The sequence below is a fragment of the Cellulosimicrobium arenosum genome, assembly GCF_014837295.1.
In the GTDB taxonomy this organism is placed as follows: domain Bacteria; phylum Actinomycetota; class Actinomycetes; order Actinomycetales; family Cellulomonadaceae; genus Cellulosimicrobium; species Cellulosimicrobium arenosum.
Genome location: NZ_JACYHB010000006.1, coordinates 55,962 through 113,632 on the forward strand (window position 1 = coordinate 55,962; position 57,671 = coordinate 113,632).

47 protein-coding genes and 4 pseudogenes (2 of these 51 cut by a window edge) are annotated in these 57,671 nt (G+C 73.5%); 18 read left to right on the forward strand and 33 right to left on the reverse strand.

What is annotated here, in order from left to right; genetic code table 11:
• The 8 genes from murD to mraZ form a co-directional block, all read right to left on the reverse strand.
• Positions 1–1,047, reverse strand: partial view of a UDP-N-acetylmuramoyl-L-alanine--D-glutamate ligase gene (gene murD, locus IF651_RS09040; RefSeq protein WP_191828784.1) — the 5' portion only. It extends 420 nt beyond the left edge of the window; only the first 1,047 of its 1,467 coding nucleotides appear in the window; it begins with the start codon at positions 1,045–1,047; the stop codon falls past the left edge of the window.
• Positions 1,047–2,129 (reverse strand): phospho-N-acetylmuramoyl-pentapeptide-transferase, encoded by a 1,083-nt coding sequence (mraY, locus tag IF651_RS09045; RefSeq protein WP_191828785.1) that lies wholly within the window; start codon positions 2,127–2,129, stop codon positions 1,047–1,049. Before mraY ends, murD begins: the two co-directional genes overlap by 1 nt.
• Complete coding sequence (locus IF651_RS09050) at positions 2,126–3,553, reverse strand: UDP-N-acetylmuramoyl-tripeptide--D-alanyl-D-alanine ligase (RefSeq protein ID WP_191828786.1); 1,428 nt, start codon at positions 3,551–3,553, stop codon at positions 2,126–2,128. Before IF651_RS09050 ends, mraY begins: the two co-directional genes overlap by 4 nt.
• Complete coding sequence (locus IF651_RS09055; RefSeq protein ID WP_191828787.1) at positions 3,550–5,250, reverse strand: UDP-N-acetylmuramoyl-L-alanyl-D-glutamate--2,6-diaminopimelate ligase; 1,701 nt, start codon at positions 5,248–5,250, stop codon at positions 3,550–3,552. Before IF651_RS09055 ends, IF651_RS09050 begins: the two co-directional genes overlap by 4 nt.
• 116 nt (positions 5,251–5,366) lie before the next feature.
• Positions 5,367–7,385, reverse strand: a complete 2,019-nt coding sequence (locus tag IF651_RS09060) for a peptidoglycan D,D-transpeptidase FtsI family protein (RefSeq protein WP_191828788.1) — start codon at positions 7,383–7,385, stop codon at positions 5,367–5,369.
• Positions 7,382–7,849, reverse strand: a complete 468-nt coding sequence (gene ftsL / locus IF651_RS09065; protein ID WP_191828789.1) for a cell division protein FtsL — start codon at positions 7,847–7,849, stop codon at positions 7,382–7,384. The genes IF651_RS09060 and ftsL overlap by 4 nt, the downstream gene beginning before the upstream one ends.
• Positions 7,846–8,859 (reverse strand): 16S rRNA (cytosine(1402)-N(4))-methyltransferase RsmH, encoded by a 1,014-nt coding sequence (rsmH, locus tag IF651_RS09070; RefSeq protein ID WP_191828790.1) that lies wholly within the window; start codon positions 8,857–8,859, stop codon positions 7,846–7,848. Before rsmH ends, ftsL begins: the two co-directional genes overlap by 4 nt.
• 153 nt (positions 8,860–9,012) lie before the next feature.
• Positions 9,013–9,447 carry a division/cell wall cluster transcriptional repressor MraZ gene (gene mraZ / locus IF651_RS09075; protein WP_191828920.1) on the reverse strand — a complete coding sequence of 145 codons (435 nt, stop codon included), beginning with the start codon at positions 9,445–9,447 and terminating at the stop codon, positions 9,013–9,015.
• Positions 9,448–9,810: 363 nt separating this feature from the next.
• Here mraZ and IF651_RS09080 point away from each other — a divergent pair, with 363 nt between their 5' ends.
• Genes IF651_RS09080 through IF651_RS09090 form a run of 3 tightly spaced genes read left to right on the forward strand, consistent with a single transcriptional unit; the run spans position 9,811 to position 14,469 of the window.
• A complete protein-coding gene (locus IF651_RS09080) occupies positions 9,811–10,818 on the forward strand; it encodes an AAA family ATPase (RefSeq protein WP_191828791.1) in 1,008 nt (335 codons plus the stop codon).
• A 16-nt stretch (positions 10,819–10,834) separates the two neighbouring features.
• Positions 10,835–12,187 (forward strand): DUF58 domain-containing protein, encoded by a 1,353-nt coding sequence (locus IF651_RS09085; RefSeq protein WP_338403862.1) that lies wholly within the window; start codon positions 10,835–10,837, stop codon positions 12,185–12,187.
• Positions 12,184–14,469: a transglutaminase TgpA family protein gene (locus tag IF651_RS09090; protein WP_191828792.1), complete on the forward strand. Its 2,286-nt coding sequence runs from the start codon at positions 12,184–12,186 to the stop codon at positions 14,467–14,469. The genes IF651_RS09085 and IF651_RS09090 overlap by 4 nt, the downstream gene beginning before the upstream one ends.
• On the opposite strand, the gene IF651_RS09095 is transcribed toward IF651_RS09090, so the two are convergent.
• From IF651_RS09095 to IF651_RS09105, 3 genes are read right to left on the reverse strand one after another with little or no spacing between them, the layout of a single operon-like run.
• Positions 14,417–14,812: a DUF3040 domain-containing protein gene (locus IF651_RS09095; protein WP_191828793.1), complete on the reverse strand. Its 396-nt coding sequence runs from the start codon at positions 14,810–14,812 to the stop codon at positions 14,417–14,419. The two genes, IF651_RS09090 and IF651_RS09095, sit on opposite strands and share 53 nt — an antisense overlap.
• Before the next feature lie 37 nt (positions 14,813–14,849).
• Positions 14,850–16,106: a DNA polymerase IV gene (dinB, locus tag IF651_RS09100; protein WP_338403863.1), complete on the reverse strand. Its 1,257-nt coding sequence runs from the start codon at positions 16,104–16,106 to the stop codon at positions 14,850–14,852.
• Positions 16,107–16,131: 25 nt separating this feature from the next.
• Positions 16,132–16,536, reverse strand: coding sequence for an SAV_6107 family HEPN domain-containing protein (locus tag IF651_RS09105; protein ID WP_338403864.1), 405 nt, complete (start codon positions 16,534–16,536; stop codon positions 16,132–16,134).
• Positions 16,537–16,824: 288 nt separating this feature from the next.
• On the opposite strand from IF651_RS09105, the gene IF651_RS09110 reads away from it, so the two are divergent.
• Positions 16,825–17,691, forward strand: coding sequence for a spermidine synthase (locus IF651_RS09110; protein ID WP_338403865.1), 867 nt, complete (start codon positions 16,825–16,827; stop codon positions 17,689–17,691).
• A gap of 85 nt (positions 17,692–17,776) precedes the next feature.
• Here IF651_RS09110 and IF651_RS09115 read toward each other — a convergent pair whose 3' ends face one another.
• From IF651_RS09115 to IF651_RS09135, 5 genes are all read right to left on the reverse strand, one after another.
• Entirely contained in the window at positions 17,777–17,980 is a 204-nt protein-coding gene (locus IF651_RS09115) for a cold-shock protein (RefSeq protein WP_191828795.1), read from the reverse strand.
• A gap of 265 nt (positions 17,981–18,245) precedes the next feature.
• Entirely contained in the window at positions 18,246–19,172 is a 927-nt protein-coding gene (locus IF651_RS09120; RefSeq protein WP_191828796.1) for a PAC2 family protein, read from the reverse strand.
• Positions 19,173–19,256: 84 nt separating this feature from the next.
• Positions 19,257–19,697, reverse strand: coding sequence for a response regulator (locus IF651_RS09125; RefSeq protein ID WP_191828797.1), 441 nt, complete (start codon positions 19,695–19,697; stop codon positions 19,257–19,259).
• The gene (locus IF651_RS09130) at positions 19,694–21,334 is read right to left on the reverse strand and encodes a sensor histidine kinase (protein ID WP_338403866.1); all 1,641 of its coding nucleotides are present in this window, start codon (positions 21,332–21,334) and stop codon (positions 19,694–19,696) included. The genes IF651_RS09125 and IF651_RS09130 overlap by 4 nt, the downstream gene beginning before the upstream one ends.
• Positions 21,331–22,614 (reverse strand): PP2C family protein-serine/threonine phosphatase, encoded by a 1,284-nt coding sequence (locus tag IF651_RS09135; RefSeq protein ID WP_338403867.1) that lies wholly within the window; start codon positions 22,612–22,614, stop codon positions 21,331–21,333. The genes IF651_RS09130 and IF651_RS09135 overlap by 4 nt, the downstream gene beginning before the upstream one ends.
• Positions 22,615–22,734: 120 nt before the next feature.
• Here IF651_RS09135 and IF651_RS09140 point away from each other — a divergent pair, with 120 nt between their 5' ends.
• The 3 genes from IF651_RS09140 to IF651_RS09150 all read left to right on the forward strand — a co-directional run bounded on the left by IF651_RS09140 (position 22,735) and on the right by IF651_RS09150 (position 26,793).
• A complete protein-coding gene (locus tag IF651_RS09140; RefSeq protein WP_191828800.1) occupies positions 22,735–24,993 on the forward strand; it encodes a HelD family protein in 2,259 nt (752 codons plus the stop codon).
• Positions 24,994–25,085: 92 nt separating this feature from the next.
• The gene (gene serA / locus IF651_RS09145; RefSeq protein ID WP_191828801.1) at positions 25,086–26,285 is read left to right on the forward strand and encodes a phosphoglycerate dehydrogenase; all 1,200 of its coding nucleotides are present in this window, start codon (positions 25,086–25,088) and stop codon (positions 26,283–26,285) included.
• A gap of 88 nt (positions 26,286–26,373) precedes the next feature.
• Complete coding sequence (locus IF651_RS09150; protein WP_191828802.1) at positions 26,374–26,793, forward strand: pyridoxamine 5'-phosphate oxidase family protein; 420 nt, start codon at positions 26,374–26,376, stop codon at positions 26,791–26,793.
• 10 nt (positions 26,794–26,803) lie between these two features.
• Here IF651_RS09150 and IF651_RS09155 read toward each other — a convergent pair whose 3' ends face one another.
• Positions 26,804–26,995, reverse strand: a complete 192-nt coding sequence (locus IF651_RS09155; protein WP_191828803.1) for a DUF5302 domain-containing protein — start codon at positions 26,993–26,995, stop codon at positions 26,804–26,806.
• Positions 26,996–27,157: 162 nt separating this feature from the next.
• Between IF651_RS09155 and IF651_RS09160 the strand changes: the two genes are divergently transcribed.
• A complete protein-coding gene (locus IF651_RS09160; RefSeq protein WP_191828804.1) occupies positions 27,158–28,213 on the forward strand; it encodes an aldo/keto reductase in 1,056 nt (351 codons plus the stop codon).
• 186 nt (positions 28,214–28,399) lie between these two features.
• On the opposite strand, the pseudogene nrdR reads toward IF651_RS09160, so the two are convergent.
• Together nrdR and IF651_RS18000 are read right to left on the reverse strand one after the other, a co-directional pair.
• Positions 28,400–28,867: pseudogene (gene nrdR / locus IF651_RS09165) on the reverse strand (transcriptional regulator NrdR); the annotation flags it as partial.
• Between the two features lie 151 nt (positions 28,868–29,018).
• Positions 29,019–29,381: a LysM peptidoglycan-binding domain-containing protein gene (locus IF651_RS18000; protein ID WP_191828805.1), complete on the reverse strand. Its 363-nt coding sequence runs from the start codon at positions 29,379–29,381 to the stop codon at positions 29,019–29,021.
• A 278-nt stretch (positions 29,382–29,659) separates the two neighbouring features.
• Between IF651_RS18000 and lexA the strand changes: the two genes are divergently transcribed.
• Complete coding sequence (gene lexA / locus IF651_RS09175; RefSeq protein ID WP_191828806.1) at positions 29,660–30,391, forward strand: transcriptional repressor LexA; 732 nt, start codon at positions 29,660–29,662, stop codon at positions 30,389–30,391.
• Between the two features lie 28 nt (positions 30,392–30,419).
• Here lexA and IF651_RS09180 read toward each other — a convergent pair whose 3' ends face one another.
• From IF651_RS09180 to hflX, 3 genes are all read right to left on the reverse strand, one after another.
• Positions 30,420–31,451: an L-lactate dehydrogenase gene (locus IF651_RS09180; RefSeq protein ID WP_191828807.1), complete on the reverse strand. Its 1,032-nt coding sequence runs from the start codon at positions 31,449–31,451 to the stop codon at positions 30,420–30,422.
• 29 nt (positions 31,452–31,480) lie between these two features.
• Complete coding sequence (locus tag IF651_RS09185; protein WP_338403881.1) at positions 31,481–33,565, reverse strand: ATP-dependent DNA helicase; 2,085 nt, start codon at positions 33,563–33,565, stop codon at positions 31,481–31,483.
• A 112-nt stretch (positions 33,566–33,677) separates the two neighbouring features.
• Positions 33,678–35,228, reverse strand: coding sequence for a GTPase HflX (hflX, locus tag IF651_RS09190; protein ID WP_191828808.1), 1,551 nt, complete (start codon positions 35,226–35,228; stop codon positions 33,678–33,680).
• A 134-nt stretch (positions 35,229–35,362) separates the two neighbouring features.
• Between hflX and IF651_RS09195 the strand changes: the two genes are divergently transcribed.
• Positions 35,363–35,992, forward strand: a complete 630-nt coding sequence (locus tag IF651_RS09195) for a class I SAM-dependent methyltransferase (protein WP_338403868.1) — start codon at positions 35,363–35,365, stop codon at positions 35,990–35,992.
• Here the strand turns inward: IF651_RS09195 and dapF are convergent.
• Genes dapF through IF651_RS09210 form a run of 3 tightly spaced genes read right to left on the reverse strand, consistent with a single transcriptional unit; the run spans position 35,982 to position 38,768 of the window.
• On the reverse strand, positions 35,982–37,010 hold the full coding sequence (gene dapF, locus IF651_RS09200) for a diaminopimelate epimerase (RefSeq protein ID WP_191828810.1): 1,029 nt from the start codon (positions 37,008–37,010) through the stop codon (positions 35,982–35,984). The two genes, IF651_RS09195 and dapF, sit on opposite strands and share 11 nt — an antisense overlap.
• Entirely contained in the window at positions 37,007–38,014 is a 1,008-nt protein-coding gene (miaA, locus tag IF651_RS09205; protein WP_191828811.1) for a tRNA (adenosine(37)-N6)-dimethylallyltransferase MiaA, read from the reverse strand. Before miaA ends, dapF begins: the two co-directional genes overlap by 4 nt.
• 10 nt (positions 38,015–38,024) lie before the next feature.
• Positions 38,025–38,768 (reverse strand): hypothetical protein, encoded by a 744-nt coding sequence (locus IF651_RS09210; protein WP_191828812.1) that lies wholly within the window; start codon positions 38,766–38,768, stop codon positions 38,025–38,027.
• A gap of 73 nt (positions 38,769–38,841) precedes the next feature.
• Here IF651_RS09210 and IF651_RS09215 point away from each other — a divergent pair, with 73 nt between their 5' ends.
• A complete protein-coding gene (locus IF651_RS09215) occupies positions 38,842–39,417 on the forward strand; it encodes a type III secretion system chaperone family protein (protein ID WP_191828813.1) in 576 nt (191 codons plus the stop codon).
• Positions 39,414–39,926 carry a type III secretion system chaperone family protein gene (locus IF651_RS09220; protein ID WP_191828814.1) on the forward strand — a complete coding sequence of 171 codons (513 nt, stop codon included), beginning with the start codon at positions 39,414–39,416 and terminating at the stop codon, positions 39,924–39,926. Before IF651_RS09215 ends, IF651_RS09220 begins: the two co-directional genes overlap by 4 nt.
• A 33-nt stretch (positions 39,927–39,959) precedes the next feature.
• Here IF651_RS09220 and miaB read toward each other — a convergent pair whose 3' ends face one another.
• Positions 39,960–41,576, reverse strand: coding sequence for a tRNA (N6-isopentenyl adenosine(37)-C2)-methylthiotransferase MiaB (gene miaB, locus IF651_RS09225; protein WP_191828815.1), 1,617 nt, complete (start codon positions 41,574–41,576; stop codon positions 39,960–39,962).
• A 101-nt stretch (positions 41,577–41,677) separates the two neighbouring features.
• Between miaB and IF651_RS09230 the strand changes: the two genes are divergently transcribed.
• The 4 genes from IF651_RS09230 to IF651_RS09245 all read left to right on the forward strand — a co-directional run bounded on the left by IF651_RS09230 (position 41,678) and on the right by IF651_RS09245 (position 45,145).
• Entirely contained in the window at positions 41,678–42,511 is an 834-nt protein-coding gene (locus tag IF651_RS09230) for an amino acid ABC transporter ATP-binding protein (RefSeq protein WP_191828816.1), read from the forward strand.
• Positions 42,512–42,576: 65 nt separating this feature from the next.
• Positions 42,577–43,443, forward strand: coding sequence for a glutamate ABC transporter substrate-binding protein (locus IF651_RS09235; RefSeq protein ID WP_191828817.1), 867 nt, complete (start codon positions 42,577–42,579; stop codon positions 43,441–43,443).
• Between the two features lie 119 nt (positions 43,444–43,562).
• Complete coding sequence (locus tag IF651_RS09240; RefSeq protein ID WP_191828818.1) at positions 43,563–44,252, forward strand: ABC transporter permease subunit; 690 nt, start codon at positions 43,563–43,565, stop codon at positions 44,250–44,252.
• Positions 44,249–45,145, forward strand: coding sequence for an amino acid ABC transporter permease (locus tag IF651_RS09245; RefSeq protein ID WP_191828819.1), 897 nt, complete (start codon positions 44,249–44,251; stop codon positions 45,143–45,145). The genes IF651_RS09240 and IF651_RS09245 overlap by 4 nt, the downstream gene beginning before the upstream one ends.
• 7 nt (positions 45,146–45,152) lie before the next feature.
• Here the strand turns inward: IF651_RS09245 and IF651_RS17710 are convergent, their stop codons facing one another.
• The 7 genes and pseudogenes from IF651_RS17710 to IF651_RS09270 all read right to left on the reverse strand — a co-directional run bounded on the left by IF651_RS17710 (position 45,153) and on the right by IF651_RS09270 (position 51,790).
• Entirely contained in the window at positions 45,153–45,776 is a 624-nt protein-coding gene (locus tag IF651_RS17710; protein WP_191828925.1) for a RecX family transcriptional regulator, read from the reverse strand.
• Positions 45,773–46,303, reverse strand: a pseudogene (locus tag IF651_RS18005) (recombinase RecA family protein); the annotation flags it as partial. The gene IF651_RS17710 and the pseudogene IF651_RS18005, both read right to left, overlap by 4 nt.
• A gap of 27 nt (positions 46,304–46,330) precedes the next feature.
• Positions 46,331–47,098, reverse strand: a pseudogene (locus IF651_RS18355) (LAGLIDADG endonuclease); the annotation flags it as partial.
• 60 nt (positions 47,099–47,158) lie between these two features.
• Positions 47,159–48,010, reverse strand: a pseudogene (gene recA, locus IF651_RS18015) (recombinase RecA); the annotation flags it as partial.
• 284 nt (positions 48,011–48,294) lie between these two features.
• Entirely contained in the window at positions 48,295–49,149 is an 855-nt protein-coding gene (locus tag IF651_RS09260; RefSeq protein WP_191828821.1) for an MBL fold metallo-hydrolase, read from the reverse strand.
• On the reverse strand, positions 49,146–51,362 hold the full coding sequence (locus tag IF651_RS09265) for an alkaline phosphatase family protein (protein WP_191828822.1): 2,217 nt from the start codon (positions 51,360–51,362) through the stop codon (positions 49,146–49,148). The genes IF651_RS09260 and IF651_RS09265 overlap by 4 nt, the downstream gene beginning before the upstream one ends.
• 194 nt (positions 51,363–51,556) lie before the next feature.
• A complete protein-coding gene (locus tag IF651_RS09270; protein ID WP_191828823.1) occupies positions 51,557–51,790 on the reverse strand; it encodes a DUF3046 domain-containing protein in 234 nt (77 codons plus the stop codon).
• Positions 51,791–51,923: 133 nt separating this feature from the next.
• Here IF651_RS09270 and IF651_RS09275 point away from each other — a divergent pair, with 133 nt between their 5' ends.
• Together IF651_RS09275 and IF651_RS09280 are read left to right on the forward strand one after the other, a co-directional pair.
• On the forward strand, positions 51,924–56,969 hold the full coding sequence (locus IF651_RS09275; RefSeq protein WP_191828824.1) for a DEAD/DEAH box helicase: 5,046 nt from the start codon (positions 51,924–51,926) through the stop codon (positions 56,967–56,969).
• Between the two features lie 38 nt (positions 56,970–57,007).
• On the forward strand, positions 57,008–57,671 hold the 5' portion of the coding sequence (locus IF651_RS09280) for a DNA-formamidopyrimidine glycosylase family protein (protein WP_191828825.1). It continues 182 nt past the right edge of the window; the window shows 664 of its 846 coding nt (coding positions 1–664); it begins with the start codon at positions 57,008–57,010; its stop codon lies beyond the right edge, outside the window.

Genomic DNA, 57,671 nt, shown 5'->3' on the forward strand with positions numbered 1-57,671 from the left:
GGCACCGTCGACGGTCGCGACGACCTCGATCCGGTGCGCCCCGGACCGGAAGGCCCGCATTCCGTCGCGCACCGCCGTCGCGTCCACGCCGTGCGCGCGTGCGAGGGCGGCGGCGGCGAGCGCGTCCGCGAGCACGTGCCCCGGGACGACGCCGTCCGGCCCGCCGAGGTGGGCCAGGTCGGCGAGCGTGGCGAGCTCGGCGGCGTACGTGTGCCGGTCGCGCGCGTCGGACGGCGCGTGGAACGCACGGTCCACCAGGACGCCGTCGACCACGCCGAGCTGTCCCCGGGCCGGCGCCCCGAGCGTGAACCCGACCGCGCGAGCCCCCTCGAGCACGTCGGCCTCCTCGACGAGAGCCAGGGTGCGGGGGTCGGCGACGTTGTAGACGCAGGCGACGCGGACGTCGGTGTAGACGCGTCCCTTGTCCGCCGCGTAGGCGTCGAGGCCACCGTGCCAGTCGAGGTGGTCGGGCGCGACGTTGAGCACGACGGACGCCTCGGGGGACGTCGTCCAGGTGTGGTGGAGCTGGAAGCTCGAGAGCTCGACGGCCAGCACGTCGACGGTCGGGTCGAGGGCGGCCTCCACGACGGGCGTGCCCACGTTCCCCACGGCGCGCGCGCGACGGCCCGACGCGACGAGGACCGACTGGAGCATCTCCACCGTCGTGGTCTTCCCGTTCGTCCCCGTGACGGCGAGCCACGGTGCCGGGGCCCCGGACGGACCGGGGACGCGCAACCGCCACGCGAGCTCGACCTCGCTCCACACGGGCACGGCGTGCCGACGCGCCGCGACGAGCAGAGGGTGGTCCGGCGCCCAGCCCGGCGAGACGACGACGAGGTCGGTGGTGGCCAGGTCCACCGCGGCCACGTCGTGCAGGTCCGCGTCGGTCGCCCGTGCGTCGACGGTGCGGACGCTCCCCGCTCGCGGTGCGAGCGCCGCGGCCGCCGCGCGACCGGACACCCCGAGGCCGGCGACGACGACGCGTGCCCGCTCGAGGGGGACCGCCGGCTCGTGCCCGTCCTGCCTGTCGTGGGAGGCGCGCGGCACTACCCGACCACCCACTCCGCGTAGAAGATCCCGATGCCCAGCGCGGCGAACAGCCCTGCGATGAGCCAGAAGCGGATGACGATCGTGACCTCGCCCCAGCCGGAGAGCTCGAAGTGGTGGTGGAGCGGCGCCATCTTGAACACGCGTCGGCCGGTCATCTTGAAGAACCCGATCTGGATGATGTCCGAGAGCACGATGATGACGAACAGCCCGCCGAGGATGGCCGCGAGCACCTCGGTGCGCGACAAGATCGACAGGCCCGCCAGCGCGCCGCCGAGCGCGAGCGAGCCGGTGTCGCCCATGAAGATCCTGGCCGGGCTCGCGTTCCACCACAGGAAGCCGAAGCACGCACCGACGATCGCGGCCGCCACGATCGCCAGGTCCTGCGGGTCCCGGACCTCGTAGCAGCTCGGACCGGCCGACGCGAGGCGCTGGCACGTCTGGTTGAGCTGCCAGATGCCGACCAGCACGTACGAGCCGAAGACGATGAGCGAGACCCCGGTCGCCAGGCCGTCGAGCCCGTCCGTCAGGTTCACGGCGTTCGACCACGCGGTGATGAGGAAGTTGGCCCAGACGACGAACAGGATCAGCCCGACGGTCACGCCGGCGAACGCGAGGTCCAGGTTCGTGTCGCGCAGGAACGAGATCCGCGTCGAGGCGGGCGTGCGGCCGTTCGCGTTCGGGAACTGCAGCGCGAGCACCGCGAACGTGATCCCGACCGCGCCCTGGCCGACGATCTTCGCACGCGCCGTCAGTCCGAGGCTGCGCTGCTTCTTGATCTTGGTGAAGTCGTCCAGGAACCCGACCAGGCCGAGGCCGGTCATGAGGAACAGGACCAGGAGCGCGGACACGCTGGGCCACCGGCCGGAGACCACGTAGGACATCGCCCAGCCGACGAGCGTGGCGCCGATGATCACGACACCGCCCATCGTGGGTGTGCCGCGCTTGGTGAAGTGGGCGGTCGGCCCGTCCTGGCGGACGAACTGGCCGTAGTTGCGGCGCACGAGGAACCGGATGAACAACGGTGTGCCCAGCAGCGCGACGACCAGCGCCACGCCGGCCGCGACGAGGACGGCGATCATGCGTCGCCACCCGCCCGTCCGGTCGCGTCCGGGGCGGCGAGCTCGTCACCGAGCCGCCACAGCCCGGACCCGTTGGACGCCTTCACGAGCACGACGTCCCCTTCCCTCAGCTCGTCCCGCAGCAGGGCCGTCGCCGCCTCGACGTCCGGCGCGAACCGGACCTCGTCGCCCCACGAGCCCTCCTGCGTGGCGCCGTCGTGGAACCCGCCGGCGCCCTCACCGACCACGACGAGGAGCTTGATGTTCAACCGGACCACGAGCCGGCCGATCTCGTCGTGCGCCGCGCGCGAGCCCTCTCCGAGCTCGAGCATCTCGCCCAGGACGGCGACCGAGCGTCGCTCCCGCCCGGCCATGACCGCGAGCGCCCGCAGGGCCGCACGCATCGAGTCCGGGTTGGCGTTGTAGGAGTCGTCGATGACGGTGATGCCGTCGGGGCGGTCCGTGACCTGCATGCGGTGCGGGCTCAGCGCGCTCGCGCCCGCCAGCCCTGCCGCGACGTCCGCGGGGCGCAGGCCGAGCTGCAGCGCGGCGGTCGCGGCGGCGAGCGCGTTCGTGACGTGGTGCTCGCCGACGAGGGCGAGCGTCACGGGGGTGCGCTCCTCGCCGCCGTCGTGGCGTACCCGCAGGGTGAACGACGCGCGACCGGCGCGGTCGATGGCGAGGTCCTCGGCGCGGACGTCTGCGGACGGGATGGTCCCGAACGTGACGACGGCGCCGGGCGCGACCTCGGCCATCGCGACCACGCGCCGGTCGTCGGCGTTGAGGACCGCCGTCCCGCCCGCCGCCAGACCGGTGACGATCTCGGCCTTCGCGCGCGCGACCCCCTCGATGCCGCCGAACCCCCCGAGGTGCGCGCTGCCCACGGTCAGCACGACCGCGACGTCGGGCGGGGCGATGCGCGTCAGGTACGTCAGGTGCCCGACGCCGCTCGCCCCCATCTCCAGGACGAGGAAGCGGGTCTCGCGCGTCGCCTCGAGCACGGTCAGGGGCAGGCCGATCTCGTTGTTGAAGGACCCGCGCGGGACGACGGTCGACCCGTGCGGGCCGAGCAGCTGTCCGAGCAGGTCCTTGGTCGTCGTCTTGCCGACCGACCCCGTGATGCCGACGAGGCGCAGGTCGCCCTCGGCGCGCAGGGTCGCCAGCACGTGCCGGGCGAGCTCGCCGAGAGCCGCCTGCACGTCGTCGACCACGACGCACGGCACGTCCAGCTCGCGCCCTGCCAGGACGAGCGTCGCACCGGCGGCGACGGCCGCGACGGCGTAGTCGTGCCCGTCGACGTGCTCGCCGGGCAGGGCGACGAAGAGCGAACCGGCCTGCACGCGACGTGAGTCGACGACGACCGGGCCGCGCACCAGCACCTCGGCGTCCGCTGCGAGGCGCCCGCCGGTCGCTGCGGCGACCTGTGCCGCAGTGAGCTCGATCATGCGTGGGGCTCCTTCGGGTCGTGCTGCTGAACGGTCTGCGGCCGGTCGTGCCGGGAGGGTGGGGCTGCTGGGGCGGACGGTCCCGACCGAGCGGCCCGGGCCGCGAGCGCGGCGCGCGCCTCGACCCGGTCGTCGAGCGCCAGGTCGACGCCCGCGACCTCCTGCCACACCTCGTGACCGCGACCGGCGACCAGCACCGTGTCCTCGGGCGCCGCCGCGAGGATCGAGTCGTGGATCGCCCGGGCGCGGGGCGCGACCTCGGACACCACGACGTGACGTGGTTCCGGAGCGGCGGCGGCGACGTCGCGCGCGGCGTGCGCACCCGGCAGCACCTCCGCGCGGACGGCAGCCGGGTCCTCGCCGTGGGGGTCGTCGTCGGTCACCACGACGACGTCCGCGCCGTCGACCGCGACCGCGCCCATCGTCGGCCGCTTGCCCCGGTCACGGTCTCCCGTGGCACCGAAGACGACGACGAGCCGGCCCGTCGTCGTCGGGCGCAGCGCCTCGATCGCGAGGGCGAGAGCGTCCGGGTTGTGCGCGAAGTCCACGACGACGCGCGGCGCGTGCGGCGGCTCGGACACGACCTCCATCCGCCCCGGCACGGCGGCGGTGAGTCCTCCCGCGGCGTCCAGCGCCGCCTCGAGGTCACGCGGGTCGGTGCCGGCCTCGAGCACCATCGTCAGGGCGAGCGCCGCGTTGGCGACGTTGAAGTGCCCGGGCAGGGACGTCGTCGTGCGGACCTGCACCCCGTCGCGGTGACGCAGCGTGAAGGCCGTCCCGCCGGGCGCCGGGACGACGTCGGCGACGCTCCAGTCGGCCGTCGCGGCCCCGGTCGTCCCCGCGTCCGCGGCCGGGCCGACGCGCAGCGTCGTGACCGGCACCTGCGCGGCGCCGACCATGCGCTCTCCCCAGGCGTCGTCGACCACCACGACACCACGGCGCGCGTGCTGCTGCGTGAACAGCGTCGCCTTGGCCTCGAAGTAGGACTGCAGGTCGCCGTGGAAGTCCAGGTGGTCCTGGCTGAGGTTCGTGAACCCGACGACGTCGAACACGAGGCCGTCGACCCGGTGCAGCGCGAGGGCGTGCGACGACACCTCCATCGCGAGCGTCCGGACCTCGTCCTCGACCATCGTCGCGAGGACCGCCTGCAGGTCCGCGGCCTCCGGGGTCGTCAGCCGGCTCGCGAGGACGCGGTCCCCCGAGCGCGTCTCGACGGTACCGACCAGGCCGGTCTTCCACCCGAGGGCACGCAGGACGTGGTCGACGAGGTAGGTGGTCGTGGTCTTGCCGTTCGTCCCGGTGACGCCGAACGTGGTGAGCCGCTCCGCCGGCTCCCCGTAGACCCAGGCCGCCACCGGTCCGAGCAGCTCGCGGGGGTCGGCCGCGACCAGGACGGGCACGGCGACCGCGGCGTCCGCCAGCAGGGCCGCGCCCGCGGGATCGGTCAGCACGGCCCGTGCGCCGCGGGCCACCGCCGCGCCCGCGAACGCCGCACCGTGCGCCCGCGCGCCGGGCAGCGCGACGAAGAGCTCGCCCTCGCCGACCGTGCGGTCGTCGGAGGCGACGGACCCGATCTCGACATGGCCGGTCCTGTCCGCTCCGGCGCCGCGGACCTCCAGGTCGAACCTCGCGGCCAGCTCCTGCAGCGTGCGGTGCGCGCTCGCGACGGGACGGAAGCGGTCGATCGGGGATGTCACGAGCGCAAACCTACCGTGCCACCGGGAGCGGCCCCGCAGGCACGGCGGCCCCGCGTGCGCCCGATGAGGATGCTTCACGGGACCTTCACGGAGCGACGGGGCGACCCGTGGCCCGGTCACCAGGTCGTGGGGAGCGGGACGTACGGCTCCGAGCTGGGCGGCACACCCTCGTGCTCGAGCGTGAACCCCATGATGTCGCTGAACACCGGCGCAGCGACCACGCCACCGTAGATCGACGTGCGGGGGTTCTTGAGGAACACGGAGACCGTGTACTGCGGGTCGTCGGCAGGTGCCACGCCGATGAACGAGGCCATGATCCCCGAGAGCTTCCCGTCCGCACCGGCGGCCTCGGCCGTGCCGGTCTTGCCTGCCACGCGGTACCCGGGCACCTCGGCGGCGGCCCCGGTGCCCTCCTCCACGACCGACTCCATCATGTGCAGCACGGTGTCGGCCGTCTCCTGGGAGACCACGCGCTGCGGCTCGTCCGCCGGCAGGGGTGCGAGGTCGCCCGAGACGTCGGTGGTGCCCGCGACGACGCGAGGCGTCATCCGCAGGCCGCCGTTCGCGACGGTGGCGAACACGCTCGTGGCCTGGACCGCGTTCACCGACACGCTCTGCCCGAAGAGCACCGCGTACTCGGTGCGCCCGTCCCACGAGTCGGCGGGGTGCAGGATCCCGGCCGACTCGCCGGGCAGGCCGAGACCGGTGTACTGCCCGAACCCGAACTTGTGGAGGTAGTCGTACCGCACCTGCCGCGGGATCTTCTCGCCGACCTGCACCGTGCCCGTGTTGGACGACTCCGCGAGCACGCCGGCCAGCGTCAGCCGCTCGACCCCGTGCTCGTGCGAGTCGCGGAACGTCTGACCGTTCTCCGTCGTGTACATGAAGGGCACCTCGAACTGCGAGTCGACCTTCGCGTAGCCGCCCTCGAGCGCCGCGGCCATCGTGACCACCTTGCCCGTCGACCCGGGGTCGAACACGTTCGACACGGCCCGGCTGGGACGAGACACCGCGTCCGTCTCCCTGTTGTTCGGGTTGACCGTGCCCGAGTCCGCGAGCGCGAGGATCTCCCCCGTGCCGACCTTCTCCACGACGGCGATCCCGTAGTCCGAGCCGCTCTCGCGCACCGCCCGGTCGACCGAGTCCTGCGCCTTCCACTGCACGTCGCGCGAGAGGGTCAGCCGCACGTCCTCGCCCGGGACGGGATCGACCGCCGTGCACTCACCGGTGGGGATGAGCTGTCCCCCCAGCCCCACCTCGCAGTCGCGCGATCCCGCGGTCCCTGCCAGGACGTCGTCGTAGGCCGACTCGATGCCGCCCATGCCCTCCTGGCTCGAGTTGACGTACCCGACGAGGTTGCCCGCGACGGTGTCGGCCGGGTAGGTCCGTTCGCTCGTGGGCTCCGTGATGACGTAGGCGCCGAGACCGAGGTCGGCGATCGCCCGCTGGACCTCCGGCACGACGTCGTGCTGGAGGACCTTGTACCGGGACTCGCCGTTGAGGTCCGCCGCGAGCTCCGGCGCGGAGCGGCCCAGCACCGGCGCGAGGAGCTTCGCGACGCCGACGGCACCGCCCTCGGTGAGCGGCTCGCCGTCGACGACGTCGCCGTCCCGCGGGGTGAAGTCGGCGATCGCCTGCTGGTCCGCCACGATCGTGTAGCGGTCGACCGAGGTCGCGAGCACGACCCCGTCGGCGTCGGTGATGTCGCCCCGGTGCGCGAGAACCGTCGTGCTCCGCATCCGCTCGTCCCGCGCAGCCTGCGCGAGCGCCGGCCCCTCGAACACCTGGACCTGCACGAGGCGCCCGACGAACAGCACCACGATCAGGGTCGTGATCGCCATGAGCCAGCGCTGACGGCGCTCCGGTCGACCGGGCTCGCGCGGCGGACGGCCGGGGCGTGCGGGCCGTGGCGGACGCGTCGGCGGCTGTGCCCGACCGGGACGTGCCGGCGTCGCGGTGCCGCGCGACGTGCCTGCGGAGCGACCGGTGCCCGACGCGCGCGCGGTCGCCGGCGCGCGGGTCCGGCCCGACGAGCGCGTGGGCCGGCGCGCCGCCGAGGTGGGACGGGCCGTGCTCGTGGCGCGCGAGCCGCCCGCACGACGGGTCGCCGTCTGGTTCGAGCGGCCCTGCGTCATGGCCGGTCCTCGTCCTTCCCGCCGGCACCCACCACGGCACCGTCCGAGAGCCGGACCATCGCGGGGTCCTCGGCCTCGACCATGCCGAGCGCACGGGCGCGATCGGGCAGCGCCGCCTCGGCCTCGCGGACCGCTGACTGGAGGGACTGCGTGTCCTCGGCCACCCGCCCCATCTCCCGCCGCAGGTCCGACATCTCGTACGAGCCGCGGGCCATCGAGGTGTTGAGCACGAGCGCGAGCAGCAGCGCGGTGCCCAGCACCGACATGCAGACCACGAGGAACGGCACGCGCGAGCGCGCCTGCAGCGGTGCGCGCACGAGCTCCAGGCGCGAGCGGGTGCCGCGGTCGACCGCGCCACCGGGCAGCGCCGTGAGCGCGGGACGGCCGCTGACCGTCGGGCGCGTCGCAGGTCGTGCGCTGCGCGCGGGCGGACGGCTCGTGGCCGCGGACGTCGAAGCGCTCATGTGGCACTCTCCCCGTGTCGTTCCTGACGCCGTCGAGGTCGTCGACGGTCTGGTGTCGCCCGGACCCGCTCGGCCGCCCGCAGGCGGACCGACCCGGACCGTGGGTTGCGTTCGCGCTCGGCGTCGTCGGCCTCCTCGGCTCCACGCGTCAGCAGCCGCAGGTAGGGCTCGTCGTCCGCCGGCACCACCGGCAGCCCTGGCGGAGCGCTGACCGTCGCTCCGGCGGCGAGCTCGCGCTTGACGATCCGGTCCTCCAGCGAGTGGTAGGACTCGACGACGATGCGGCCGCCGACGGCGAGCGCGTCCACCGCGGCGGGCACTGCCCGGGCGAGCACCTCGAGCTCCTGGTTGACCTCGATCCGCAGCGCCTGGAACGTCCGCTTCGCAGGGTTGCCGCCGGTGCGACGGGTCGCCGCGGGGATCGACGCACGCACGAGGTCGACCAGGTCGGCGCTGCGGTCCCAGGGCCGCTCGGCGCGGTGCCGGACGACGCCCCGCGCGATGCGGGACGCGAAGCGCTCTTCGCCGTACTCGCGCAGCACCCTCGCGAGCGCGCGCTCGTCGTACGTGTTGAGCACGTCGGCGGCCGTGCGGCCGACGCTCGGGTCCATGCGCATGTCCAGCGGCGCGTCCTGGGCGTAGGAGAAGCCGCGCTCCCCCTCGTCGATCTGCAGGGACGAGACCCCGAGGTCCATGAGCACGCCCTGCACGCTGCCGGGCTCCACGACGTCCGCGATCTCGTCGTAGACCGCGTGGACCGCGCGGAACCGCGGGCCGAAGCGAGCGAGCCGCGCCCCGGCCCGCTCGATCGCCTCGGGATCACGATCGATCCCCACGACGCTCGCCGTGGGGATCTGGTCCAGCACCGCCTCGCTGTGCCCACCCATGCCGAGGGTGCAGTCGACGAGCACGGAGCCGGGCTCGACGAGCGCCGGGGCGAGCAGGTCGACGCAGCGCTGCAGCAGCACGGGGACGTGCCGCGCGGCGGCGTCGTCGGGTGTCGTCGGCACGTCTCCTCCTTCGGTCGTCGCAGGTCCTCGGGGAAGTCCGAGGTGGCGTGGCCATCCGGTCAGGTCTCCCTCCGCGTCCTTCTGGCGCCGGGGAAGTGCGTCAGAACGGGCGGGAGGAGACCTCACCGGACGGGCAGCTCGTGCTGAGCAGGTTCAGAAGCGCAGCTCCGGGAACACCTCCTCCGCCGTGTCGGCGTAGGAGGACTCCTGCTCCGCGAGATAGGTCTCCCAGGACTGCACGTCCCAGATCTCCACGCGGGTCCCGGCACCGATCACCGCGACCTCCCGGTCGAGCCCGGCGTACGTGCGCAGCGTCGCCGGGATGGAGACACGGCCCTGCTTGTCCGGTATCTCGTCGCTCGCCCCGGAGAGGAACACGCGCAGGTAGTCGCGCGCCTGCTTGCTCGTGACAGGCGCCTGACGCACCTGGTCGTACATGCGCCGGAACTCGTCCATCGGCAGGAGGAACAGGCACCTCTCCTGCCCTCGGGTCATGACGAGACCGGACGCGAGCCGCGGGCGGAACTTCGCAGGCAGGATCAGCCGGCCCTTGTCGTCCAGGCGCGGGGTGAAGGTGCCCAGGAGCAGGCCGGAGGACCCACCGAGGACGTCGTCCATGACGGCTGACATGCACCCGGCACCTCCTCTCCCTCTCCATGGCTCTCCACGCTACTCCACTTCCCTCCACCGGTCGCGCCGAATCGCACGAGTTTCACCCACGACTCCCCTGTCGTCGCAGGTCACGCCCCTCCCCGGAGGGTGGAGGGGACTTCTCCCCCGTGCACCCGACGGCGTGTCGCACGACGGAGAGCGCCGTACCACGCCGTGGTCCACCGTCCGGCCCGCACTCCTGGTGGTCACACGCCGGTCGGCAGGTGAGCGCACGTCAACTAGGCTCGTACTCCCCGGTTCGACAGCTCCCGCGACCGGCCCCCGACGACGGAGGTCCACGTGCTCCCCGACATCGCGCCCGCCACCGCGACGGCCGACGACCTCACCGGCCTGGACGAGCTCGTCGAGACGACGAGCAGGATCCGCGCCGGGATCGAGTCCGTCGTCACCGGTCGCCCGGACCTGATCACCGTCACCCTCGCCGTCCTCCTCGCGCAGGGGCACCTGCTCCTCGAGGACGTCCCGGGAGTGGGCAAGACGACGCTGGCGAAGGCGCTCGCGCGGACCATCGACTGCCAGGCGGGTCGCGTGCAGTTCACCCCCGACCTGCTCCCGAGCGACCTGACGGGCGTGAACATCTACCGGGCGGCCGATCACGAGTTCGAGTTCCGGCGCGGCCCGGTGTTCGCCAACATCGTCATCGGCGACGAGATCAACCGCGCGTCGCCCAAGACCCAGTCGGCGCTGCTCGAGTGCATGGAGGAGGGCCAGGTCACCGTCGACGGGACCACGCATCCGCTCCCCCATCCCTTCCTCGTGGTGGCGACGCAGAACCCGGTCGAGATGGAGGGCACGTACCCGCTCCCGGAGGCCCAGCGCGACCGCTTCATGGCACGGCTGAGCGTCGGCTATCCCGACCGGGAGGCCGAGCTGCGCATGCTGGACCTCCAGGAGTCGCAGGACCCGCTCGACCGGCTCGGCCCCGTCACGGACGGGGCGAGCATCCTGCGGTACGCGCGGGTCGTGCGCGCCGTCCACGCGTCCCAGGCCGTCAAGAGGTACGTCCTCGCCCTCGTCGACGCGACCCGGCAGCACCCGGGCCTGCGCCTCGGCGCGTCACCGCGCACGTCGCTGCAGCTGCTGCGCGCGGCGAAGGCGATCGCCGCGCTGGCAGGGCGGGAGCACGTGCTCCCCGACGACGTGCAGTTCCTCGCGGTCCCCGTCCTCGCACACCGGCTCGTGGTCACCACCGAGACCCGGCTCTCCGGCCAGGACGCCGCAGCGGTCGTCGCCTCGATCGTGGCGCAGACCGCGGTCCCCGTGCTGGAAGCAGCCGAGCGGCGCTGACGTGCACGCCCGGTCCGTGATCGAGACGCTGCGCCGTCGCCGCCGCCCGCTCGCCCGCGCCCGCCTCACGCGGCGCGGGCTCGGGCTGCTCGCGGCCGGGACGGTGCTCGTCGTCGTCGGGGTCGTCCTGGGGCTGCCCGACGTCGTCGGGCTGGGCGGGGCCGGCGTCGGCGCCGTCGCGCTCGCGTGGGCCTGGATGACGGTCCGACGCGTCGACCGGGGTCGCAGCGCGTTGCGTGCGACCCGACGGGTGTCCCCGAGCCCGACGGTGCGGGACCAGCTGACGACGGCGCGACTCACGGTGCGCGCCGCCCGGCCGTCGGCGTCGGCGGTCGGCGCTCTCTCCCGCCTGCGCATCAGCGAGCAGGCCGCCCACGAGCTGTGCGACCAGGGTGCGCTGCGCGCCCGGGTCACGAGTCACGACGACCACGTGAGCGTGCAGTACCGCCTGCGGCCGTCGCGGCGCGGGCGCTGGCCCCTCGGCCCGCTCCTGACCACCCAGGTCGACGCGCTCGGCCTCGTCAGCGCGACGCAGGAGCTGGGCGGCACGAACCTCGTGGCGGTGTGGCCACGCACCGTCGAGCTGTCGGTGCGCGGCAGCCGAGCGTTCGGTGAGCAGGAGCGGTCCGTGGCGGGTGCCCGGCTGGCCTCGAGCGACGACTCCGTCCTGCGGGAGTACGTCGCCGGTGACGACCCGCGCCGGGTGCACTGGGCGAGCGCCGCGCGCCAGGGGCACCTGATGGTCCGGACCGACGAGAGCGCGGGTCTGCCCCCGGTCACGGTGCTGCTCGACCGGGGCCTGCTGCCTGCTGCCGACGCTGCCGGGCCGGCGGGCCCGGGTAGCGCGGGAGGACCGGGCGGTCGGCAGCAGGCGGACGGGGAGTGGGCCGTCGAGGCGGCCGCGTCGATCGGGGTCGCGCTCCTGCAGGCCGGGCACCCGGTGCGCCTGGTGCCGACGAGCGCCGTACCGGTGGTCGAGGACTCGTCGTTCGGGGTCCACCGTGCGGGCGAGGGGGTCGCCGACCTGCTGGACGCCACGGTCGACCTGCAGGGCCATCCGGGCGTCGCGGCCGCCGACCGGGCCGCGCGGGCCACCGCCGAGGCGCTGCGCACCGCGCACCGGCCCGGGGAACGGACCGTTGCCGTGCTCGGCCCGCTCGGCCCGTTGGCCCGCCACGCCGTGTCGGAGATGGCGACCGACGCGGTGCACCGGGCACTCGTCGTCTCCCCGCGGTCCCGGACGGCCTCGCACGAGGACGCGCTCGCGACGGCCTCGGCGCTGCGCGCGACGGGTTGGCACGTCGCCGTGGTCGAGCCCGGTCACCCGATCGAGCACGCCTGGTCCCGACTCGTGGAGGAGAATCGATGACCGCGCCCCCCGGGTCGACCGCGCGCGTCGCCGGACGCGTGCTGGGCACGAGCGCGTGCGTCGCGGTGGCCGTGATCGCGTCCGCGTACGCGCTCGGCGCGGTCGTGGGACCCGGCACCTGGTCCGAGACCATCGTGCGGACCGTCCTCGTCCTCACCGCGGTGACCGGGCTCGCGCGCCTCGCGCTCGAGCGCGCGCACGCCGCCCGCGACGAGGAGCTGAGCCCGCCCGTCGCGCTGCTGCCCACCCTCGCGGGCGCCGTCACCGGCGCGTGGGCGCTCCTGGGCCTCTACGGCGGCCCCACCGACAGGTTCTCGCTGCTGATCGGGCTGAGCAACGTCGACCGGCTCTTCTCGCGGCTCCAGACGGCACGAGAGCTCACGCTCGCCGAGGTCGCGCCGATCGATCCCAGCCTCCCGATCGAGCTGCTCGTCGTCGGGGGCGCCGTCGTGGTGTTCCTCGTCACGGACCTCGTCGCGGGCGGGCTCCGCCTCGGCCCGGTCGCCGGGCTGCCGCTGATCGCGCTGTGGGTGCCCGGACTGGTCATCGAGGGCGACGTCTCCACGGCCGCCTTCCTCCTCACCGTCACCGCCCTCGTGGTGCTGCTCGCTCTCGACAACCCGCACCGTACGGTCCGACGGCTGCCGGGTGCCCCCCGTCACCGCGCCGTCACGGGCCTGCGTGCGACGGCGGTCGTCGCCGTCGCCCTCGTCGTCTCCCTCGTCGGTCTCGGTGTGGGGTCGGCGAGCACCGTCCTGCCACAGGTGGCGTCGTCGTCGTGGTCGCGGCTGTTCTCCTCGACGGGTCAGACGGTCCGGCTCTCCGACGACCTGGACATGCGGCGCGACCTCGAGGCACGCTCCGAGCAGGTCGTGCTGCGCTACACCACCGACGGGGAGACCGACGCCGGCCCGCTGCGCATGTTCACGCTGACCGGGTTCGACGGCACGAACTGGCGTCGCGGCGAGGACCGGCTGGGCGAACCCGTCGAGTCGGACGACCAGATCCTGTGGCCGCAGCAGGTCGACCCGGTCGACCCCGTGGGACTTCGGGTCACGCTGGAGTCCTTGCGCGACACGAAGCTCCCTCTCCCGACCGAGCCGCGGTCCCTGGACGCGGAGGACGACTGGACGTACGACGACGTGCGGGACGAGGTGCTGGGCCAGGAACCGACCCGTGCGGGCACCACGTACGCGATGCGCACCTATCCACGGGACCTGACTGCCGACGCGCTCCGGGACACGAGCGGCGACGACCCGGACGACCCCAACTACCTCGACGTCCCGCCCTCCGAGCACGACCAGGACATCCGGGACCTCGCCGCGCAGGTCACCGACTCCGCCGGCACCCGGTACGACCAGGCGCTGGCCCTCCAGGAGTTCTTCCGCGACCCCGCCCGCTTCACCTACTCGACGCAGGTGCCCCCGGGCGACTCCGGCGACGCCGTGTGGGACTTCCTGCAGAGCCGGACCGGCTACTGCGTGCAGTACGCGACGGCGATGACGATGATGGCGCGAGGCCTCGGGATCCCCGCGCGCCTGGGGGTGGGCTTCCTCCCCGGGTCCTCGGCCGGGGAATCGACGTACGAGGTCACCGGTCGCGACTCCCACGCCTGGCCGGAGCTGTACTTCCCTGGCCAGGGCTGGGTCCGCTTCGAGCCGACGCCGGCACAGCAGACCGGTGCTGCGCCGAGCTGGGCGCTGCCGACCGCACAGGACACGGGCTCGTCCGCGGAGATCCCGCAGGAGGTCCCGACGGCGTCCGACTCACCGACGGCGACGGACGTCCCCTCGCCGTCAGCCACCCAGGGTGCGGACGTCGGGTCCGGCAGCGGCGCCGAGCGCGGCGCACCGGCCGTGCTCGTGGCCGTGACCGTGCTCGTCGTCCTGCTGCTCGCCGGGGGCGTCCTCTGGCTCGTCGCGCGACGCCGCGTGACGACGGAAGAGGTCCGCGACCCCGAGGGGGCCTGGGCGGAGCTCGACGCACGTCTGGAGGCGCTCGGCGTGTCGGTGCCGTCGTCGACGACCCCACGTGACATCCCCGACGCCGTGGTGAACGCGGTCCGCGTCGCCACCGGCGGCGAGGGGCCCGACGCCGACGCCGTCGAGGCGCTCGTCGAGCTCACCTCCGCCCTGGAGGACCAGCGCTACGCGCCGCGGCCCTCGCGTCCGACCGCCGACAGGCTCGTGGAGCTCGTCGGCATCGCCGAGCGCGGGGTTGACTCAGCCCTCAGCGCCCGCCCTGCTCTCGACGACGCTCCCACCGCTCCTCGAGCCGGTTGAGGAACGTCGTCCGCGACGCCTTCGCCGGCGCGGCGGGGCGCACGGACCCGTCGGTCTGCACCGTGCCCACCGGGCCGCCACCGGACCGGCGCGGCCTCTGGAAGACGAGGACGACGCCACCGAACATCAGCGCGAAGCCGGCCACGCCCAGCCAGGTCTGCGACAGCGCAGCTCCCAGCACCAGCAGCAGCAGTCCGACGACGACTCCCAGACCGGCCAGGACGTAGCGCCAGGCGGATCGCCGTCGGGGCGACTGGAGGGTGTTGGCGAGGCGCGGATCGTCCGAGGTGAGCGCGCGCTCCATCTGCTCCAGTACTTTTTGCTCGTACTCAGACAGAGGCATGAGCACCTCGTTTCTCCGCGGTCGTCGAGTGTCCCCCTCAGGATAGATCGACATGGGCCGCGGTGGTAGTCGAGTGCACAGGAGAGGGCCCCAGACCGATGGATCGCGACCCGAATCGCCCCCGGACCGCGTCGACGGCCTCCTCGGCCCGGCGTCGCGTGGCGCCCGCTCCCGAGACGGCCTCCTCCAGGGTCGGCTGCACCACCACCTCTGCGCGGCGGCCCAGCCCCTCCGCTCTGACACCGACGAGGCGGACGGCGAGGCCGCGCAGGTCCACCCCGGCGAGGAGCTCGCGGGCGACGAGGTAGATCTCGCGCGCGACGTCCGTGGGCGCGGCCAGGGTTCGAGCGCGTCCGACCGTCCGAAAGTCGCTCGTACGAACCTTCACGCTCACGGTCCGCGCGACGAGACCCTGAGCTCGCAGACGTCCTGCGCACCGGTCCGACAGGGCGAGGAGCCGGGTGTCGACGTCCGCGGGGTCGCGGACGTCGTGCTCGAACGTCGACTCGGCACCGATCGACCGCTCGGTCCGCTCCGGGACGACGGGGCGAGGGTCGCGACCCCAGGCGAGGTCGTGCAGGTGTGCTCCGTTGACCCGGCCGACGGCCCCCTGAAGCTCCACGACGTCGCTGTCGGCCAGCTCGGCGACCGTGTGGATACCCCGGCCGGCAAGTCGACGTTCCGTGCTCGCTCCCACGCCCCACAGGGCACCGACGGGGAGCTCGCGCAGGAACGGCACGGTCGCCGCCGCGGGGATCAGCATCATCCCGTCCGGCTTGGCGTGCGTCGAGGCGAGCTTGGCCACGAACTTCGTGGTCGCGATCCCGACCGAGCAGGTGATGCCGTGCTCCGCGTGCACCCGTCGTCGCAGCGCCGCCCCGATGGCCGTCGGGGGCCCGAGCCGCCGACGTGCGCCCCGTACGTCGAGGAAGGCCTCGTCGACGCTCACCTGCTCGACGATGGCCGTCACGTCGTGCAACGCCCGCATCACCGAGCGCGACACCTCGAGGTACCGGCGATGGTCCGGCGGCACGACCACGGCTCCCGGACACAGCCGACGTGCCGTGACCATCGGCATCGCCGAGTGGATGCCGAACGCGCGCGCCTCGTAGGTCGCGGCGAGCACCACACCGCGCTGTGCGCCACCCACGACGACCGGCCGCCCGACGAGCTCGGGGCGACGTGCGAGCTCGACCGCCGCGAAGAACGCGTCCATGTCGACGTGCAGGATCGAGCAGCCGTCCTCGTCGTCGCCCCAGTCCCGCCGGACGACCGCGCGCGGACCGCGGCTCACGACACCCTGCCGGTGCAGCACTCGCTCACGACGCCGCCGTCCGCACCCCGGGGAGCCTCGCGAACCCGGTGTCGGGGTCGACGAGCATCGCCGCCTCGTCGCGGAAGTCCTCCGCACACGCCAGGAGCTCGTCCGCGCGGCGGGCGTCGACGACGTCGAAGCGGCCCGCGTCGACCGCGGCCCGCACCCGCGCACCGCTGGCGAAGTACACCGACCACGGCGCGAGCTCGGGCTCGACGTCGGCGAGCAGGTCCCACACCGAGCGCGAACGGGCACGCGCCGGTCGTCCGCGCAGCACCACGACGGCGGCCGCGGCGCGCAGGGCGCCCAGGTGGGCGTGGACGAAACGCTCGGCCGGGTCGTCGGCGACCGCGGCCGCCGCCAGCTCGGCGTCCGCCCTCGCGATCGCGCGCCGCGCATCAACGGGCACCCGAGCCGGCTCCACCGCCGAGATCGTCCGCCTCGGCCTCGTCGCTCCCACCTGACCCACCATGGTGCACCTCCCGTGCTCACTATCGAACACCTGTTCGATCCTGTCAATCCCGCGGTGTGCCCCGCGTGCGGCTGCAGACCGCCTGACGCATACGGTGGGCACATGCCCCGACGCACCGACCGTCCGCGTCGGTCTCCAGAGTCCACCGAGCCACCCACAGCGGGTCGCCGTCGGGCGTCCCGCGGGGCCGGTGGTGTCACGGTCCGCGAGCTGCCGACGCAGGACGTGACGACGACCACCGGGACCGCGCGCGTGGAGCGGGACCGGGACCGCCCGGAGTCGGTCACTCTCTACGTGAACGGCGTGCCGAGCTCACACCTCGACCTCACCGATCCCGGGTTCCTGGCCTTCGAGTACATGCAGCAGATGGCCGCGGTGATCGACCAGCTGCCGCCCGGGCCGTTGCGGGTGCTGCACCTCGGGGCCGGCGGCTGCACGCTCGCCCGGTGGGTGGAGCACACCCGCCCGGGCTCGCGCCAGGTGGGTGTCGACGTCGACGAGCAGCTGCTCGTGCTCGTGCGCGGATGGTTCGACCTGCCGCGCTCGCCGCGGCTGCGGCTGCGTTCCGGCGAGGCCGGCGAGGTCCTCGGCACGCTCGCGCCCGCGGCGTTCGACGTCGTCGTGCGCGACGTGTTCGCGGGCGACACCACCCCGGACCACCTCGTCTCGCAGGACGCGGGACGATCCGTGCGGCGTGTGCTGCGGCCGGGTGGCACGTACCTGGTGAACTGCGCCGATCGCCCACCGCTGCACAGGGCACGCGGCGAGGTCGCGACGCTCCGCGCGACCGTGGCGGCCACGGAGACGACCGACGGTCCCGACGTCGAGGACCCGCGTGACGCGGCGGACCGCGTCGCCCTGGTCGCCGAGCCCGCGCAGCTCAAGGGCCGGCGCTACGGCAACGTGGTGCTCGTCGCCGTCCGTCCGGGCGGGGCGACGGGCGACGACGCGGTTCCCGACCTCGGCGCGCCGTCGCTCGCCCGTGCGCTGCGCTCGCTCCCCCTACCGGCCCGCATCCTCACCGGGAGCGAGCTCTCGAGCTTCGTCGGGTCGACCGGTCCCTTCGGCCTGCCGCACGACGCCGACCGATGACACGAATGCCAGGAGCCGCGCCCCCGAGGGGGACGCGGCTCCTGGGCGGACCGTCACGGACGGCCCTGCGCGGCGCGCCAGCCCGTCAGAGCGGGCGGACCTGCTCCGCCTGCGGACCCTTGGGGCCCTGGGTGATCTCGAACTCGACCCGCTGCGCCTCTTCGAGCGTGCGGTATCCCTGCGTCTCGATCGCCGAGTAGTGCACGAAGACGTCGGCACCGCCGCCCTCCTGCGCGATGAAGCCGTAGCCCTTCTCGGAGTTGAACCACTTCACAGAACCCTGAGCCATGCTCTTCCTCTTCTGTCCGTCCGGGGACATCAGCGGGTGGACCCTTCGTCCACCCCGTCCGTCGCAGCGAGCACGCTGCGCGCGCCGGGCCCTCGATCACGACCCGGCTCCGTCGCGCAGCACATCCGTGCAACGGGCCACAGTGTGGCACGGACGACGGCCTCGCACCACGGGCCGACGGCGACGTCCTGCCGGCGAGATGTCCGGAACGGGTGCTCCCGGAAGGGAACCGTCCCGGACGTGGCGGCCCCGTGCGGACCGTCCGTCAGTCGCCGGACTGCTGGGCCAGGAATCGTTCGAACTCGTCGCCGAGCTCGTCGGCGGTCGGGATCGGTGCGGACTCCGCGAGCAGGCTGGTCCGCCCCACGGAACGGGTGAACGAGTCGTACTGCTCCTCGAGCGCACGGACGACCGCCGCGACCTCGTCCGACTCCGCCACCTGGCGCTCCACCTCCGCGACGGCCTCCGACGACGCCGCAGCCAGCCCACCGGTCCGCAGGTCGAGGCCCGTCACGCGTTGCACGGACTCGAGCGCCACGACCGCGGCGGGCGGGAACGAGGACTGGGCCAGGTAGTGCGGGACGTGGACGGAGTAGCCGACCGCGTCGTGCCCGGCCCGACCGAGCCGCAGCTCGAGCAGCGCACCCAGGCTCGCGGGGACCTTCACCGTGCCGAACCACGACGCGTGCTCCCCGAGGAGCTCCGGCCGGGTCGCGTGCGCCGTGACCGACAGCGGACGGGTGTGCGGGATGCCCATGGGGATCCCGTGGAAGCCGACGGTCAGCGAGACGCCGAGCCGCTGCACGATGTCTCGCACCGCAGCGACCATGCGCTCCCACTGCACGTCCGGCTCGCTGCCGTGCAGCAGGAGGAACCCGGCGCCCTCTGCGTCGCGCACGTGGTCGATCACCAGGCGTGGCTCGTCGTAGTCCGACCAGTGGTCCGAGCTGAACGTCATCGTGGCGCGCTTCGCGCGGTAGTCGACGAGCTGGTCGGCGTCGAAGGTCACGACCCTGGTCACGTCGTCCGCCTCGAGCAGGTGCGTCACCGCTACCTCGCCGGCGCTGCCGGCGTCCACGAACCCTCCGATCGCGTGGATCAGCACGGGTCCCGTGCCCTCGTCCACGGACGAGGGCAGCAGGCGCGCGACTGCCTCCTCGTCGACCTCGTAGAGTCCCTGCGGGTCCAGCATCCTGTCCTCCTCGTCGCGTCGCCCATCCCCCACGGTCCCGTCAACGCCGCGGGCCGCGAGATCCTTCCCGGGACGAGCCGGTGGTCAGTGACCCGGCAGCCGCACCACCGAGACGAAGAAGTCGTCGATCTGACGCACGACGTCGATGAAGCGGTCGAAGTCGACGGGCTTCGTGACGTAGGCGTTGGCGTGCAGCGAGTAGCTGCGGACCACGTCCTCCTCGGCCTCCGACGTCGTGAGCACCACGACCGGGATCTTGCGCAAGGCCTCGTCCGCCTTGAGCGCCGCGAGGACCTCACGACCGTCCATGCGCGGCAGGTTGAGGTCGAGGAGGATCAGGTCCGGCGTGGGTGCGTCCCGGTGCTCTCCCTCCTTGCGCAGGAACTCCATCGCGCTGACCCCGTCGGACACCACGGACAGGCGGTTGGTGACCTTGTGGTCCTCGAACGCCTCTCGCGTCATGAGCACGTCGCCCGGGTCGTCCTCCACCAGGAGCACGTCGATCGCACGGGGGCCGTTGTTCATGCTGTCCTCTCCTCATGCTCGCGAGCACCGTCGCGGGCGCCGTCGCTCTCCGCGCCGTCCGGCCGGGAGTGCCCGGCCTGAGCCCGCACGTAGGCGTGGGCCAGGGTGAAGCGTACCGTCGTCCCGTCCGCGCGAGGGTCGATCCAGATCCGCCCGCCGTGGTACTCGACGATGCGCTTGCACAGCGCGAGGCCGATGCCCGTGCCCTCGTAGACGTCCTTCGCGTGGAGCCGCTGGAAGATCACGAACACGCGGTCGGCGTACTGCGCGTCGATCCCGATCCCGTTGTCCTCGACCGCGAGCTCCCAGTGCGTCGCACGGGCGAGAACACCCACGTGCACGACCGGTTCGCGATCGGGGCTGCGGAACTTGAGCGCGTTGCCGACGAGGTTCGCGAGGAGCTGTCGCAGCAGCGCACGCTCCCCGAAGACGACGGGCAGCGGGTCGTGCGTGACCCGCGCCCCGCACTCCTCGACGAGGTCCGAGAGGTCGGCGAGCACCGACTCGAGCTCCACCCCCAGGTCGACGTCGACCTGCTCGTTCCCGGTCCGTCCGACCCTGGAGAAGCCGAGCAGGTCCTGGATGAGGCGCTGCATCCGTTTGGCACCGTCGACGGCGAACTCGATGTACTGGTCCGCCCGCTCGTCGAGCTGACCCCCGTAGCGCTTGCGCAGGAGCTGCGTGAAGCTCGCCACCTTGCGCAGCGGCTCCTGGAGGTCGTGCGAGGCCACGTAGGCGAACTGCTCGAGGTCCCGGTTCGAGCGCTCCAGCTCCTCGGAGCGCTCTGCCAGGAGCTCGCGCGAGCGCTCCGCGTCCTCGTGCGCGGCGGAGATCTCCGCGACCTGGCGCACGAGCTCGACCCGCATCTGCTCGACGTCCTGTGCCAGGTCGGCGATCTCCGCCGGCCCGGACGTGACGACGGCCTTGTCGAGATTGCCGGAGCTCACCCGGCGTACCCGGTGCGAGAGCTTCGCGAGCGGATCCGTGACCCAGCGCTCGAGGAAGATCCACAGGACGAAGCCGACACCGAGCGCGGCCACCACGAGCACCAGCACGCTCCCGAAGAGGACTCGGTTCCAGCGGTCCAGGGCGTCGACGGCGGAGAGCCGCACCTCGTGCAGGAGGTCGACGTAGCGCGCGGTGTCCGACCGGGCCTGCTCGAACAGCACCCGGCCGGTGAGCTGGTCGTCGGACGACACGGCGTCCGGACCCTCGCGCTGCGTCGTCGCGATGGTCGGCTCGGCATAGCCCACCAGCCACGCCTGCGCGGAGTCCTCGGCGGCCCCGGCGGCGTCGGTGAGCTCGTGCCGGGGGTCGATCCTCGCGAGGAGGTCCGCGTCGACGGCCACGATCGGGGACTGGGGTCCGACGACGCGGTTGAAGGCCTCGAGAGAGGTGGTGTCCCCGGTCGCCGCGTAGGAGCGCACGGCGACGTCGGCGTCCAGCAGCGCGACGTAGGCCGTGTCGGCCTCCGTGACCGCGTCGAAGTAGGAGCCGGTGACCTCCTCCTGCAGCGTCAGGACCCGGGAGAGCGCGACGACCGACGTCGCGAGCACCCCGAGCACGAGGATCCCGGCGACGACGAGGGACCACCCGAGACGCCGGCGGAGCGTCGCCGTGCGGCGGGCGCGGCTCACCGGTCCCACTCCGCGGAGTCGGCGAGGCTCGCGGACCGGCCCGCGGGCCGGGCGTCGTCCGGCCCGCCCCATCCGACGACCAGGATCGCGGCGTCGTCGACCAGGGGCCCGCCGTGCAACGAGCGCACGCGACGGATCACCCGTTCGACGATCCCTTCGGTGCCGTCCGCCAGCGCGACGTCGACCACCTCGCGCAGCCCTTCCAGCCCGACGCGCTCGAGCCGGCCTGCGCGCCCGCCGTCCGGCACCGCGTGCTCGGACCCGGCCAGCGTCGCCTCCACCAGGCCGTCGGTGTAGAGCATGATCGTCCAGCGTCCGCCGAGCTCGACCCGCTGGGCCCTCCAGCCGCCGGGGACGGGGATTCCCAGGGCACGACCGCGCGCCGACGTGTCGAGCAGGGTCGCGCCCGCGCCCAGCACGATCGGGGCGGGGTGACCGGCGAGGTAGACGTCGGCGTGGGTCCGTTCGGGAGCGACGAGGATCTGGCACAGCGTGACGAAGACCTCGGGCCGGGCCCGCTCCGGGACGAGCACGCGCTCCAGGAGCGGCAGCAGGTCCTCGGGCGCCGTGTCGGCGAGCACGAGGGTCCGCCAGGCGGTACGCAACGTGGCGCCCAGGGCGGCCTCGTCCGGCCCGTGCCCGGCGACGTCGCCCACGATGCACAGCACGGAGCCGTCGGGGCGTTCCACGGCGTCGTAGAAGTCACCGCCGAGCAGCCCGTTGCCGCCCGGGACGTACCCGACCATGACCGCGACCGCGTCGTCACGCACCAGCGGGGTCGGGAGCAGCGCGCGTTCGAGCCGCGTCGTCTCGTCGGCCCGGACCTGGCTGCGGTAGAGCGCGCGCTGCTGCTCGGCCCAGAGGCTGCGTTGCACGGCGTAGTGCACCGAGCGGGACAGGAGGTCCGGCTCCACCTCGCCCTTGACGAGGTAGTCGTCGGCCCCGGCGGCGACCGCCTGGACACCGAGATCGACGCCCGCGTGCCCTGTGAGGACCACGAGGGCGGGCGGGTCCTGGCCCGAGCGCAACCGTTCGACGCCCGACATGCCGACGGCGTCGGGCAGCCCGAGATCCAGCAGCACGCAGTCCACGGGGTACGCGTCGAGCGCATCCAACGCGTCGTCGAGGTTCCGCGCCCGGTGGAGCTCGAACCGCAGGTCCGTCTCCTCGAGCAGCGCCTCGACGAGCACGGCGTCGCCGTCGTCGTCCTCCACCAGCAGGAGGTGCAGCCGGTCGGTGCGCGCGAGCAGGGGATCGGGCTGTCGGTGCTGCTCGGTCACCACGCCGCGTCCCCTCTGGTTGCCATGGCCCCCGATCCTAGTCCGACGCCGGGGCCGACCGCCGCCCACCACCCGCCGTGGCCGGGCCGTGGTCCTGCGCCCTCGCCCCGGTGCGTCATAATGGACGGCCGCTCCGCGCGGACGGCCGGACGACGGAAGGTGCACGTGGGACGTTCTGAGGAGATCCAGCTCGAGCAGACGGTCGTGGACCGCCTGTACGCACGGCTCGACGAGCTCAGGTCCGCCACCCGCGACCGGCTGGCGCGCACGCGCCGCTCCGGCCCGTCGGGGTCACCGCAGAACCGGAGCGAGCGCGACGCCTTCGCGACGCTGTACGAGGACCGGGTCGCCCAGCTCGACGGCGTGGAGGACCGGCTCGTCTTCGGCCGCCTCGACCTGGTCGACGGCGAGACCCGGTACGTCGGCCGCGTCGGGCTCGCCGACGCCGAGCACACCAGCATGCTCACGGACTGGCGCGCGCCTGCCGCACAGACGTTCTACCGGGCGACGTCCGCCCGGCCGGACGGCGCGGCACGCCGCCGCCACCTCGTGACGCACGCGCGGCGCGTCACCGGCCTCGAGGACGAGCTCCTCGACCTCGACGCGGCGGGCGACGTCAACGCCTCGACCCTGTCCGGCGAGGGTGCGCTCCTCGCCGCCATGACCGCCGGCCGCACCGGCAGGATGGGCGACATCGTCGCGACGATCCAGGCCGAGCAGGACGCGATCATCCGGTCGGCCCTCTCCGGCGCGCTCGTGGTGCAGGGCGGGCCCGGCACCGGAAAGACGGCCGTCGCGCTGCACCGCGCGGCCTACCTGCTCTACGCGCACCGCCGCGTGCTCGAGCGCTCGGGCGTCCTCCTCGTCGGGCCGAGCCGGTCGTTCCTGCACTACATCGACCAGGTCCTGCCGTCTCTCGGCGAGACCGGCGTGGTCAGCACGACCCTCGCCGACATCCTGCCCGGCGTGCGTGCCCGCGCGGTCGAGCCCCCGGACGTCGCCCTCGTCAAGGGACGCGCCGGCATGGCCGACGTCGTGCGGCGCGCGGTGCGCGCCCGCGAGCGTGTCCCGGCGCGCGACGTCCCGGTGCGCGTCGACGGCACGGACCTGGTGATCCGCCGGCGCGACGTGCGCGACGCGATCGCGCACGCGCGCCGCACGCACAAGCCGCACAACCTCGCACGCGTGACGTTCGTCCGCGAGATGCTCGCACGCCTCGCCGAGCAGTACGCGAGCGCGCAGGGCGAGCCGCTGTCGCCGGAGGACCGGTCCGTGCTGCTCGAGGACCTGCGTGCCGACCGCGACGTACGGGTCGCGCTCAACGTCGCGTGGTTCCCGATCACCCCCCAGCGCCTCGTCGAGGACCTGTGGACGAAGCCCCACCGGCTCGTCGAGGCCGCCCCCGCGCTGTCCGCCGCGGACCGTCGCCTCCTGGTGCGCGCGCAGGGCGCGCCGTGGACCGAGGACGACGTCCCCCTGCTCGACGAGGCGGCCGAGCTGCTCGGCGAGGACGACCAGGCGGAGCGTGCCCAGGCAGCAGCAGAGGCGGCCCAGCGCACGGCCGACGTCGAGTACGCGCGTCAGGTGCTCGAGTCGTCCGAGGCGGGCGGGCTCGTCGGGGCGGACGAGCTCGCCGACCGCTTCGCGGCGTCCGGTCCCCGGCTGACGACGGCGGAGCGGGCGACCCAGGACCGGTCCTGGACCTACGGGCACGTCGTGGTCGACGAGGCGCAGGAGCTGTCGGCGATGGCGTGGCGCATGCTCGTCCGGCGCTGCCCGACCCGGTCGTTCACGATCGTCGGCGACGTCGCCCAGACGTCGTCGCCGGCGGGCGCGCGGTCGTGGGCGCAGATGCTCGAGCCGGTCCTCGGCGACGGGTGGCGGCTCGCGGAGCTGACCGTGAACTACCGCACGCCGACGACGGTGGCCGACGCCGCGCGGCGTGCTGCCCTGGCCGCCGGTCTCCCGGTCTCGCCCCAGACCTCCGCCCGCGACGTCGCGGGCTCGCTGCGCGTGGTGCCCACGACCGACCTGCTCACCACGGTGGAGCGCGAGGTCCGCGACGCGCGTGCCGAGTTCGTCCGCGACGAGTCGGGCCGGGTCGCGGTCATCGCGACCGACTCCGACGTGTCGGCCCTGCGCGAGCGGCTCGGCGTCGTGGGCGCCGGGCCCGACACGCCCGTCGTCGTCCTCGGACCGGTCGAGGCGAAGGGCCTGGAGTTCGACTGCGTCGTCCTCGTCGAGCCGGCTCGCATCGCCACCCGCGGCGGCGGTCCGGGCGACCTCTACGTCGCCGCGACCCGTCCGACGCAGCGCCTCGTCGTCGTGCACGCGCAACCGTTGCCCGCAGGACTGCAGGAGTCGCCCGCGTCCCCCTGATCAGCGCGGGGACCGGGCACCGGCCCGTTCACGTCGTCTTGCGGGTCAAGACCCGTTTGGTCCGCAGGACGGACGAGGCGCACCATGAGAGCGTGCTACGCGCCCTCCTCCTCGAAAACCTGCACCCCCTCGCCGTCTCGAACCTCGAGGCTGCTGGGATCGACGTCACCGTCCGTACCGGCGCGCTCGACGAGCCCGAGCTGATCGACGCGCTCGACGGTGTCCACCTCCTCGGCATCCGGTCCAAGACCACGGTGACCGCGAACGTGCTCGAGAACGCCCCGGACCTGGTCGCGCTCGGCGCCTTCTGCATCGGCACCAACCAGATCGACCTGCCGTCCGCGGCGGCCCAGGGCGTCGCCGTGTTCAACGCCCCGTTCCAGAACACCCGCTCCGTCGTCGAGCTCGCGCTGTCCGAGATCATCGCGCTCACCCGTCGCCTGACCGAGCGCGACCGCGCGCTGCACGACGGCACGTGGGACAAGTCGGCCGAGGGTGCGCACGAGGTGCGGGGCCGCACGCTCGGCATCGTCGGGTACGGCAACATCGGCACCCAGCTGTCCGTCGTCGCCGAGAACCTCGGCATGTCCGTGGTCTTCTACGACACGGCCGAGAAGCTCGCGCTCGGCAACGCACGCCGCATGGACTCGCTCGACGACCTCCTCGCGCACGCCGACGTCGTGACGCTGCACGTCGACGGCCGCCAGGGGAACGCCGGCCTGTTCGGCGCGGCACAGTTCGCGCGCATGCGCCCGGGCTCGATCTTCCTCAACCTGTCGCGCGGGTTCGTCGTGGACTACGGCGCGCTGCGCGAGTCGATCGAGTCGGGCCTCGTCGCCGGCGCAGCCGTGGACGTCTTCCCCGAGGAGCCCAAGCGCAAGGGGGACCCGTTCGACTCCGAGCTGCGCGGGCTGCCGAACGTCATCCTCACACCGCACATCGGCGGCTCCACGCAGGAGGCGCAGGAGGCGATCGGCCAGTTCGTCTCGGCAAAGCTCCGCGACTACCTGACGACGGGATCGACCACGCTCAGCGTGAACCTGCCGAACCTCGCGCTCGAGCACACCACCGGGATCACGCGCATCGCCCACCTGCACCGCAACACTCCAGGTGTGCTCGCGACGGTGAACGCCACGCTCGCCGAGCACGGTGCGAACATCGACGCGCAGCTCCTCGCGACCCACGGCGACCTCGGCTACGTCGTCACCGACGTCGGCTCCCGCGTCACGACCGGCGTGATCGACGCCCTCGCCGCCATGGAGCAGACGATCGGGCTGCGCGTGCTCGACTGAGACGGTGCGACGCGCAACGGCCGAAGGCCCCGACAGGACGGGACCTTCGGCCGTTGTGCGTCACGCGGACTGCGGGCGAACCTGAGTCATGACCGGATTCACGCCAGACACGACCGAGGTGCTCGCGCCAGACGACTGCTGGCAGCTGATCCGCGGGACGCACGTCGCGCGCCTGGCCGTCAGCGTTCGTGGAGAACCTGACATCTTTCCCGTGACCGTGTGGTCCGGCGACGCCGTCGCGGCGTTCCGGACCGTGCCCGGCACCAAGCTCGCGACACTCGTGACCAACGAGCACGTCGCGCTCGAGTGGGACGCGCTGCACGAGGACCATGCCTGGAGCGTCGTCCTGCACGGTACGGCACGCCGTCTCGACACGGCGTCCGAGGTCGCCGCCGTCCAGGACGCGGTGGGACCGGTCGTCCCGCTCGTCGACGTACCGACGGACGAATGGGTGGAGGTCACCGCCACCGCCGTCACCGGCCGCCGGTTCGCGCGTCCCGCGGGCTGACCGCGACCGCTCAGCCGGACTTGCGACGGAACGTCTTCTGCACCGGCCCGACGGTCTCCGAACCGTGCACGGAGCCCGTGTTCCGGTCGCCCTCCGCGGTGCGGTGCTGTGCCGCGTTCTTGCGGTCGAGAGCCTCACGGAACTTCGCCTTGGCGTCCTCGGTGGGGGCGTTCTCGGACGGTTCGTTCTGGTCGGACGCCATCACAGGGCTCCTCGTCGTCGGGATGGGACCGCCGGACCGACGGTCGCGACCCGCCGAGCGGGCCCACGGCCAGCCTCCCGCACCGCGTGACGGAGCGCCAGCGCATTTGTGGTCGCGACCACGTGCAGTGGCCGACGCGCGCGCATCGACTACCGTCGGTCCGTGCACCGTCCAGATTCCGGCACCGGCCGCCCCACGCCGTCCCCGCTCCCCCTCCGGCCTGCGGGGCAGAGCGGACTTGCCCTGCCCGTCGTCGCCCTGGGGCTCTGGCAGAACTTCGCGCACCGCGACGCGTTCGCACGCCAGCGCGAGATCGTGCTCGGCGCCGTCGACCGGGGCGTCACCCACCTCGACCTCGCGAACAACTACGGACCGCCGGGTGGCGCCGCCGAGGAGTCGCTCGGAACGCTCCTCGCACGCGACCTGAACGGCCTGCGCGACGAGCTCGTCGTGACCACCAAGGCCGGGTACCGCATGACACCTGGCCCGTACGGCGAAGGGGGCTCGCGCAAGTACCTGCTCTCCTCGCTCGACGCGTCCCTGCGGCGGCTCGGCCTGGACCACGTGGACATCTTCTACAGCCACAGGTTCGACCCGACGACTCCCCTGACCGAGACGATCGGCGCGCTGGCGACCGCGGTGCGCTCGGGGCGCGCACGGTACGTCGGCATCTCGTCCTACTCCGCCGACCGGACGCGCGAGGCGCTGGCGGTCGCCGCCGACGTCGGCGTCGACCTGACGGTCACCCAGGTGTCCTACTCGATGCTCAACCGATGGATCGAGGAGCCGACGGCCGGCGGCAGCTCGCTGCTCGACGTCGCGGGGGACGCCGGGCTGGGTGTCGTCGCCTTCTCACCGCTCGCCCAGGGCATGCTGACCGACCGCTACCTCGCCGACGTGCCTCCCGCGTCTCGTGCGGCGCGCGGCGGCCCGCTACGACCCGAGCTCCTGACCACGGAGAACCTGGAACGCGTCCGTCGCCTCGATGCGCTGGCGCGTGCCCAGGGCAGGACGCTGGCCCGCACCGCGGTCGCGTGGGCCATGCGCGACCCCCGGGTCACGTCGGTCGTGGTCGGGGCCAGCTCGCTCGACCAGCTCGACGAGACGCTCCGCGCGGTGGACACGCCGCGCCTGTCCGAGGACGAGCTCGCGGCGGTCGCGCAGCTGCCGTCGGACACGGGGATCAACATCTGGGCATCACGGTCGAGCGACCTCTGACGGTCCGGTCGCCGTGGCCCCGCTCCCCCTGCTCTCGCCGTCATCGTGGTCGCCGTCATCGTGGTCGCCGTCATCGTGGTCGCCGTCGTCGTGGTCGCCGCCGTCGTGCGACGGGAGCGCGGCATCGGCGCCCTTGCGCGCCGCACCGGACGATCGGGTCACCGCCGAACCGGAACCACCTGACCTCCCCTGCACGGCGCGACGCTCGTCGCGCTCGACGCGCAACGAGGTGATCGCGCTCTCGAAGTCCTCGAGGGAGTCGAACGACTGATAGACGCTCGCGAATCTCAGGTATGCGACCTCGTCCAGCTCGCGCAGCGGACCGAGGATAGCGAGCCCGATCTCGTTGGCGTCGATCTCCGCGCTCCCGCTCGACCGGACCGTCTCTTCCACGCGCTGCGCGAGCAGCGCCAGGTCGTCCTCGTCGACCGGACGCCCCTGACATGCCTTGCGCACGCCGTTGGCGATCTTCTCCCGCGAGAACGGCTCGGTCACGCCGGAGCGCTTCGTCACCGAGAGGCTCGCCGTCTCGATCGTGGTGAAGCGTCGGTTGCACGCAGGGCACTGCCGTCGCCTGCGGATCGAGCCGCCGTCGTCCGCGGTCCGGGAATCGACGACGCGAGAGTCCTCGTGGCGGCAGAACGGACAGTACATGGCGATCTCCTCGTGGCGGGCGGACGAGCGAGCCCACGACGGGGCACCCGGACTGAATCTAGCTGTCCGTAGGACCCGTGCGGATCCGATCCGCCACGATCGTGCCATGCCTGCCGGGGTGCGCGGTGTCACACCTCCGGATCGCGAGCGCTCATCCGCGCTCGACGGGCAGCAGGATGCGTTGACCGACCTGCAGATCAGAGCTGCTCGCGCCGTTGAGCGAGTGCAACACGTCCACGACGTCCCGCAGGTCCTGCCCCGGAGCCGCGAGATCGCTCGCGAAGCCCCAGAATGTCTCCCCGGCCTGCACGACGTGCACCCGCACCTCCTGCGGCGCCTCGCCCGTGCCGGCCACCGCCCCACCCACCCTGGCCGCCAGGAGGAACAGCACCGCCACCAGGAGTGCGATGACCACCCGACCGCGGCGGGTGAGCACGAGGTCGTGCTGCCCGGACGCAGGCCTCGCGCCGATGCGGTCGGAGCCGAGCTGGTCCGTGGTCGTCACCGTGCTCATGAGTCCTCCCTCTGGTCGACGGGACCGGACCGCCTTCCCCGGTCGGTCCGATCCCGTCGATCGCTGTCGAACACCTGTACGTCGAACGTCTGTACGACAGGTCTACCACGGACGGGCGCGCCACGTCGAGCGTTTCTCGAACAGATGTTTGATTCGCGCCGCGCTGTCCCCTACGCTGAGGTCAGGTCGGTTCGCCGGACATGTCCCGGCGGTGTCCGGCCGGCAGGGCCGCATGCGGACCGCGACGGCCCACGGAGCTGACGAAGGCGGAGACGACGATGACGGGACGCGGCGACGATTCAGGTGCCGGGCTGGCGCAGGTGCGCGAGCTCCCGGACGGCTCGGCGGGAGGCGACGGGCTCACGCCTCGCCAGCGCCTCGTGCTGGAGACGATCCGTGCGTCCGTCGAGCAGCGCGGCTACCCACCGAGCATGCGGGAGATCGGCGGCGCGGTCGGCCTGACCAGCCCGTCCTCGGTCAAGCACCAGCTCACCACGCTCGAGCGCAAGGGCTACCTGCGCCGCGACCCGAACCGTCCGCGCGCCATCGAGGTCGTCCAGCCGGACGACGCGCGGCGCGCCGTGCCCTTTGCCGACGGCCCGGCGCCCGTCCTCGAGCACGACGACGCCCACCCCGCACCGTCGTACGTGCCAGTGGTGGGCCGGATCGCCGCAGGCGGCCCCATCCTCGCGGAGCAGGTCGTCGAGGACGTCTTCCCGCTGCCGCGCCAGCTCGTCGGTGACGGCGAGCTGTTCCTCCTCCGCGTCCACGGCGACTCGATGGTCGACGCCGCGATCTGCGACGGCGACTGGGTCGTGGTGCGTCGCCAGAACGTCGCGGAGAACGGGGAGATCGTCGCCGCGATGCTCGACGGCGAGGCGACGGTCAAGACGTTCAAGCACGTCGACGGCCACGTCTGGCTCATGCCGCACAACCCCGCGTACACCCCGATCGTCGGGGACGAGGCCCAGGTGCTCGGCCGCGTCGTCTCGGTCCTGCGCAGCCTCTGAGGTTCGCGGCGCCGGCCGGGCGGCGGAGTCAGAGCCCGAAGCGACGAGCGATCGAGCGCAACGAGTCCGCGGACGCGCGCAGTCCGGCGAGCTCTTCCTCGTCGAGCGGAACCTCGACCCGCTCGCTGCAGCCGCGACGGTCTACCAGCGAGGGCAACGACAGGCACACGTCGTCGATGCCGTACGCACCCTGGATCAGCGACGACACGGGGAGCACGCGGTGCTCGTCGCCGAGCACCGCCTCGATGATGCGGGTTCCCGCAAGTCCGACGGCATAGTTGGTCGCACCCTTCCCCGCGATGATCCGGTACGCGGACTGCACCACCTCGCGGGCGATGTCCGCACGCACCTGTGCCGTCAGCGGCGGCTGCCCGGCGAGCCCCGACCAGTCGAGCAGCGGTGCGCCCCCGACGGTCGCCGAGCTCCACAGCGGGATCTCGCTGTCCCCGTGCTCGCCCGCGATGTACGCGTGCACGTTCTGCACCGCCACGCCGCAGTGCTGGGCGACGAGGAAGCGCAGCCGCGACGAGTCGAGCACCGTCCCGCTGCCGAACAGCTGGTTCGACGGGAGCCCGGAGACCTTGAGCGCCGCGTAGGTCACGATGTCCACCGGGTTCGTCACCATGACGTAGATCGCGTCCGGTGCGACCTCGACGAGACCCGGCAGGATCGAACGGACGAGGCCGATGGTGCCCTCGGCGAGGTCGAGCCGTGTCTGGCCCGGCTTCTGCTTGGCACCGGCTGTCACGACGACGACGTCCGCGTCCGCGCAGACGGCGACGTCGTCGGACCCCACGACGCGCGCCATCGGCATGAACTGGATGCCGTGCTGCAGGTCGAGCACCTCGGCCTCGACCTTGGAGCGGTTCACGTCCAGCATCGCGACCGTGTGCGCAGCACCGCGCATCAGCGCGGCGTACGCCAAGGTCGAGCCGACCGCACCGGCGCCGACGATCGCGAGCTTCGTCGTCCGGCGGCCGCCGAACCGACCCTGCCCGGCCGCCGTGTCGTCGAGCTCCGCGCGGTTGCCCGTCGCGACGGTCGTGCCCGCTTCCGTCATGTCGCCTCCGTGTGCCTCGTCTCGTGCCCTCAGCCTAGGGTCGCGAGCCGTCGCAGCGCAGCCTCAGCGACGCCGCGGTCCGTCGTCCGCCAGAACGCAGGCATCGACCGGACCAGGAACCCGGCGTACCGGGCGGTCGCGAGACGCGGGTCGAGGACCGCGACGACACCCCGGTCCGCCGTCGTGCGCACGAGGCGACCGGCGCCCTGGGCCAGCAGGAGTGCGGCGTGCGTCGCCGACACCTGCATGAATCCGTTGCCGCCAGCCTGCTCGACGGCGCGTGCGCGCGCCGAGCGCACGGGGTCGTCCGGACGGGGGAACGGGATCCGGTCGATGAGGACGAGCTGGCACGACGGACCGGGCACGTCCACGCCCTGCCACAGCGAGAGCGTGCCGAACAGGCACGTCGCCGGGTCCGCGGCGAACTCGCGCACGAGTGTCGGGAGCTGGTCGTCACCCTGGCAGAGCACGGGGACGTCGAGCCGCTCGCGCATGGCCTCGGCCGCCGCGACCGCCGCGCGGCGCGACGAGAAGAGCCCGAGCGTGCGGCCACCTGCGGCCTCGACGAGCGCGGCGATCTCGTCGAGCTGGTGCTCCGTCGAGGCGTCACGACCCGGGGTCGGCAGGTGCTTGGCGACGTACAGGATGCCCTGGCGCCCGTAGTCGAACGGACTGCCGACGTCCAGGCCCGTCCACGCCGAGGCCGACTCGCCCTCGGCGGGCCCACCGAGGAGTCCGAACGTGCGCGCGACCGGGTCGAACGTGCCACCGAGCGCGAGCGTCGCCGACGTGAACACGCCGGTCCGGTCCGTGAGCAGGTGCGTGCGGATCAGGCCGGCCACGCCCAGGGGCGCCGCGTGCAGGCGGCTCGATCCCTCACCGAAGCGGTCGGCGGTCCAGCCCCCCTCCCCCGGCCGCGAGCACCACAGCACGTCGTGCCCCGTCGGGTCCGCGGCCATGCGCTCGGCGACCTCGAAGAGCTGGAGCATCGCGGACTGGGCCATCTTCAGGCCGGTGTCCGGCGTCGCGGGCTTGGTCGCCCCCGTCTCCGGCTTGAGGCGCGACAGGATCTCGCGCGCGGCGTCGCGCACGCCCGCGACCGCCCCGCGTGCTCCCTCGGGCAGCCCGGCGGGGAAGCGCTCGGCGGGGAGCGCGCCGACCATCGTCCCGAACGCCTGCGACGCGACGTCGAGCACGTCCGTCTGCGCGCCGCCGTGCCGTCGCGCGAGGCGCGCGGCACCTTCGATCGCCGGGACCGACAGGTCGACGGTCGCCGCGGCGGTGACCCGGTCCGCGAGCTCGTGCGCCTCGTCGACCACGAGCACGTCGTGCTCGGGTAGCACGCCGGGCGAGCCCATCGCCGCGATGCCGAGCATCGCGTGGTTGGTGACGACGACGTCGGCCTCGCGCGCGGCCGAACGTGCGCGGTCGGGGAAGCACTCCGCCAGCAGCGGGCACTTCTGGCCCAGGCACTCGAGCGCCGTGACGGAGACCTGGCGCCACGCGCGTTCGCTCACGCCGGGCACGAGGTCGTCACGGTCCCCCGTCGTCGTCTCGTCCGCCCACTCGCGAAGGCGCACGACCTGCTCCCCCAGCGAGGCGGCGCTCGTCCCCGGCCCGCTCGCCGCCGCACCCACGCCAGGGTGCTCCGCGGCGCCCGCGGTCTCGCCCGGCAGGTCGAAGAGCGTCGGCTCGTCCGTCGGGTAGCCGCCCGTGAGCTTGTGCACGCAGAGATAGTTGTGCCAGCCCTTGAGGAGCGCGATCCGCGCGGGGCGCGGCAGCTCGTCGCCGATCGCCTCCGCGACGAGCGGCAGGTCCCGGGTAATCACCTGACGCTGCAGCGCGAGGGTCGCCGTGGACACCACGACGCGCTCGTCGCTCACGACGGCGTGCCGCACGGCCGGCACCAGGTACCCGAGCGACTTGCCCGTCCCGGTCCCCGCCTGGACGACGAGGTGCTCGCCGCCGTCGATCGCGCCACCGACCGCGCGCGCCATCGCGTGCTGACCGTCGCGTCGCGCTCCGCCGAGCCGCTCGACCGCACGGTCCAGGAGCGACTCGACGTCGGGGACCCCGGCAGCTCGCGCGGCGTCGGGGACGTCGCCTCGGTGCACGCCGTCCTCGGCAGGGTCGGCGGGAGGGGTCGAGACACGAGGCACGCGCCGAGTCTACGGCCGGTGCCGCACCGCCCGACCCGACGCGCGCACGATGGTGGAGAACCGCGGTCTAGGCCGAGCCGGCCACGCCCGTCAGCTCTTGCGCGAGCGCCTCCGCGACCCGTCCGCGCAGCAGGGTGCCGTCCGCCGTGTGCTCCTCGTGGTCGATCTCGCCCTCGGTGTGCACGCGGTGCACGAGGTCGCCGCGGGTGTACGGCACGACGACGTCGATCGCCACGTCGGGCCGCGGCAGCTCGTCCGCGATGAGGTCGCGCAGGGCGTCGATCCCCTCGCCCGTGTGCGCCGAGACCACCACGGTGCGGCGCTCGCGTCGTCGGATCCGCTCCACGGCCTCCGGGTCGGCCACGTCGACCTTGTTGAGCACCACGACCTCCAGGACGTCGTCGACGCCCGGGATGTCGGCGAGCACGTGGCGGACGGCCGCGATCTGGCCCTCGGGATCCGGGTGGGACGCGTCGACGACGTGCAGGAGCAGGTCCGCGTCGCCGACCTCCTCCAGCGTCGAGCGGAACGCCTCGACCAGCTGGTGGGGCAGCGCACGGACGAAACCGACGGTGTCGGCGAGGGTGTAGACCCGCCCGTCCTCGGTACGGGTGCGGCGCACCGTCGGGTCGAGGGTCGCGAACAGCGCGTTCTCGACCAGCACTCCCGCGCCCGTGATCGCGTTGAGCAGGCTCGACTTCCCGGCGTTCGTGTACCCGGCGATCGCGACGGACGGGACCGCGTGCCGCTTGCGCGAGGAGCGCTTGGTCTCGCGGCCGGGTGCCATCGCCGCGATCTCGCGGCGCAGCTTGGCCATGCGGTTGCGGATGCGGCGACGGTCCAGCTCGATCTTGGTCTCACCCGGTCCGCGCGAGCCCATCCCGGCCCCGGCGCCGCCGACCTGCCCACCGGCCTGCCGGGACATCGACTCGCCCCAGCCTCGCAGCCTCGGCAGGAGGTACTCGAGCTGTGCGAGCTCGACCTGCGCCTTGCCCTCCCTCGACTTGGCGTGCTGGGCGAAGATGTCGAGGATCAGCGCCGTGCGGTCCACGACCTTGACCTTGACGATGTCCTCGAGCGCGCGGCGCTGGGAGGGTGCGAGCTCGCCGTCGACCACGACCGTGTCGGCGCCGCTCGCCGCGACGACGCCGGCCAGCTGGGAAGCCTTGCCGGACCCGAGGTACGTGCCGGGGTCGGGCTTGGCGCGGCGCTGGACCATGCCGTCGAGCACCTCGGACCCGGCGGTCTCGGCGAGCGCGGCGAGCTCGCGCAGCGAGATCTCGGCCTCCTCCGCGCTCGACGCGGCGCCCTCCGCGTGCGCGTCGCGCGACGAGCTCCACAGCCCGACGAGAACGACCTTCTCGAGGCGCAGCTGCCGGTACTCGACCTCGGTGACGTCCTGGAGCTCGGTCGACAGGCCCGCGACCCGCCGCAAGGACGCGCGCTCGGCGAGGTCGAGCTGCTCGCCGTCGTGCTCCGCGTGGATGGTGGCACCCTCGGCGCGCGCCGTCCCGGCCCGAGCGAGCACCCGCGCCACGACGTCGTCCGCGATGTCTCGCGTCGCGCCCGTCGGCTCCTCGTCGGGGGCCGTCGTGGGGTTCGCCGGGGTCTGGGTCATGTGCCGCCTCTCGTCAGTTCCGGATGTCCGCGGGCGTCGTCGTCCGTCGCGGCGCGTCCGGTGGTGGAACAAGCGTGGCACGGATTTTCGTCCCGGAGCCAGCGCAATTGCGCTCACGCGTAGGATCTCGCGTCGTGAGCGACTCCCACGACCACTACTTCACCGCGCAACCGGCGTCCGCCGCGGAGCGGCGCACCCTCGGGCTGCGCCTGGCAGGTCGGGACGTCGAGGTCGAGGTCGCGTCCGGCGTGTTCTCCCCCGGCCGGATCGACCTCGGCACGCAGGTCCTGCTGCGCACCGTCGCGCCGCTGCGCGGGATCGCTGCGGGCGCCCACGTGCTCGACCTGGGCTGCGGCTGGGGTCCGGTCGCGCTGACCATGGCGCTCGACGCACCGGACGCGACGGTGTGGGCGGTCGACGTCAACGAACGCGCGCTCGACCTCGTGCGACGCAACGCCGAGCGGCTCGGGCTCCCGGGGGTCCGGGCGGTCACGCCGGACGACGTGCCCGCGGACCTCGCGTTCGCCGCCCTCTGGTCCAACCCGCCGATCCGGGTCGGCAAGGACGCGCTGCACGCGATGCTGTTGCGCTGGCTCCCGCGGCTCGCACCCGGTGCGGACGCCCACCTCGTGGTCCAGCGCAACCTGGGTGCCGACTCGCTCACGAGCTGGCTCGCCGCGAACCTGCCGCCCCTCGCCCCCGGGGCGAGCGTGGAGAAGGTCGCGAGCGCGAAGGGCTTCCGCGTCCTGCGCGTCAGCGTGTGACGGGCTGAGGCACTGCGCCCTGCTCGGCGTCCACCGGGGGCGTCGCGGCGGTGGGGCCGGAATCGTCGACCGCACTCGCACCCGCAACCGTCTCCGGGCCGACCACGCTGAACGTGTCGAGGTCGATCTCACCGGAGTAGACGAGCTCCGCCGGCCCGGCCAGCTCGACATGGTCGCCGGGCAGCGCTCGCACCCGGACCGTCCCGCCGGGGACCTCGACGAGCCACGTGTCGGGTGCGTCGGGCCCGCCCCAGACGCGCACGGCCAGGGCTGCGGCGCACGCACCGGTGCCGCACGACGGCGTCTCCCCGACACCCCGCTCGTGCACCCGCATCCGGACGCGTCCGACGATCGTCCCGTCGGCCGCCTCGGCCTCGCCCAACGGCACGACGAGCTCGACGTTGGTGCCATGGGCCGGCGTCGGCTCGACGACGGGGGCCCGCGAGAGATCGGCACCCGCGAGCACGTCCTCGCGCGCGACGGCCAGGACGGTGTGGGGGTTGCCGAGGTCGACGTTCAGCGCCGGCCGCGGCACGTCCCACCCGTGCACGACGACGGCCGCGTCGTGGCCGTCGTCCAGGGCGGGCCGCCCACCCGGGAGGAACCACGTCCCCATGTCGACCGCGTACCAGCCGTCGGCCTCCTTGCGCACGTGCTTGACCCCTGCCCGCGTCCCGACGGCCAGCTCGGCGCCGTCGGCCAGGTTCACGAGCCCGAGCCGCTCGGCGAGCGCCGCGAAGACGCGCACCCCGTTGCCGCACATCTCCGCGACCGAGCCGTCCGCGTTGCGGTAGTCCATGAACCAGATCGCGTGCGGGTCCTCGGCGAGCACCCGGTGCGCCTCCGGCACGTGCGCGGTCGGCACGAGCCGGATGACACCGTCCCCGCCGATCCCCCCGCGCCGGTCCGCGAGGGCACGCACGAGCTCGGGGGTCAGGTCCAGCTCGCCCTTCGTGTCGGCGAGCAGCACGAAGTCGTTGCGGGTCCCGTGGCCCTTGGTGAACCGGGTGCGCGTCATGAGCCCAGACTACGTCGGACCGGACCGGCGGAGCCCGCCGCGTCCGGCCGGGACCGGCCGGCGTCCGCACCGGCGACGACCGCGAGCGCCTCGGCCCCGAGCCGCGGCGAACGCGCGTCCAGCCAGTGCACGCGCGGGTCACGGCCGAACCAGCCCATCTGCTTGCGTGCGAGCCGCCGGGTGTTCGCGACGACCGCCTCGCGGGCCGCGTCCTGCGTCGTCTCGCCGCGCAGGTGGGCGAGCACCTCCGCGTAGCCGACCGCCCGGCGCGCCGTCCTGCCCATCCCGGCGCCGTCGAGCCGGCGGACCTCGTCGACGAGGCCGAGCTCCCACATGCGCGCCACCCGCCCCGCCACCCGCTCGTCGAGAGCGGCGCGGTCGCAGTCCAGCCCGATCTGCACGGTCGGGCGCACGTACTCCTGCCGCGGCAGGTTGGCCGTGAAGGGCGCTCCCGTCAGCTCGATCACCTCGAGCGCGCGCACGATCCGGCGCGTGTTCGAGGGGCCGATGCTCTCGGCGGCCCGGGGATCGCGTCGCGCGAGCTCGTCGTGCAGCGCGCGCGTCCCCTCCCGCTCGGCGCGCTCGTCCAGCGCGGCGCGGACCGACGCGTCGGTGCCGGGGAAGTTCATGTCGTCGAGCAGCGCCCGGACGTACAGACCCGAACCGCCGACGACCACGGCGCGTGCGCCGCGACCGGCGATCTGGTCCAGCACCTCGCGTCCCTCCCGCTGGTACCGCGCGACCGACGCGTCCTGCGTCGGGTCGAGCACGTCGACCAGATGGTGCACGACGCCGCGCCGCTCGGCCTCGGGCACCTTCGCCGTCCCCACGTCCATCCCGCGGTACAGCTGGAACGCGTCGGCGTTGATGATCTCGGCGGGTGCGTCGGGTGTGCTCAGCCGCTCCGCCAGGTCGATCGCCAGGTCGGACTTGCCCGTCGCCGTCGGTCCGACGACGGCGACGACGACGTCCTCGAGCCCCTCCGGTCCGTCGTCATGGTCCACGCGGAGCACGCTACCGGGGCGCAGCGTCCCGTGCCGCTGCCTGCTCGCCCGACCGGTGCACCTCGCCCCGGCGGTCCCCGTGGTCCTGGTGGTCCTGGTGGTCCTGGTGGGAGAGCTCGCGGTACTCACGGACCTCCCCGGGCTCGCCCCCGGTCCCCGTGCCGGTGCCGGGGCCGGTGCTCGTCAGGTGCCACGCGGGGTCGAGGAAGGCGTCGAGCACGGCCTGCACCGCCTCGGAGCGCGGGTCGTCGGCCACGACGAGGGACGCTCCCTCCTCGCGCAGTCGACCCCCGAGGGCGCGCAGGTCCGGGTCGGACGCGCCGTCGACCTCGAGCACGTCCGCAGGCTCGCCCTGCACGCCCCCGTCGAGCCGGGTCGGCCCGGACCGCGCCGGCGCACGCGCGGTCCGGCGCGCCGCGGCGATCACCAGCAGGGCGACCGACGCACCCGGGCCGGCGACGCGCCAGGTCTCATGGCCCTCCACCGGTTCCGGCCGCCAGCCCGCGCCGAGCCGGGCGTCCGCGATCCCGGCGTCCGCGAGCGAGGCCCGCGCGGGACCGGCGGCGCCGCCGCCGTTCGCGCCGCCGGCCCCGACGGTCCCGGCTGCGAGGACCACGACCCTGGTCGCGTCCGCCACCAGGTCCCGTACCGCGCGCAGCGCCGCCTCGCGCCGACCGCGCAGGACGTCGGCCGCCCCGGCAGCCCCCGGCACGAGCAGCGGGGTACCGGGCAGGACGACGGCGCGCAGGGTCACGAGCACACGGTAGCGACCTGCCCTGGCACACCTGCGCGCGACGCGTCCCGGCGGACGCGAGTACGGTAGTCGCGTGAGGTTCTTCGGCCAGCAGGGCAGCGACCGGCCCGACGACGGACCTGTGCCCGACGCGTCGGGCGACGACGAGCTGCGCTCCCAGGTCGAGGACCTGCTCGCGCGCGAGCTCGGCGGCGCGCTCGTCACGGACGTCGACCGTGCACCGACCCCGCTCGCGCTCGCGCGGGTGATCGAGTGGCTCACCGACAGCGGGTACAGCTACTTCGTCGACTCCGACGGTGACGTGGGCGGGCTCTGGCACGGCCGGCTGTTCTACTTCCTGCTCTTCGGCCACCACGACGAGATCCTGCAGGTGCGGGGGCAGTGGAACCGCGACCTGTCGATCGAGCGCCTCGAGGAGATCCTCGAGTTCACCAACGAGTGGAACGCCGACCGGATCTGGCCCAAGACGTACACGCGCGTGCGTGACAACGGCATGGTCCAGGTCTTCACCGAGGTCACGGTCGACCTCGAGCACGGCGTGTCGGACGACCAGCTCGACCAGCTCCTGCAGTGCGGGCTGAGCACGGGTTCGATGTTCTTCGACGCGCTGGACGAGTACTACCCCGACCCGGCGAGGCAGGCGCCATGACGCAGGCACGCACCGGCTGGCTCGCGCGGATCTTCGGCAACCGACGGCCCAAGACCCCCGAGTCGCTGCCGCGCGAGCGGGAGACGGCTCGGCCCCTGACGATGTCGCGCATCGGCGACCACCTGACCCGTCGCGGCTACCACTTCCGGGTCGACGACGACGGCGACATCACCGGGACCTGGGACGGGCACCGGTTCTGGTTCCTCCTGCTCGGGGAGCGCACCGAGATCCTGCAGGTCCGTGGTCGCTGGGCGACGACGCTGCCCGTGGAGTCGCGGCTCGCGACGCTGCAGGCCGTCAACGACTGGAACCGCGAGCGCATCTGGCCCAAGGTCTACCTGCGCGAGGAGGCAGGGCGCCTCGCGCTGTACGCGGAGGTCTCCGTCGACTTCGAGCACGGCGCGACCGACGCCCAGCTCGGCCAGACCGTCTCGTGCGGGCTGGGCACGGCGGTCCAGCTCTTCCAGGCGGTCGGTTCCCAGCTCCCGCCCGGCGTGGCGGACAGCTGACCCTCGGCCGCGCAGAGGTCGCGCGGCATCCGGTCAGCGGCGCAGGGTCGGCAGCCCCAGCACCACGGGGCCCGACGACGGCGCGGCGCCGCCGTGCGCGTGCCCGTGGTCGTCGTCCCCGCCGAGGCGTGCCCGCTCACGTGCCGCCCAGGCGTCGCCCGACCGGGTGCGCCGCACCGCGAACGTCCCGCCCGCCGGCGCCGAGTCGGCGATGAGGTGGTGGGGTGCCGCCCGGGTGACCTCGACGACGACGAGGTCGCCCGGGCGCGGGAGCCGCGCGTCGACCTGGTCCGCCAGGCGCGGGTCCGACGCAGCAGGGTCGACGCTCGCGACGTCGGCGGGCAGCGCGAGGTGCACGAGCCGGTTGTCGGGCGCCCGGCCCGTGACACGGTGCGTCGCCCCGTCCTTGCGACCGCTGTCCTCGCCCACGAGGACCTCGACCGTGCGTCCGACCTGCCGCGCGGCCTCCTGCCCGGCGACGCGCTCCTGGAGCGCCTGGAGTCGTTCGAAGCGCTCCTGGACCACCTCCTTGGGGAGCTGGTCGCCCATCGTCGCGGCGGGCGTGCCCGGTCGCGGCGAGTACTGGAAGATGAACGCCGAGGAGAAGCGGGACGCCTCGACGACGCGCAGCGTCTCGGCGAAGTCCTCCTCGGTCTCCCCCGGGAACCCGACGATGATGTCGGTGGTGATCGCGGCGTCGGGCAGCTGCGCGCGCACCCGGTCCAGGATGCCGAGGAACTTCTCGGACCGGTAGGAGCGGCGCATGGCGCGCAGGATGCGGTCGGAGCCGGACTGCAGCGGCATGTGCAGCTGCGGCATGACGTTCGGGGTCTGCGCCATCGCGTCGATCACGTCGTCCGTGAACGCGGCGGGGTGCGGGGACGTGAAGCGCACCCGCTCGAGCCCCTCGATCTCGCCGCACGCGCGCAGCAGCTTCGCGAACGCACCGCGGTCGCCGAACTCGACGCCGTAGCTGTTGACGTTCTGGCCCAGCAGTGTGACCTCGATCGCGCCCGCCTCGACGAGCGCGCCGACCTCGGCGAGGACCTCGCCGGGCCGCCGGTCGCGCTCCTTGCCCCGCAGGTGCGGCACGATGCAGAAGGTGCACGTGTTGTTGCAGCCCACGCTGATCGAGACCCAGCCCGCGTAGACAGACTCGCGCCGCGTGGGCAGCGTGGACGGGAAGACCTGGAGCGACTCGGCGATCTCGACCTGGGCGGCCTCGTTGTGGCGCGCACGCTCGAGCAGCACGGGCAGCGCGTCGAGGTTGTGGGTGCCGAACACGACGTCGACCCACGGCGCCTTGTCCACGATCGTGCCGCGGTCCTTCTGCGCGAGGCAGCCGCCGACGGCGATCTGCATGCCCGGGCGCTGCGCCTTGACCGACGCGAGCTGACCCAGGTTCCCGTACAGCCGGGTCGCCGCGTTCTCGCGCACGGCGCACGTGTTGATGACGACGACGTCGGCGCGGCTCGCCGCCTCGTCCTCGGCGGTCGCCCGTGTGTAGCCGGCCTGCTCGAGCATGCCCGCCATGTGCTCGGAGTCGTGGACGTTCATCTGGCAGCCGAGAGTCCGCACGAGATACGTGCGTGAGCCGTCGTCCGCCGCAGGTGCGGAGACGGGTGCCGGGGCCGTGGAGATCGTGGACATCACCGTCCAGGGTACGGCTCGACGGGCGACGTTACGGAACTGTTGCCGGACTGTTGCCTGGTTCGGTGGCGCCCGCAACAGTTGCCCCCTATGTTCTAAAAATGGTCGATGACTCCACCGGGCCGTCAGGCTCGGAACCTCTCGTGCCCGACGACGACTCGCCAGGGAGCGCCGGAGAGGCACGCTCCGAGGAGCTGGGCGACCCGCTCGTCGAGCTGGTCGACGTCAACAAGCACTTCGGCGAGCTGCACGTGCTGCAGGACATCAACCTCACGGTGCGCCGCGGCGAGGTGCTCGTGGTCATCGGCCCGTCGGGCTCGGGGAAGTCGACGCTGTGCCGGGCCATCAACCGCCTCGAGACCATCGACACCGGCGAGATCCGCATCGACGGCGAGGCCCTCCCCGAGGAAGGTCGGGCGCTCGCCCGACTGCGCTCGGACGTCGGGATGGTCTTCCAGGCGTTCAACCTCTTCGCGCACAAGACGATCCTCGAGAACGTCACGCTGGGGCCGACCAAGGTCCGCCGCGAGAAGTCCAAGGCGGCCAAGGAACGGGCGCTCGGGCTCCTGGACCGCGTGGGCGTGAAGAACCAGGCGGGCAAGATGCCCGCCCAGCTCTCCGGTGGGCAGCAGCAGCGGGTAGCCATCGCCCGAGCACTGGCGATGCAGCCCAAGGTGATGCTGTTCGACGAGCCGACGTCCGCGCTCGACCCCGAGATGATCAACGAGGTCCTCGACGTCATGGTCGCCCTGGCCAAGGAGGGCATGACCATGATCGTCGTCACGCACGAGATGGGCTTCGCCCGCAAGGCGGCGAACCGGGTCGTGTTCATGTCCGACGGGCAGATCGTCGAGGAGGCGCATCCCGAGGAGTTCTTCACCGCACCACGCAGCGAGCGAGCCAAGGACTTCCTGTCCAAGATCCTCACCCACTGACACGCGACCGGCCCCTGCCGAGGCACCCCTCCGCAGGAGACCACCACTCACGAAGGGCAAGAACGATGCGTACACGACACGCAGGGGCGACCGTCCTCGCCGCACTGACCGCGCTCACGCTCGCCGCATGCGGCGGCGGAGACGTCGGCGGCGGCGCCGACGACGACACGGCATCCGACGGCGGCGGCGGCGGCGGCGGTGACTCCATCACCATCGGCATCAAGTTCGACCAGCCCGGGCTCGGCTACCAGGACGGGGACACCTACACGGGGTTCGACGTCGACGTCGCGACGTACGTCGCCGACAAGCTCGGCTACTCCGCGGACCAGATCGACTGGGTCGAGTCCCCGTCCGCGCAGCGCGAGACCATGCTGCAGACCGGCCAGGCGGACATGATCTTCGCGACCTACTCCATCACGGACGAGCGCAAGGAGACCGTCGCGTTCGCCGGGCCGTACTTCGTCGCCGGCCAGGACCTGCTGGTCGCCGAGGACAACACCGACATCACCGGCCCGGAGGCGCTCGAGGGCAAGAACCTGTGCTCGGTCACCGGTTCGACGTCGGCCCAGCGCATCAAGGACGAGTACTCCGAGGGCGTCGAGCTCGTCGAGCGCCCGGGGTACGCGGAGTGCGTCACCGCGCTCGTCGCCGGCCAGGTCGACGCCGTCACGACCGACGACATCATCCTCGCGGGCCTCGCGGCGCAGCCGTCGAACAAGGGCAAGGTGAAGGTGGTCGGTGCGCCCTTCTCGACCGAGCGCTACGGGGTCGGCCTGTCGCAGGACAACGACATGTGCGAGGACGTCAACTCCGCGATCGAAGAGATGATCGAGGACGGCTCCTGGGAAGAAGCGGTGACGACGAACACCGACGGCACCGGGTACACGCCGAACTCGAGCGAGAACCCGCCGACGGTCGACGCCTGCGCCTGATCTCCGGCCCGGGAGGAGCGGCGCGGCCGGCGCGCCGCTCCTCCCGGCCTTCCGTCGGGGCCCGTGCACCACGCTGACCGGGTCGACCGCACGACACACCTCCCGAAGGATGCCTGCCCGTGGGTGACTACCTGTCCCAGATCTCCACGCTCTTCTCCGAGTACGACGTGCTCGGGGCGTTCTGGGTGAACATCCAGCTGACGTTCTGGGCGGCGATCCTCTCGCTGATCCTCGGCACGTTCCTCGCCCTCATGCGCATCTCCCCGATCCCGAGCCTGCGCTGGGCGGGGACCACCTACGTGAACCTCGTCCGCAACACCCCGCTGACGGTGATCATGACGTTCATGGTCCTCGCGGTGTGGACCCAGCTCCAGATCAGCCTGGCGGACAACTTCGAGCAGAACTTCTTCCGTCTGGCTGTGGTGGGCCTCACCGTCTACCACGCGGCGTTCGTGTGCGAGTCGATCCGCTCGGGCGTCAACACCGTGCCGCTCGGACAGGCCGAGGCGGCGCGCGCGATCGGGCTCTCGTTCGTGCCCGCCGCGCGCCTGGTCATCCTCCCGCAGGCGTTCCGAGGTGCGGTCGCTCCGCTCGGCAACACGCTCATCGCGCTGCTCAAGAACTCGACGGTCGCCGCCGCGGCGAGCGTCACCAACGAGACCTCGAGCCTCATGCGGAACATGATCGAGTTCAACTCGAGCGAGATCTACTCGATCTTCTTCATCTTCGCGATCGGGTACGTGATCCTCGTGATCCCGATCGGCCTGCTCACCACCTCACTCTCCAACCGTCTGGCGGTGCGCCGATGAGCTCGCAACACTCCGTCCTCTTCGACGCACCCGGCCCCCGCGCCCGACGACGCATCGTCGTCGGGAACATCGTGGGCGCCCTGTTCGTCGCCGGCGTCGCCGCATTCGTGCTGGTCGTGCTCGGGCAGAAGGGCCAGCTCTCCTGGGACCTGTGGGGACCGATCTTCACGGCGAGCGCGTGGGAGAACTATTACCTTCCCGGGCTGCAGAACACCTTGCGCGCCGCCGGCTTCGCGATCGTGGGCGCCGTCGTCTTCGGGCTCGTGTTCGGGTCGGGACGCCTCGCCCGCTCGCGCACCGTGCGCTGGATCAGCGGCGTGATCGTCGAGTTCTTCCGCGCCGTCCCCGTGCTGCTGCTGATGATCTTCTTCTGGTTGCTGCTGGGCTTCAACTTCAAGCAGGTGGAGGAGCCGTCCTTCGTCGCGGTGGTGCTCGCCCTCGTCCTGTACAACGGATCGGTGATCGCGGAGCTCGTGCGCTCGGGCGTGGGCAACCTCCCGCGCGGGCAGGCCGAGGCGGGGCTCGCGATCGGACTCACCGGTGGCCAGACCCTCCGGTCCGTCCAGCTCCCCCAGGCGCTGATCGCGATGCTTCCCTCACTGGTCTCCCAGCTCGTCGTCGTCCTCAAGGACACCGCGCTCGGTCAGCTCATCGTGTACAACGAGCTGCTGCGGGCCGCGCAGATCTTCGGCAACGGGAACAGCAACAACCTGCAGACGCTCACGGTCGCCGCGATCGTCTTCATCGTCATCAACTGGCTCCTGACGCGCGTCGCCTCATGGCTCTCCCGGTTCCTGAGCGGGCGCACGGCGGGTGCGACGGCGACGGGACCCGGCATCGGAGACCCCACGGCGACCGGTCCCGGTGCGGTGGCGGGCGCGGGCGCACGCTGACCGACGTTCAGGAGTCGAGCTCTCCTGTCACGGCCTCGTCGTCGAGGAGCTGCTTGACGACCTCGAACGCTCGCCCCGGCGAGTGGCCCTTGCGAGCGAGCGCACCGACCACCCGACGCACGCGCACGTCCCGGTCGAGCCCGACCGTTCGTGCGAGGCGTCTGCGGGCGATCTCTCTTGCGGCGTCGGCCTCCGAGTCGTCGTCGACCTGCTCGAGCGCGACCGACGACGTCTCCACGTCGACCCCGCGGCGGCGCAGCTCCTGGGAGATGGCGCGCCGGGCGAGCCCGCGCTCGCTGTGCCGCGTCCGGACGAGCATCTCCGCGTAGGCGGCGTCGTCGATCAGACCGACCTCCTCGAGCCGGTCGAGCAACGGCAGGACGACGTGTTCCGGGTAGCCCTTGCGGGCGAGCGACTGCGCGAGCTCGGAGCGGCTCTTGGGCGCCGCGGTCAGGGTGCGCAGGACCGCCTCTCGCGCGCGCTCGCCCAGCTCTGCGTCCGTGAACTCACCGTCGGCGATGCGTTCCGCCAGGGACGGGCGCGAGCGCCGCGCGGGCTTGCGACCCGCGCGGCGCTCGTCGTCCTGCGTGCCGTCCTGCTCGTCGACGGAGTCGTAGTCCTCGCCGATCAGAACGGCGCCTTCTTCCCGCGTGCGGCGGGGGTCTTGGCACCCGTGCCCTTGGCCGCGGTTGCCGCGATCGCGTCGACCGGTGGCACGCCGTCGACACCCCCGGCGACCGGCGCGCCCGCGGTCTGGTCGGCCGGCGCATCCAGCTGTGCGCCGACGCCCAGCTTCTCCTTGATGCGCTTCTCGAGCTCGTTCGCCAGGTCCGGGTTGTCACGCAGGAACGAGCGGGCGTTCTCCTTGCCCTGACCGAGCTGGTCCCCGGCGTAGGTGAACCAGGACCCGGACTTGCGGACGAACCCGTGCTCGACGCCCATGTCGATGAGGCCACCCTCGCGCGAGATCCCGACGCCGTACAGGATGTCGAACTCCGCCTGCTTGAACGGCGGCGCCATCTTGTTCTTGACGACCTTGACGCGCGTCCGGTTGCCGACCGCGTCGGTCCCCTCCTTGAGCGTCTCGATGCGGCGGATGTCGAGACGGACGGACGCGTAGAACTTCAGCGCCTTGCCACCCGTGGTCGTCTCGGGGCTGTTGTGCACCATGACACCGTCGACGAAGTAGTTGTGGTTACCCTCGACCTCGATGTCGAAGCGATGCATCGATCGGGTCGTCGGCTTGACATGGACGTCCAGCACACGGGACGGCACCGGGACGGTCCGGGGCGCCACGAACTCGGGCACCACGTCGGTCGCGCCCTGGAATCGCGGGAGCATCTTGTACTGCATCGAGGGATGCACGTAGGGCGCGATGATCTCCTGAAAGCGCGCGGTACCTGCCGTGGTGAGCTGCAGGACGTTCTGCTGCCTGGCTCCCCGGAGCCGGACCGAGGACTCGACGCCGTGCGTGTCCCGCAGGTACTCGACAAGACGCTCACGCGAGCCCTCACTCATCGCGTCGACGCAGATCTCCGCACGACCGCTACCACCCGCGGTCCGCTGCTGCAGACCCTTCGAACGCATCTGGAAGGACGCATCGTCCATGTACCAGACCGCGAGCGCGAGCGGAGTCAGTGCCTTGAGGTAGTCCCACGTGAGGTGCTTCTTGCCCCCGCCGAAGTACACGACCTCGCGCAGCTCGGACAGTTCCGGGAGAGGCGTGAGGTCGACGTGGACCGCGCCGTTCGGCCGTACCGTCCGCGACTGCGGGATGTTGCCGAGCATCGATGCTTTCCAGTCGACGTACTCGACCTGCTTCGCACCGTGCCCCATGCGGTACCGCACACCGCGCCGACCGCGGGTGTCGGGCGCCAGGTGCCCGTCACCCATGAGGCCACCGAGAATCGTCTGCCACTGCTGGTCGGACAGCCGCACCTGCTCCGCGACCATGACCCTGTCGCCCGCGATGATCTCGCCCGCCTCGCGCCAGCCGCCGGGTGTGCGGATCAGGTGGTTCTCCGTCGCGGCGAACTGTGCGCGGCCGTTGGCGCCCGACTTCTCGACGGTGAACTGCAGGAAGCGTTCGGCCGGCCCGTTGTCGAACCAGCTCACGATCTTGCGCGGCACGGTCTCGCCCGTGTCCGGGTCGTACGACATCACCTCGACCGGCATCTTCTGGTTGACGATCTTGCCGATCTTCTCCGTCGTCCCGTCGGCGAGGACGACCCTCGTCGAGTAGCTGAAGCACCCGAAGAACACGCCGATCTTCTCGCGGAGCTGGTTGATGAAGATCGCGGTGGTGCCGGACGTGCTGAGTGCACCGGTGATCTTGCGCAGCGCCTGCGACATGAGGCGGGCCTGGAGGCCGACGTGGCTGTCGCCCATCTCGCCCTCGATCTCGGCCTTCGGCACGAGTGCCGCGACCGAGTCGATGACGATGATGTCGAGCGCACCCGAGCGGATCAGCATGTCCATGATCTCGAGCGCCTGCTCCCCCGTGTCCGGCTGGGAGACGAGCAGCGCCTCGGTGTCGACGCCGAGCTTCTTGGCGTACTCCGGGTCCAGCGCGTGCTCCGCGTCGATGAACGCCGCGATGCCGCCGGCCCGCTGCGCGCTCGCGACGGCGTGCAGCGCGACGGTCGTCTTGCCGGACGACTCGGGACCGTACACCTCGACGACGCGCCCGCGAGGCAGACCGCCGATGCCGAGGGCGATGTCGAGCGCGATGGAGCCGGTCGGGATCACGTCGACGGGCGCACGGCCCTCGTCGCCGAGCCGCATGACGGAACCCTTGCCGAAGTTCCGGTCGATCTGGGCGAGGGCTGCCTCTAGCGCCTTCTCGCGGTCTGCGGGTGCAGGCATGTCGGTCACCTTCGTGGACGGGGCGCCGGTGTGTGCCGTCGCCGTGCTTCGGAGGTCGGGGCGCACGCTCCGACCGGTTTTCAAGGTCTGCCGTTCTGACGTCGTGCCGACACTACGGGTGGCCACCGACACGCTCTGCCCGCAGCCACGGACCTGTGGACGACCGGTCGCCCCCGGGCACGGCCCGAGACCGCCGTCGACCACCTGTGCACAACTCTAGACGAACACCTGTTCGATCCACGACATGCTCGCGCGTGTCGCGCAGGATCCGGGCGCACGAACGCTCACGACGTCGTCCAGGACTCGCCGGGACGCAGCACCACCGCCCGCGTGCCCGGTGCCTCGCGCCGCACCGCCGCCGCGAACGCGGCTCCCGCGCGGTCCATCCAGCCGCGAGGCACGTGCCGACCGCCCGGCGCGTGGAGCGTGCCCCAGTGGACCGGGATCGCGACCCGGACCCCGACGTCGGCGCAGACGCGCGCGGCCTCGACCGGGCCGAGGTGCCCGCCGGACAGCCGCGGTCCCCACCCCGAGACGGGGACGAGCGCGACGTCGACCGGCCCGCCGGCCAGCTCCGCGAGGCCTCCCATCCCGGCGAAGCGCTCGGTGTCGCCCACCGCCCACACCGTCGTCCGGTCCGTGCCGCCCGCCCCGGCGCGCACACGCACCAGGTGCCCGTTCGTCGCGTTGGGCCGGTGCGGCATGGGTCGGTGCCCGTGCACGGCGGGTACGAGGCGCACCTCGACGAGCGGACGCCGGCCGTCGGCGCCGAGCGCGTGCCACGCGTCGTCGAGCGCGACGCCGCGCACGCCCCGGCCGCGCAACCAGCGCGCGTTCGCCGGAGCGGTCAGCACGGGCACGTCGCCCAGCAGGCGCAGCGAACCCAGCTCGGCGTGGTCGTGGTGCAGGTGCGACAGCAGCACGACGTCGCTGCCGCGCCACGCCTCCTCCGGCGGACGCGCGCCCCGACGACGCAGCAGCCCGGCGTGCCGGTGCAGCAGCGGGTCGGTGAGCACCCGTGCCGCCCGCCCGCCGCCCACGGAGACGACGTCGACGACGACGGTCGAGTGGCCGAGCCACGTGACTCTCAGGCCCGCCGCGGCAGCCCCGGACGAAACACCCGACGCACCCGCGGTCATGTGCTCGTCCAGCGGTCGGCGCCGCGCCCGCTCCGCACACCCAGGTCGACGAGCCAGGCGACGAGACGACGGTGCACGGCCTCGGCACCGACGAGCATCGGCTCGCCGTCGACGTCCTCGCGCTCGCCGTCGGGCACCGCGAGCGCCGCGGGACGCACGAGCACGGCCTCGTTCTGCGCCCCGCCGAGCCCGCCGTGCGAGCCGACGAGCCCCTCGAACGCGTGCACCATGCCGACCTCGTCGACGGCCGAGACCAGGACGAGGTCGCCCGCGTCCTCCAGCCGCGCGACGCGCAGGAGGTCCGCGGCGGCACGCGAGCCGTAGGCCGCGAGCGGGTCCTGGCCGACGACCTCGCCGGTCGTGAGGTCGCGTCGCCCGCTCGGCCCGTGCGCGACGACGGATCGCCCTCCCGGGTCGCCGTCCCGGTCCTCGTGCACGACCACGACGCCGACGGCAGGGTTCGCGAGCAGACCGGGGACGAGCCCCGGCCAGCGCGTGCGCACGGTGCGCCCGTCGACGCGCGCGGGCTCGCGGGGGAACCAGACCATGCCGAGGTTCCCGGAGCCGACCACCGCGACCTCCGGGAGCTCGGGCGGCTCGGTGGGCTCGGGCGGGCCGCCGGCCCCTGGCCGATCCGGTCTCCCGGTCCGACCTCGCGGGTCGGGGCTCCGGCCCCGCTCGACCCGCTCGGTGCGGTCGGGGCCGACGAACATCCGCCCCGCGCCGGCGCGGGAGTCCTCGTGCCGCAGCGCGTGCAGCGCCGTGTTGGTCGGGCCCCACTCCTCGCTGTCGGGTGCGGCCGCCCGACGCCGGACCGCACCCCGCGTCGTCGGGCCCGGGTCCCGGACCGCCATGAGGCGACGCACCTCGTCGAGGAACGACCGGCCCACGACCTGCTCGAAGGTCGCGCCGAGCGACTGCCCGTGATCGGAGAGGACGACGATCTCGTAGTCGCGCGGTGCGGCCGCGACCACCTGCTCCCACAGCCCCAGGACACGGTCGAGGCCCTCGAGCGCACGCAGCGACTCGGGGCGCAGCGGCCCCGCGTGGTGCGCGATCTCGTCGTAGTCCACGAGGTCGACGCACACGACGGGTGCGCCCCGCACGAGCTGCTCGGCGACGAGCGTGGTGTTGAGGTCGCGCAGGACAACGTTCGTCAGCGCGCGCAGGACGGGGTACCAGCCGAGGCGCGACACCCGCGGCTCGACGGCGCGAGCGGCCTGCTGCCAGCCCTGGAACAGCTCCTTGCACCACTCCCCCGCGGTGACGAGCAGCGCCCGCACCAGCACGAACGGGCTCGCGAAGAAGTGCACGAACAGCTGTCCCGGCCCGACGCCGGACGTCGCGCGGCTCATGACGAGCAGGTTCGTCGCGGCGTCGCCCGAGAACATCGTGGACACCGCGACGCCGTCGTCCGCGAGGAGCCCCCTGCCGTCGCTCGTGCGGGCCTCGACGTCCGCCGCGTCCACGGGCCGGTTCGTGACCACGAGGCGACCCTGCGCGCGCGACCACCACCGGAACGCGGGGACGTGCTCCGTCGAGCCGTGGAGCAGCCCCACGGTGCTCGCGGGCGTCGTCGCCGGCACGCGCGCCCACCAGGACTCCAGGTGGTGGCTCCCCGACGCCAGCCATCGGGCGAGCGTCGGCGCGAGACCGGCCTGCAGAGCGTGGTCGAGCGTGGGCCGCGAGACGCCGTCGAGCAGCACGACGAGCAGACCGGCGGGCCGGGCGCGTCCGGCGGGCGACGGCGCCCTGCTCGCGTCCCGGTGCGCGCGGCGCCGTGCGCGTCGCAGCAGCGCACCCACCACGTACTCGTCGTCGCTCGCGCCGACGAGCCAACGACCGACCGCCATGACGAGCGCGGCGACGACGAGCACCGCGAGCGCGTCCGTCCACGAGTCGCTGTCCACGCCGGGCAGGTAGGTCAGCGCGAGCCAGGCGACGAGCACCTGTGCACCCAGCCCGGACAGCAGCGCGCCGACGACGCCGGACCGCCCCGCGAGGACGCGCAGCAGCGGGCGCAGCAGCACGTCCCCGAGCGCGACCACGGCGGCGACCAGGACGACCGCCCACACGGTGCGCACCGTCACGCCGGGGACGAGCGCGATCGCGACGCCGAGCCCGGCAGCCGTGACGACGAGCGACCAGAGCGCACCGCGGACGTCTCGGGCGCGCACGTGCGTCGGCCGGAGGCGTGGGCCGGGCTGCGTCATGCGCCCATGATGCGCGGGCCGGGGCCCCGCCGCGCGGGCAGGTCGGCGGGGCGCGGTGGCGCGTGCGGGCGGGTGCGGGCGGGTGCGGGCCCTGGGTGTGCCGGCGCGTGGGCGGGGACGTCGAGGGGGCGTGCACGGCAGGTCGGCGCGCCGGTGCGCGGCGGGTCGCGCACGGAGGGCCGTGCGTCGTCGGGTCAGCGCGCCGGAGGCGCCTGCCGGCGGTCGTCGAGCCCCCAGCGTCGGGGCTCCGGCACGTCGAGGGCGTCGCACAGCGCATGCCAGACGACGCGTGGCTCGACCCCGTCCTCGAGGGCCTGGGCGGCCGTCCGCTCCCCGAGCGGCGTGAGCACCTGCTCGCGCACGTAGGCACGCCCGAGCGCAGGCCCGAACACCTCGTCGACCAGGTCGGTGAACTCGCGATACCGCACGCCCCACCTTCCCACGCCGCACACCCGCGCCTGCACGCGCACCCACGGTGCGCGCGCGGGCCGTGCCCGGGCGGACGGGGCACGCCGAGCGGGTGGGTGGGCGGGTGTGGGTGGGCGCGGTGAGAATGGCACCGTGAACCCAGCCGCTCCCGGGGCCGACGCCGTCGGCACCGATCCGCTCGCGCGCTTCACCGCGTCCGCGCGCGGGTGGTTCACCGGGGCGTTCGAGGCGCCCACCCCGGCGCAGGCCGGGGCGTGGGAGGCCGTGGCGAGCGACCAGCACGCGCTGGTCGTCGCGCCCACCGGGTCGGGCAAGACGCTCGCCGCGTTCCTGTGGTCGCTCGACCGGATCATGTCCGGACCACCGCCCGAGCGCGAGCACCGGTGCCGGGTCGTGTACGTCTCGCCGCTCAAGGCCCTCGCGGCCGACGTCGAGCGCAACCTGCGCTCGCCGCTCGCGGGCATCCGGCAGGCGGCGGTCCGGCTCGGGCTCGACGTGCCCGACGTCGTCGTCGGCACCCGTACCGGCGACACGCCCGCGAACGAGCGCCGGCGCCTCGCGACGCACCCGCCCGACATCCTCATCACGACCCCCGAGTCGCTGTTCCTCGTCCTGACGTCGGCGGCCCGCGCAGGCCTCGCCGGCGTCGAGACCGTGATCCTCGACGAGATCCACGCGGTCGCGGGGACCAAGCGCGGCGCGCACCTCGCGGTCTCGCTCGAACGCCTCGACGCACTCCTCGAGGCCGGCGAGCGACCGCCCGCGCAGCGCGTGGGGCTGTCGGCCACGGTCCGCCCGGTCGAGGCGGTCGCGTCGTTCCTCGGCGGCCGGCGCACGCCGGCGGAGCGCGGCCGGGAGGTCGTGGTCGTGCAGCCGCCCAGCGGCAAGCGCATCGAGGTCGACGTCGTCGTGCCCGTCCCGGACCTCTCCGACCTGACCGTGCCGGGCGACCGCGCCGTGCCGGCCGGCACCACGGCGTCGGCGGGGGCGAGTGGTGCGCTGCCGGAGCTCGTCCCGCTCCCCCCGGGAGAGCCGGACCTGACCGGGCCGGCGACGTCGCGGCGTGGTGCCTCGACGGGTGGCGACCGGGCCCCACGACCCTCCGTCTGGCCGCACGTCGAGGAGCGCGTGGTCGACCTCGTCGCCGCGCACCGCTCGACGCTCGTGTTCACCAACTCCCGCCGGGGGGCGGAGCGGCTCACGGCGCGCATGAACGAGCTGTGGGCCGAGCGCGCCGGCGCCGACGTGCTCGACCCCGGCACGGTCACCGCCGCCCAGGTCCAGGCGCAGTCGGGAGCGAGCTCAGGGATCGAGCCCGTGATCGCCCGCGCCCACCACGGTTCGATGAGCCGGACGGAACGCACCCGCACGGAGACCGAGCTCAAGGACGGACGGCTCCCCGCCGTGGTCGCGACGTCCAGCCTCGAGCTCGGGATCGACATGGGTGCGGTGGACCTCGTGGTCCAGGTCGGCTCGCCGCCGTCCGTCGCATCGGGCCTGCAGCGCATCGGGCGCGCCGGGCACCAGGTGGGTGCGGTGTCGCACGGCGTCGTGTTCCCGACGCACCGGGGCGATCTCGTGCCGGCGGCCGTCGTCGCGGAGCGGATGCGCACCGGCGGCATCGAGGCGCTGCACGTCACGTCCAACCCGCTCGACGTCCTCGCGCAGCAGATCGTGGCGATGGTCGCGGTCGACGAGTGGACGGTCGACGACCTCGCGACCCTGGTGCGCCGCAGCGCGCCCTTCGCCCACCTCGGCGACGCGTCGCTGCACGCGGTGCTGGACATGCTGGCCGGCCGCTACCCGAGCGAGGACTTCGGCGAGCTGCGCGCCCGCATCGTGTGGGACCGCGCCTCGGGCCGGCTCACCGGCCGACCCGGCGCGCTGCGCCTGGCCGCGACGAGCGGCGGCACCATCCCCGATCGCGGGCTGTACGGGGTCTTCCTCGCGACCGGCGCCTCCACCCCCGACCCGGGTGCGCCCGACGACGCGACCGATCCCCGGCCCCGGGGCCGGGCACCGCGAGGCGGCAAGCGCGTCGGCGAGCTGGACGAGGAGATGGTCTACGAGTCCCGCGTGGGAGACACCTTCACGCTGGGCTCGAGCACGTGGCGCATCGAGGACATCACGACCGACCAGGTGCTCGTCACGCCCGCTCCTGGCATCCCCGGGCGGCTGCCGTTCTGGAAGGGCGACTCCCCCGGCCGGCCGGCCGAGCTGGGACGCGCGCTCGGAGCCTGGGTGCGCGAGACCGACGCGCTCGTCGCGCGCGACCCCGACCTGGCGCGCGAGCGGCTGGCAGACGTCGGCCTGGACGCGTGGGCGGCGGACAACCTGGTCGCCTACCTCGACGAGCAACGCACCGCGACGGGCCGCGTGCCGGACGACCGGACGGTCGTCGTCGAACGGTTCCGCGACGAGCTCGGGGACTGGCGGGTCGTCGTGCACTCGCCGTACGGCGCGAAGGTGCACGCACCGTGGGCGCTCGTGCTGGCAGCGCGACTGCGGGAGCGCTACGGCGTGGACGCCGCGGCGATGCACGCGGACGACGGGATCGTGCTCCGCCTGCCGGACACGGGCGAGTCGTGGCTCGACGACCCGCCCGAGGGCGGCGCGACCGCCGACGGTCGCAGCGGGCACGGTGGGCGCCTCGATGCGCCGGTCGCGGCGGAGGACCTCCTGCTCGACCCGGACGAGGTGCTCGCCGTGGTGCGCGCCGAGCTCGGCGGCTCGGTCATGTTCGCGTCCCGGTTCCGCGAGGCGGCGGCCCGCGCGCTGCTCCTGCCCCGACGCCGGCCCGACCGGCGACAGCCCCTGTGGCAGCAGCGCCAGCGCTCGGCGCAGCTGCTGTCGGTGGCGTCGCAGTACCCGGAGTTCCCGATCGTGCTCGAGGCGGCGCGCGAGTGCCTCCAGGACGACTTCGACGTGGACGCGCTGACGGAGCTCATGCGTGACCTGGCGGCAGGTCGCGTCCGCCTGGTCGAGGTCACCACGCCGACGCCCTCCCCGTTCGCGCAGTCGTTGCTGTTCGGGTACACCGCCCAGTTCCTGTACGACGGCGACGCACCCCTGGCGGAACGCCGGGCCGCAGCGCTCTCGCTCGACCCGACGCTGCTCGCCGAGCTCCTCGGGGGAGACGGCGTGGCCGGGCAGCTCGCGGACCTCCTGGACCCCGCGGCGATCGAGCGCACCGAGTCCGAGCTCGGCGCGCTCGCGCCCGAGCGACGGGCCCGGCACGCGGAGGACCTGTGGGACCTGCTGCGCCGCCTCGGCCCCCTCACACGCGCCGAGCTCGACGACCGCACGCGCGAGGACGTGCGCGGGTCGGTCGGAGCATGGCTGACCGAGCTCGAGTCGGCACGGCGCGTGATCACGGTCCGCCTCGCGGGCGTGGCCGACGAGCGTGCGCGGCAGTGGGCGGTCGTCGAGGACGCGGGCCGGCTGCGCGACGCGCTGGGCGTCGCCCTGCCGGTCGGCATCCCCGAAGTGTTCACCGAGCCCGTGCCCGACCCGCTGGGCGACCTCGCGCGTCGCCACGCCCGCACGCACGGGCCCTTCACGGCGCAGGATCTCGCGGAGCGGCTCGGGCTGGGCGTGGCAGTGGTCCGCGCGGCCCTCGAACGCCTCGAGTCGGTGCGACGGGTCGTGCGCGGCCGGCTGCGTCCCGAGTCGCTCGGCGGGACCGGGGACGACTGGTGCGACGCGGAGGTCCTGCGGGTCCTGCGCCGACGGTCGCTCGCCGCCCTGCGAGCAGAGGTCGAGCCCGTCCCGGCCGAGGCGCTGGGGGTGTTCCTCCCCCGCTGGCAGTCCGTGGGCGCGCTCCGCGGCACCGACGGGGTGCTGCGCGTCGTCGAGCAGCTCTCCGGCGCGGCCGTCCCGGCGTCGGCCCTCGAGACGCTCGTGCTGCCCGCGCGTGTGACCGACTACACCCCGACGATGCTCGACGAGCTGACCACCACCGGCGAGGTGGTGTGGAGCGGCCACGCGGCGCTGCCCGGGTCGGGCGGCGGTGACGGGCTCGTGAGCCTCCATCTCGCCGAGTGGGCCCCGCTGACGCTCGCGGACGAGCAGACCGTGCCTGACGGCGGGCTGCACGGGGCGCTGCTCGAGCTGCTGCGCGGCACGGGCGCCTTCTTCCTGCCCGCTCTCGCGCAGGACGTCGGCGCCGACGTCGGGCCGACCCTGGACGCGCTGTGGGACCTCGTGTGGTCGGGGCACGTGACGAACGACGGGTACGGCGCGCTGCGGTCCCGGTTGGGTGCTGCGGGAGGCACGCACCGCGCCCCGCGCGCACCGGGCCGGGCGCGCCCGATGGGTCGGGCACGCTTCGCCGGGCTGCGGCCGGCGCTCGAGGCGGCCGCGGCGGACGGGGCGACGGCCGACGGGCGGCCGACGTCGACGACGCGGAGCACGTTGCGCGGCGGGGGCGGCCGGTGGTCGGCGCTCCCGGCACGCGAACCGGACCCGACGCGACGCGCCCACGCGCTCGCGCGCGTGCTGCTCGACCGGCACGGCGTGCTCACACGCGCGGTCGCACCGGCCGAGGGCGTCGCCGGGTCATTCCGGAACGTCTACCGCGTGCTGACCGAGCTCGAGGCGACCGGCGCCGCACGGCGCGGCTACTTCGCCGAACACCTGGGCGGCTCGCAGTTCGCTCTCCCCGGAGCGGTCGACCAGCTCCGCACCGACGCCCAGGACCGCGACCGGGCACTCGAACGGATGGACCACGACACGGCGTCGCGCAACCCGGTCGGACCGGTCCGGGGCACGCGGCCCGGGACGCTCGTGCTCGCAGCGACCGATCCCGCGAACCCTTACGGTGCCGCGCTGGCCTGGCCCGTGCGCCCGGTCCCCGGCGACGACCGCGCACGCGGTCACCGCCCCGGGCGCAAGGCGGGCGCCGTCGTCGTCCTCAGCGAGGGCGACCTCGCGCTGTACGTCGAGCGGGGCGGTCGGACCGTGCTCTCGTTCGTCGAGGGCCCGCGCCTGGTGGAGGCAGGCGCTGCCCTCGCGGCCGCCGTCCGGGGCGGGCGGTTGGGAAAGGTCGTCGTCCAGCGGATCGACGGCGTCGAGGCGCTCGCCGCTGCGGGCTCTACGGCGACGTCCGCGGATCTCGCGGGTCGTGCCCTGCTCGACGCCGGGTTCCGACCGACGCCGCGCGGGCTACGGATCGCGTGACGGCCCGGGGCCGACGACGGTGAGCGACGTGGTGTGCCGTGCCCGAGGGTGACGTGGTCCGCCTGACCGCCGCACGGCTCGACGAGGCGATGGCGGGTCGCATGCTGGTCCGCAGCGACCTGCGCTGGCCCGGCGCGGCCGAGACCGACCTCGTGGGCCGCACCGTGCTCGCCAACGTCCCCTACGGCAAGCACCTGTTCACCCGCTTCGACGACGGCTGGTCCCTGCACACGCACCTGCGCATGGAGGGCGCCTGGCGACTCGCGCGGACAGGTACCGTCGGCGCGCGCGGGACCGCGAGCACGACCCGGGTCGTGCTCGCGAACGCCTGGTGGACCGCGGTCGGGGTACGGATCGGGATGCTCGACGTCCTGCGCACGCGCGACGAGCACCGGATCACGGGGCCGCTCGGTCCGGACGTCCTCGCGGACGACTTCCCGGCCGACGGGCTCGCCGCCGCGGTCGAACGGCTCCGCACGGACGACGCGGCGGGCGGCCTGGGTCCCCGGCACCGGCCGGACCGCGCAGCACAGGGTGTGCCGGTCTGCGAGGCACTGCTCGACCAGCACACCGTGGCGGGTCTCGGGACCATCTGGACCGCCGAGTCCCTCTACGCGCAGCGCGTCTGGCCGTGGACACCCGTACGAGACGTACCGGACATCGGACAGGTGCTGCTCGCGGCGCGCGACCTCATGCAGCGCA

What these genes read in the sequence shown, in the direction of transcription:
- IF651_RS09120 (WP_191828796.1), bottom strand. Translation starts at nt 19,172, where the DNA reads ATGCTGGACCCGCAGGGACTCTACGAGGTCGACGAGGAGGCAGTCGCG.
- ftsL (WP_191828789.1), bottom strand. Translation starts at nt 7,849, where the DNA reads ATGAGCGCTTCGACGTCCGCGGCCACGAGCCGTCCGCCCGCGCGCAGC.
- IF651_RS09095 (WP_191828793.1), bottom strand. Translation starts at nt 14,812, where the DNA reads ATGCCTCTGTCTGAGTACGAGCAAAAAGTACTGGAGCAGATGGAGCGC.
- mraY (WP_191828785.1), bottom strand. Translation starts at nt 2,129, where the DNA reads ATGATCGCCGTCCTCGTCGCGGCCGGCGTGGCGCTGGTCGTCGCGCTG.
- dapF (WP_191828810.1), bottom strand. Translation starts at nt 37,010, where the DNA reads ATGACGCGCACCCGGTTCACCAAGGGCCACGGGACCCGCAACGACTTC.
- IF651_RS09265 (WP_191828822.1), bottom strand. Translation starts at nt 51,362, where the DNA reads ATGACGCAGCCCGGCCCACGCCTCCGGCCGACGCACGTGCGCGCCCGA.
- IF651_RS09260 (WP_191828821.1), bottom strand. Translation starts at nt 49,149, where the DNA reads ATGACCGCGGGTGCGTCGGGTGTTTCGTCCGGGGCTGCCGCGGCGGGC.
- IF651_RS09235 (WP_191828817.1), top strand. Translation starts at nt 42,577, where the DNA reads ATGCGTACACGACACGCAGGGGCGACCGTCCTCGCCGCACTGACCGCG.
- hflX (WP_191828808.1), bottom strand. Translation starts at nt 35,228, where the DNA reads ATGACCCAGACCCCGGCGAACCCCACGACGGCCCCCGACGAGGAGCCG.
- IF651_RS09140 (WP_191828800.1), top strand. Translation starts at nt 22,735, where the DNA reads ATGGACGGCCGCTCCGCGCGGACGGCCGGACGACGGAAGGTGCACGTG.
- IF651_RS09220 (WP_191828814.1), top strand. Translation starts at nt 39,414, where the DNA reads ATGACGCAGGCACGCACCGGCTGGCTCGCGCGGATCTTCGGCAACCGA.
- IF651_RS09180 (WP_191828807.1), bottom strand. Translation starts at nt 31,451, where the DNA reads ATGACGGAAGCGGGCACGACCGTCGCGACGGGCAACCGCGCGGAGCTC.
- miaB (WP_191828815.1), bottom strand. Translation starts at nt 41,576, where the DNA reads ATGTCCACGATCTCCACGGCCCCGGCACCCGTCTCCGCACCTGCGGCG.
- IF651_RS09060 (WP_191828788.1), bottom strand. Translation starts at nt 7,385, where the DNA reads ATGACGCAGGGCCGCTCGAACCAGACGGCGACCCGTCGTGCGGGCGGC.
- IF651_RS09245 (WP_191828819.1), top strand. Translation starts at nt 44,249, where the DNA reads ATGAGCTCGCAACACTCCGTCCTCTTCGACGCACCCGGCCCCCGCGCC.
- IF651_RS09125 (WP_191828797.1), bottom strand. Translation starts at nt 19,697, where the DNA reads ATGAACAACGGCCCCCGTGCGATCGACGTGCTCCTGGTGGAGGACGAC.
- IF651_RS18000 (WP_191828805.1), bottom strand. Translation starts at nt 29,381, where the DNA reads ATGAGCACGGTGACGACCACGGACCAGCTCGGCTCCGACCGCATCGGC.
- IF651_RS09155 (WP_191828803.1), bottom strand. Translation starts at nt 26,995, where the DNA reads ATGGCGTCCGACCAGAACGAACCGTCCGAGAACGCCCCCACCGAGGAC.
- IF651_RS09115 (WP_191828795.1), bottom strand. Translation starts at nt 17,980, where the DNA reads ATGGCTCAGGGTTCTGTGAAGTGGTTCAACTCCGAGAAGGGCTACGGC.
- IF651_RS09050 (WP_191828786.1), bottom strand. Translation starts at nt 3,553, where the DNA reads ATGATCGAGCTCACTGCGGCACAGGTCGCCGCAGCGACCGGCGGGCGC.
- IF651_RS09090 (WP_191828792.1), top strand. Translation starts at nt 12,184, where the DNA reads ATGACCGCGCCCCCCGGGTCGACCGCGCGCGTCGCCGGACGCGTGCTG.
- lexA (WP_191828806.1), top strand. Translation starts at nt 29,660, where the DNA reads ATGACGGGACGCGGCGACGATTCAGGTGCCGGGCTGGCGCAGGTGCGC.
- IF651_RS09230 (WP_191828816.1), top strand. Translation starts at nt 41,678, where the DNA reads ATGGTCGATGACTCCACCGGGCCGTCAGGCTCGGAACCTCTCGTGCCC.
- IF651_RS09150 (WP_191828802.1), top strand. Translation starts at nt 26,374, where the DNA reads ATGACCGGATTCACGCCAGACACGACCGAGGTGCTCGCGCCAGACGAC.